Consider the following 45,472-nt stretch of genomic DNA (forward strand, 5'->3'; position numbering starts at 1 on the left):
GATATTCTAGCTTTTCTACTCACTCTGCAAACGATCCGCATAAGTCCTCTGTGTGCTGAGGGAACGAGTGTGAAAAAGATATCCATCGTTTTGCGCATCGGCATTGGGCATATAATAGGTTTGTTTTTATGTATGCCGTCTAATGTGATTTTTGCCAGCTTCTCTGGCGCCATCATCTTTTGCTTTTTAAATTGCTCCATAATAACCGCTTTATTGATGTTAATTGCTCTCGCCTCTTCAAAAATCGGGGTGTCCACGAACGTAGGACAAAGTGCACTTACCTTTATTCCGAATTCCTCTGCTTCGTAATGGAGCGATGTAGTTAAGCCAACGACAGCGTGTTTTGTCGTTCCATAAGCTGAGGATACGGGTGATGGTCCAAGTCCTGCAGCAGATGCAGTGTTTACAATATGACCAAAACCCTGTTTTTTCATTATGTTATATCCAATTTGCGTACCATGAATCACTCCCCAAAGATTAACGTCCATAACCTTTCTCCAGTCTTCAAAAGTCATATCATATAATTCACCGTACATAGCAATTCCCGCATTGTTAAAAAGGTAGTCTAGCCTGCTAAACTCTTTGAATATAGCTGTAATCACACTTTCTACACTTTCAGCATCTCTTACGTCTAAGTACTGATATCTAGCATTTATCGATTCTTTATTTAGCTCTTCTTCAACCTGTTTTCCTTTTACTTGATTGATGTCTGTAATAATAACAAAAACGTTCTGTGACACAAGTTCCTTACAAAGCGCATGGCCGATACCCGAAGCTCCACCCGTTACGATCGCAATTTTTCTATTCTCCATCACATCAATCGCCCCTATACATCAATTTTATTTCACATCTCTCAATTACTGATAGACTCTAAAAATATCGAAACAGCTTGATTAAAAAGTGGTTCAAGACTATGAAGTTCTTGCGTGTTGGTAAGCTGACAGAGTCCTCCAAGCCACGTGCCGATTAACACCGTCCACTGATCTACATTGCCATTCTTAAATTCTCCATTTTCTATACCTTCTAAAAGAATGGCACGATAAGCTCCCATAGGAATGACTGCCAATTCGTACAGCTGCTTGATAGATTCAGGACTTGAATCAGAATTAGAAGCAAGCTCTTGCCCACCTTTTAACAAAGGTGTCTGATAATTGTAGAGAACATGCATAGCCATCCCATACAACTTCTCAATAGCCGAAGAAAATGCTGGTTCCTTTGTCATCCATTTTGTGTACCAATCCTTCATCGTTCTTTGGGCTAATAATACAAACAGCTTTTCTTTATTTTCAAAGTGATAATAAATGTGTCCCTTGCTATAACCAGAAGCTTTAGAGATATCTGCCACAGAAGTTTGTGTATATCCTTTTTGAGAAAAGATCAAAAAGGCTTTTTCCATGATTTCCTGTTTTGCGGTTTCACTGTTGTAACGACGTTTGCTCAATGAATCGAAAGCTCCTCTCTAAAATTGAACGATTGTTCTAATTTAATTATACATTTTTTTACATGTAATAGAATCGATAACCAGCAGGTTTCACAATATTGTAAAATTTTACAATAGAATAAGACCACTCAGATCAGAGTGGTCTTTATCATTATTTAGGGTAGTATAGGTCATCATACAAATTTATAAGTCTTCAATATTAGTGCACCTAATAGGCTTGTGGTTTCAGCTGTGGTACCTCAAGCTCTTTAGTACATTTTATTTATGACATAAATGATATATAGAACGCCCATTACGATTAAGCAAACAACTAATGAACTGGATAGAATCATGATTAAATTATGCGAAGCTTTAAACGTCTGCTGGTTAATGGATTTTCTTTTTTTCGTATATTCAAAGGAAGATAACAGGATTGTAGCTGTTCCTAATAAAAAGGCTAATCCCCCAAGGAATACTGCCACTAGATCAGCCGTATGAGAGATTTTATCCTGCAATGTAAAATGAAGATTTACAATAACAAAACCAATTCCTATTATTGCTATTGCAGTCCGAATCCATGCTAAATACGTTCTTTCGTTCGCAAGGTGCTGTTGAATAAATTTGGAATCTACAGTCTGACTTTCTTTTTGGATATCCATTTTTTTATTCCTCATTTACTTATAGATTGTGTGCCTATCCAATATAAACAATTGTGTCTATTTAATAGTAACAATTTTTAGCCAGGTAAAAAAATGATACATCTTATGTTAAGACACAATGACTATGATTATAACTCTGCTGCTTTTTTTACTAGTAAAATTAAAACAGTCACCCATATTGTTAAAATCACTCCGCCTGCTATCCAATTCTTCGGAAGCCTCTTGTTTTGGTCAGCAGCCCGCTTCTTGCATTCTTCTAGAACCGATGGAGAAATCCATCGAAATACGATGACGATTCCTAAAGGAAGAAGAAGAATATCATCCAAAAATCCTAATAACGGAATGAAATCAGGAATTAAATCGATAGGACTTAATGCATATGCAACAATAGTGATTGCCAATGCTTTCGCATAAATCGGAACGTCCTGGTGTCGGGAGACTAAATATAAGACATAGAGCTGTCTTTTTATCTCTTTTGCCCAGTGTTTTATTTTATCTACTATTTGCCTCATTACACCATTCACCTTCTACACGTTATGAACCTTCTTATGTATTCCTCAACTTACAGGTCAGTCTACACAAATATAAGTTTAGCACCCGCGATGACAGGAACAATTGCAAGTAACGAAGAATCATTATATTTTACTGCCAGAGGAATCTCTATTTTTTATAGAGAATAACCTATCCTTAAACCTGCAAACACTAAAAGAATTCCCAAACTGTAACTGAGGCCTATATAGAGAAAAAATGTTTTCCATTTCTTTTTAATATGAAGCTGAATGTTTTCTAGCTTGAATGTTGAAAAAGTTGTGAACGCACCAAGAAACCCTGTTCCAAAAAGCAAAAATAAAGAATGGTTAATGTTGATTCCTATTAAGATTCCTAAAAGAAATGATCCTGCCAAGTTAACTAGTAAAGTGCCTAATGGCAATTCCCTTTTGTTGTATTGATTAATCTTTTTAGACGCAGCAGCTCTGGAAATGGCACCAAAAAAACCGCCCGTCGCAACAAGGACACTAGAAATCATGATACATCCCCTTTCATTCTGCTGTTATGTCTCACTTCTCCTAAACGGTGACCTGCCCAGGATAATAACAAGCCCCCAAACAAACTAATAAATACATATAAAAAGGCTGTGCCTAAACGGTTATCTTGTATTAATAGCATCGTATCTGCACTAAAAGTAGAAAAAGTTGTAAATGATCCGATTAATCCTGTCCCCAATCCAGAAATGATTTCTGGACGCATAATCTTATGATTAGCGACTCTAGTTGTGAACCATCCTAAAGCAAAACAACCGAGTAAATTTGCTGCCAATGTAGCGATTGGAAACCCCGCTAAAGATTTATGTACGACCATCAGTCCAACATAATAACGCAACTGCGCTCCTACAATACCACCGAAGCCAATAAACAAATAGTTCATACTATCCCCCCAGGTAATTCATAAAAAAAACAGCCTCCTACCACGTGCAGCTGGTACATGTGAAGCAAGGACACTTCTTGTAAAATTTTTGCGTGTTAATAGCTAGTCCAGCGTTCGTTATTCAAGGAATCTCACATCTAAATCATCTAATAAAGGGAACTTGTTTAATAATTGAACCTGTTCGTGACAATTTCCCTCTAAAGTTTATATTTCTTAAAAATTTTATGCGGTGGAAGCTCTGCTTTTTCATCAGGTACATAATATTCTCTATCATGATAAGGCATTTCTAACTCTTCCCATTTAAAATCATCTTCAACACATTTTATAAATAAATCATATCCTTCACCATCAGAAGGCATTAAGCCTAATCTTGTTTCTTCATACTTTAAGGCAACATCAATCGCCTCTTTCAGTTCTAACAAAGCTGTTCGATTGGCAATAAGATAGGCGCTGCTATGCCACATTTGTTGACCAAAAACATGGCTTATAGGCGTAGGTTCATCCTCCTCATAAAAACTATTGTTATATACATGAGTTAACTGTTCAAATACCTCTTCAGGACGATCTATATCTATATAAACGTCCATTCCACTTTCCCAGTACCTTTGTCCGCCGCCCCAAAACTGCGAAATAAAGCCATCATATAATTCATTATTCTCCACAAACAAGTATCTTTCCAACTCATCTTCTATATTCTTAAAATAATAACTGTGAATTACTTTCTCTTCCCTTTTAAAAATAAGTTGATATAAATTATCTACTACTTTTTCACTTTGCAATAATTCAAATTTATATTTCTTTGCCTTTTTAGGCTTTAATACTCCATTTACAAACGGTGTCTCTGGAATATAAATAGCTCTAAATAACTTTACATTAGCCATTCTTAATCACCTCTTCATTTCTGCTTATACCTTCAAAAACCCCACACTTTGTACGTCTAGTACCCAATTTCAAAGGTTATCCTGTCCTTTTCTGATCTGAACATCAAGAGTTACTAAGAATAGAGACGAACTCCTTCAAGCATCCTTTTTTGCACTAATTATATCAACTTGCAGCTCTCATAGTAGTATTAATTAGTACAAATTCTTTTTATACTATTCTAGTTGCATCTAATCAAACGTACCAAACCCTTTGCAGGTTATATTAGCGCCAGCATCAATTTAAACTTCCAGTTGTATATATAATGTTTAGAACTATGTTATCGACGATTAAGTAAAGATGCTTCCAAAATAAAAAACACGCCAGAAGCGTGCTTTTTATCGTTATTATTAAACACTTGTTTAATTTTAGAGGTACTTCCGATGCACCGTTTTCCCGTCAAACGTAAACAGCACAGGCTTCTGCTCAATTCTTGTCTCCATGTGGACAGGTCTTCCCCACAGGTGATGAAGATGCGGCAGTACTTTCTCCAGATACTTCACATCAAGTTCCATATCTTCATAGCTATGAACGAGGTAGAGTTCTCCGTTCTTCATATAGTCTGCGTCATTTACTGTGATGTACGGAAAACCTCCATTCACTCGCATACTCACGAGCTGATCACGGACTTCCTCCCACTGCTTGTCGACGATCTTGTATTCTTTCCCCTGCTTCTGGAACAGGTACATGTCTTCTCTCTGAGCGAGATCTTTCGTTAAATAGTTTCGTATGAACGACATATCGGATTCGAGTTCCCGAACCTCAAACATTTTTTCACGACCAGATCCAGGTTTTACACCTTGTCGCAACAATTCCTCGTTAGGATTGTTGTAGCGTTCTTCAATGTCTTTGAAAATCTGTAACCCTAAATAATATGGATTGATCGATGTCTTCGATGGCTGAACTACCCCAGCGTTCAGTTTCGCAAACTCGATCGTCTCATGAGAGGTCAGGTCCATTTCTTGAAGGATCTTGGCGTGCCAATAGCTAGCCCAGCCTTCGTTCATGATTTTCGTTTCAAGCTGTGGCCAGAAATATAGCATTTCCTCTCTCATCATGGATAAAATATCACGCTGCCATTCTTCAAGTTCACGGCTGTATTGTTCAATAAAAAGCAGTATGTCCTTTTCAGGCTGCGGTGGGAATGATTTTTTCTTTTTAAGTACTGGTTTCGGACCTTTTTTATCATCCAGCTTCCATAGATCATCGTAAGGCGTTTCTTTCTTCGGCGTAAGATCTTCTTCGTCTTCAAATACATAACTTAATTTGTTTCTTACGAGCGAAGGGTCTATATGTTCTTGTATAGCAAGAACGGCATCCAAGAACTCTTCCACTTCTTTTTTGCCATATAAATGTTCGTACATAGCCACACGTTCGGCCGTCGAAGTCATACACTCGACCATATCTCTTCTTGTATTTGAGAAGCGAACATTGTTTTTAAAGAAATCACAATGCGCGAGAACGTGGGCGATAATTAATTTGTTCTGAATGAGCGAATTGGTATCAAGCAAGAACGCGTAACAAGGATCTGAGTTAATAACAAGCTCATAAATTTTGCTTAGCCCTAAATCATATTGAAGTTTCATTTTGTGAAACTGTTTTCCGAAACTCCAATGAGAAAAACGCGTTGGCATCCCGTACGCACCAAATGTATAGATAATATCTGCAGGACATATTTCATACCGCATTGGATAAAAATCAAGGCCAAAGTGGTCAGCGATCTCCGTGATTTCAGCAATTGCTTTTTCAAGCTCTTTATTTTGCAGTTCCCAGTTCATATTTTCCCCCTCCTGCTATTTCCTTACTTCTAACTGTATGAAAGAAAACAGGCATTCATGAGAAAACAGCACGGAAAAATCGGACGGGTACAAATAATTAAGGCGAACTCCCCACTTGGAATTCGCCTTTATTCTTTATCTTGCTTGATAAATATCTATCATACACGCCCAGCTTGAACAATCTTGAGGTGTACGCAGCTTTTCAATCCATACTTTTTCTTTTTGGGAGCTAGCAGTTTTTATCATCACTTTTGCTTCTGCAGCATGAATGCTTGTTCTTACCCAAGCAAGATCACCGCTAACGAGCGTTTTCGGATAAACATCTGCCTCAAAAAGACCGGGCTTCGTTAATTTCTTTGCACTTCCATCTCCAACATTGACACTTGCTAAAAACGGCTTGGATCTTTTATCTACTGGTACATCCCAGCCCCATTCGATCTGTCTGCTCACTACTATTTCCTTATCGCTTCTCCAAGTGAAATCACCATCGGCATACCCATCAAATCCAAGGTTTGTTTCCTTGCCGCTTTTAGCATCCCACAGCGTTAACCGTTTATTTTCAGAGGTTAGCCGACCGATTCCTTTAATAAATGCCAGCTTCTTTTTATTTGGAGACCAATGAAACCAATTCGGCTGATCTAACATATTCCCAATGATTTTTTTTCGGGACCCATCTAATGAGACAACCATTAATGTATTGCTGTCAGCTGACATGGAAGCTGTCGGACATGCGATAAATGCAAACCATTGATCATCCAATCCCCACTTGAATTCAGTCGTACCAATCGCAAAGAAAGTCTGACTCATCTTTGGTAGCGTAGTAATGTTCTGCACTTTTTTTAAATCACCATTTGCATTCACTGGAACATAGAATAGTCGAACCGGACTCCATCCATCTGGTTCTAAATTAGCAGATGACGATACAACAAATCCTTTACCATCAGGTGCCCAACTATAATTGCCCGCTCCGAGAATGACATTTTGAAAAGATGAAGAAGGCTTTGAGAGGTCAATTACGTTTAATACACTCCCACTTTTCCATGCGAGCTTTGATTCGACAGGAGACCACCTCGTTAAACTCACATCTCCATCAAACACCTTTCTCTTTAATCGAGTAACACGGTTATACACCCATAACTCCTTGTGATTCCCTGACACATAACTGATATATGTCCCGTTACTTGAAAAACGTGGATGGGAAACGTTCGGTTCTTGAACAATCCTACGCTCCATCTCGCCTTCTTTTAGCCAAAGGCCATCTTTCCGTACGAAGGCTGCTTTATCATCAGCAGCTTCTGCTGATTGCGGCTGATTGATCATTATTAAAACAAAACTTAATAAGAAAAGAATACAACGCATCACAGTAATCACCTCATTAGTAACATGAACGAAATGAGGAATTTCATACAAAAAGCTCAGGAACTAATTTGTCCTGAGCTTGTCCAATGTTATTTTCCTGTTTCAGCAAAACGCTTGATACGTGCCGCAATTTCGTCACGTACACGCTGGAATTCGCTCCACTCTTTTCCTGCTGGATCGTCAAATCCCCAATGTTCACGTGTTTTGTGTGGTGGTGTTGCTGGACATACATCGTTTGCATGACCACAAAGTGTAACAACTAGATCTGCTTTTTCTAAAATTTCTTTATCAATTACATCTGAAGTTTGATTCGTAATATCGATGTCTACTTCTTTCATCGCCTTGATTGCGTTTGGATTTACTCCATGCGCTTCAATCCCAGCGGAATATACGTCATATTTATCTCCAAGATAGTGATGTCCGAATCCTTCAGCCATTTGAGAACGGCAAGAGTTTCCTGTGCAAAGGAAATAGATGATTGGTTTAGCCATTTTAAAAAACCTCCTGTAGTAAAAGAACTTCTTTCGAGACCATCATAATATAAGTATATCCTTATATCAATATTTATTTATATATTCTTTGACATTTTATATAAACATATGGTTATATACTAATGAGGTGAAATCGATATGGAACTGGATCAGTTAACAGAATGTTATAAAGCTATGGCAGATAAAACACGCTTGAATATCTTAGCATTACTGCGCCACGAAGAATTATGTGTATGTGAGTTAGTTGATATCTTAAAAATGACACAACCTAGTATTTCACAGCATTTACGAAAATTAAAGCAAGCTAAACTCGTTAAGGAAAGACGCAACAGCCAATGGATCTTCTATTCCATTGATGGAGAAATCTATCCTTTTATTAAAGGCAACTTAGAAGCCCTTCCTGACATGTCAGAAAGAATAGAGCAATTAAAAGCGTCAGGCGGAAAAGTTTGCTGCTAACTTAGTATCACTTGGGAAATTGGGGGGATTTATATGAACAGCATGGCGATTATGGCCTTCGCTGTATTTTTGGTTACGATTATTTTTGTTATCTGGCAGCCAAAAGGTCTATCAATTGGCTGGTCTGCTACAGCAGGTGCCGTTTTAGCACTTCTTCTTGGAGTGGTTTCATTCGCTGACGTTTGGACCGTGACCGGAATCGTTTGGAACGCTACATTAGCATTTGTAGCAATCATCCTCATCTCGATTATTTTAGATGAAATTGGTTTCTTCGAATGGTCCGCTTTACATATGGCGCGGTTAGCCGGCGGAAACGGAAAGAAGATGTTTACGTATGTCATCTTACTCGGAGCGGCAGTTTCGGCATTCTTTGCAAATGACGGTGCAGCATTAATACTGACACCAATCGTACTCGCTCAAGTTCGAGCACTCAATTTTAAAGAATCCATGGTGCTCCCATTTATTATGGCGAGTGGATTTATCGCAGACACAACTTCACTGCCACTTGTTGTTTCAAACTTAGTAAATATCGTATCCGCTGATTTCTTTAACATCGGATTCGTTGAATACGCAAGCCGCATGATTGTGCCGAACTTCTTTTCTTTATTTGCAAGTATGATTGTTTTACTTATCTTTTTCAGAAAAGATATTCCAAAGAATTATGATCTTTCACAGCTCAAACAACCAAAAGAAGCTATCCGTGATGAAAAGCTCTTCAAGTTATCTTGGGTAATTCTTGCTGTACTTTTAATCGGGTACTTAACGAGTGAGTTTATCGGCGTCCCCGTTTCCTTTATTGCTGGTGCAGCAGCACTCTTCTTTATTATTGTTGCTCGTAAAAGTCCAGCTATTCAAACAAAAAAAGTGGTAAAAGACGCACCATGGACTGTCGTTGTCTTTTCTATCGGTATGTATGTAGTCGTTTATGGACTGCGTAATGCAGGACTGACTGACATACTCGGCAGCTTGATTCAAGTCATTGCCGATCAAGGATTATTCGCTGCTACAATTGGTATGGGCTTTTTAGCCGCTGTATTATCATCTGTTATGAACAACATGCCTACTGTTATGATCGATGCTCTAGCTATTCAAGGAACGGAAACATCTGGTGTTGTTCGTGAAGCATTGATCTACGCAAATGTTATCGGTTCAGACTTAGGACCTAAAATTACACCGATCGGGTCGCTAGCCACACTTCTATGGCTGCACGTGTTATCAAAAAAAGGTGTAAAAATCACTTGGGGCTATTATTTCAAGATTGGAATCATCTTAACCATACCAACACTTTTCATCACATTAACCGGCCTCTATTTATGGCTGATGATTATTTCATAGACTGCGAACTAAAAGATGCTTTGCTTTGGGTCAGTAACAATGACTTTCTTCATGACAAGTTGATTGCTTGCAAGGCATACGAGGAAGCTATCGGCAGAGTCTACTTGGAGACGCAGGAGCAAGGGGGTCGCCCACGGAAAGCGAGTACCTGAAACGGAAATCAATCACTTTTAAAGTAACAAATCATACTAAGGTTCTTTATACAGTCTTTCAAAAAGGCTATTTTAAAGAATTGTTGCTTTTAGATCTTTTTGTTCAATCACTTCTTTGACAAGTTGATTGGAGTGCAAGGAGCGAGACTCCTGCGGGACAGGCGGGCAGGTGAGACACTTATACGCGAGACGTACGAATGTGGCTCACCGCCTGCCCCGCGGAAAGCGAAGCACCTGGAACGGAAATCAAATACTTCCAAGAGTAACAAGGCTTATTAAAGTACTTAATACAATCTTTCATAAAAAAGGAGAGTTCACATTATGATACAACGCATGCATGTCGCTGTTAACTGTTCAGATTTAGAAAAATCCCTTGAATTCTACAAAAGCTTTTTTGGCACTGAACCTACAAAAGTAAAAGACAATTATGCAAAATTCGAGCTTGATCAGCCTGCTCTTCATTTTTCTCTGAACGCTCGCGCTTTTGCAAAAGATGGTGTACTCAACCATCTAGGATTCCAAGTAAACAACACAGAAGATGTTCTTGCCATGGGCGAAAGACTTCGAGAAGCAGGACTGCTCTTAATAGATGAGATGAACACAACGTGCTGTTATGCTGTTCAAGACAAAGTATGGGTATACGATCCAGACGGGAACGCATGGGAGATCTTCCATACAAAAGAAGACTCAGAATTTGAATCAGCAGGAGATGCACGAGATCTATCACTATGCTGTGCACCCCCTCAACAAACTCAACCGATCACGCTAGATTTCACAAAAAAATAGCAAAAAAATCCCTCTGCATAATAAATATGCAAGGGATTTTTTTTGATTAAAGGGTGGATAAGGCAACAATTTCTGCAATGCGAATAATAATCTGGTCACTATATTTTTGATCACAGCTCATTACACATAACGTAATATAGTCTCTTTCAACTGCTCTTAGTCTGCCTTCGTAAGATTGATTCGCTGTATCCACCACGACCTGTCTCTCCAAAAGACGTTTTGCAGCTCTTCTGAAGTCCTTCACAACACTCACCTTCCCTATTTTGCACTGCAAACAAGGGGCTTTCTATACTATTACATGCAAAAAGAGAAAAAGAGACACGGACAAACACCCTGTGCACATGACTATTCTTGGACAATCACGCATATTATGTAGAAATAATCATAGACAGGGATGAGTGCCATGATTAAACGAACAGTAGCTATTTTCCTTGGCAGTGTGTTGCTTGGTATTGGCATAAATGGTTTCATTGTCCCTTTTCATCTCTTGGATGGCGGGATGATTGGCATCAGTCTTCTCGTTAAATATGTATGGGGATATAAAGTAGGGCTTACGATTATCATTTTAAGTATTCCCATCTATCTTTTAGCGTGGAAACTGGAACGCCGCTATTTTATAAATAGTGTACATGGATTATTAGTGTCGTCCTTCATTATAGATTTTCTGTCACCTTTAAGAGGTGTGTTTTCTGTTTCTATAATGGAAGGGTCCATTATTGGAGGACTTTTCATCGGAACAGGTATTGGCTGGATGCTGAGACATGAAACGAGTACGGGTGGAACCGACTTAATCGCGCTCTTTTTATCCCGCTGGTTTTCAATTAATGTGGGCATGGTAATCTTTTTGATTGATGCTGCGGTCATCATAGCAGGTCTTTATGTAATGGGAGAAGGAATTTTATTCTATTCGCTTGTGACGATTCTTTCTGTAGGCTTTGCAACGATGACAATGACCCTCATCCGCTCAATTAACTTCTATAAAAGTATATAAAAAAAAGCCTTTTTTAAGGCTTCTTTTTTCATGAAACTGTTTTATCCATACACGTGATCAATCGGTTTTCAATCTCAATTGCTTTTTGTTCGAGATTTTGATCATTCAGCAATTTTACAAACTCAGTCGGCTTAGGCATCCCGATCTTTGTCTTATCTTCTTCTGTGTAAAGTACGATCTTACAAGGAAGAAAATAACCCATTAATTTATTCTCTGACAATACTTCTTTTGCTTCTTTTGGGTTACACACTTCAAAGATAAGAAAATCATCATTAAAATCTAATCCTTTTTCCTGAAGCTTTTCTTTTACATCAAACTGCCACAAAACGCCAAACTGATCTTCTTTTAAATTTTCCTCTAATTTTAGAGCCGCTTCTTCCATGGTCATTGCAGTTTCGACTGTATAATGAAACATTAAAATTCCTCCTTATCAGATAAAGGGATATCTGCCCAAAAACAGTGTTCAGTTCCGTCCGTTTGAAGACCTATTCTGCCGCCCGACATGGTTATGATTTCTTTTGCAATCGATAATCCCAGGCCAGATCCTCCCGTCTTCAAGGTTCTAGAGAAATCAGCTCGATAGAACCGTTCAAACACTTTTTCCGAATGGTCAGGGTCAATGAACTGCCCTTTATTATGCCATTCAATTCGATACATCTTCCCTCGTACTGCACCTATTATCTTTACCCAACTTTTTTCATCATAAAAACATACATTTTCTAACATGATGGACATCACTTGTTTCAAGGCATCTTCACTTGCATGAACGTTTCCTTTCTCGATGTTGGAATCAACGGATATTCCTGCTTTTTCAAATGAAAGATTGAAGCTGTCCAGAGCATCTTCTATGACTTTTTGAACGGGGAGCATCTGGCTTTCTTGATGGAAATTAGTCCAGCCTTCTAGCTGATTAATTTGTTCAGCCATACGAGTCAATCTTTTAGACTCTTTCAGCAATATTCCATAAAGAGCAGGTGTAGGTTCTATAATTCCTGTTTGAAGTCCTTCTAAATATCCGTTCAAGTTTGTTAAAGGTGTTCTTAATTCATGAGAGATATCCTTGAGCATCTGATCTCTTTTTTCATCATTCTTTTTAAGAGTTTGTGCCATATTGTTAAATGCTTCTGATAGCTTTCCTAACTCGTCTTGACTGGTAACAGGCAATGGTTCAGGAAAGACGCCCTTTTTAATAAAAGCTGCATGTTGAGTTAAATTCTTTAATGGATCGATTAAACGTTTTAAGAATAAAAAATACAAAAGGAAGACAATTGAAAAAGCGATAATACTGATCTGCAAAAAATAAATGTGCAGTTCGCTATTTAAAATCGGGCCGTTAATTTCATAATCATTCACAAGTAGACATGCATAGTCTTTAATCGCTGAACCTGACCATAACACTACTGCACCTAATGCCATTGCGTTAATTAAAGCAAGCTTTACAAAAAGACTCATTTGAGTGAATTTAGTACGCCACAAATTGGTACCCCATTCCTCGCACCGTTGTGATAAATGGTTTGCCTGATACTTTGCGCAGCTTTTCTCGTAAATTAGCGACATGAACATCAATTGTTCGGTCTACCACGGCCTTTTCCTGCTTCGGATATAGTTCGTTCAAAAGCTGTTCCCTCGTAAGCACTTGGTTTGAGTGGCGCATGAACATATACAAAAGGCGAAACTCGTGAGGCGTCAGGGAGAGTTTTTCACCTGAAAAATTCGCTTCTCCTTTAAAAGGTTTTAGCGTCAGCCCATTGAAAGAAATCTTGTTGCATCTATGAGCGGTTCTTCTTAAGACCGCTTCTACACGTGCTACAAGTTCTGCAGGACTGAATGGTTTAGTCACATAATCGTCTGCACCTGCTTTTAGACCGCTTATTCTATCCTGTTCAGCAGTTTTCGCTGTTACCATGATAATGGGTATCTCGCTCTTTTGTTCCTTTCTGATCCATTCCGTTAATTCTTCTCCACTAACAGAAGGAAGCATTAAGTCCACGACTAAAAAGCATGGGTCTATCTTTAAGAAGGTATCCATGGCTTCGCTGCCGTCACTCGCCTCATATGTTTCATAACCTGAATTCTCAAGGTATATTTTTATCAGGTTTCGAATATTAGGATCATCCTCTACGATCAAAATCGACTTTCCCTTTAGTTCCATCACTAAACACCCTTTATTTTAAACGTGTTACCATATCAGATAAGAACTCCTCATTCATCGGACCTACAATCTTTTTCTGAATAACTCCTGTTGTATCAATCATATACGTTGTCGGAATTGAAAATGCTTGATACGTTACACCTATATCTCCTGTTTCATCAAGCGGTATAGGGAATGTTAGGCCATAATCATCAACAAAAGTTTGAATGTTTGACTGATCTTTTTCCATAGTTGTTAAATTAACAGCCAAAATCTCAACATTCATTTTATCTTTATTTTTTTCATAATACTTTTGCATGTGAGGCATTTCAGCCTTACAAGGCGGGCACCAGCTTGCCCATAAATTCAATACTACTTTTTTTCCTTTATAGTCCGATAGCTTGACCTCTTTTCCATCAAGCGTATTCATCGTAAAGTCTGGAGCGATATCTCCTTCATTCACACCTGTTTCCCCTGATGGTTCTGCTGTCCCTTGTTCAGGTTCCTGTGTTGTTTCTGATGTTGCTTCTGATGAAGTTTCCTGCTGTTGTGAAGTCTTTTCAGCTTCAGCACTTTTTTTATCTTCTTTTAATTGTAAATCATAAAAGGTATATCCCGCTAAACCTAAGATAACAATTATGGCAATTATATTTTTCTTAAACATGGATGATCTCCCCTCTTACGGTGCCCATGACCAGCTTGAAAGCCATGAACTGATTATTTGCATCTGCCCTGTGAACAACAGCAGTCCCATTCCTAATAAAATAACTCCATTGATTTTTGAAAGCTTGGGTAAAATTTTGCTGATTGATTTTACTGTTTTAAACGAATAAGTAAGTGTAAATGAGATAATTAAAAAAGGTATCCCTAAGCCTAAAGAATAGATCCAGAGCATAAACATCCCAGAGTATACAGTCTCTGTAGAACCTGCCATAAGCAGAATGGATGATAAAGCCAATCCGACACAAGGCGTCCATCCTGATCCAAAAGCTAAGCCGATCAAGAATGAACTAAACGGATTTGCACTCGGTTTTGCAGAAGAGTTGAAGCTTTTCGTCTTCATTAGAAAATTCAATTGAAGCCAACCTAGCATTTGTAATCCGAATATTATGATTAATAATCCGCTTACTCTCTCAACCGTTTCACGATACGAGGCAAACAGCTGTCCAATCCAGCTTGCAGAAGCTCCCATAAGTACAAAGATCACACTAAAACCTAGAATGAAAAATAGTGAACGAATCATAACTGTCTGTTTATCAACTAAAACCTTGCCTCCATTGATTGTTCCGCCAGTTAAATGAGCTGTATAAGCAGGAATCAAAGGAAAAATACATGGAGAAAAAAAGGAAAGTACGCCTGCTGTTAAAGCAAAAATAACGGTTACATTCTCCATTTCACCACCTCCTGACTATATTGTGCTTCTCTTTTGTTAAGATTTGATAAAGGTAAAAGATATAGAACAAAAAAGATGCTTCCAGAAAGGAAATAAAGTTCGGGAGCATAGTCATAAAGCAAAGAAAGAACGCCACCCGAAAGTCCATAAAACGTCCCAATCAACAAGATATTCTTGCTTGTAATCAAGTACCACACAACCATTACAATCATCAGAATCAGAAAAACTTCAGTACCCTCATTTGAAGATCCAAGAGTATGATTCCAAATTAAATACACACCGCTTCCAATCATCCATAACAATACGGTTTGTGAAATAAAAGAAAAAATAATTTGTCGCTGTTTATAAATTTTCCATAAGCTATACCCAATAAAATACAAACAAGCCAGCAGAACGCCTTTCGTTCCACCTGTAAAATATAAAAGTGTAAACGGATGTTTAATAGTCTCTAAAGGCTGAAATATAATAGGACTGAGCTTCCAAATCCATAACGAGTTAATAACACCTGAAAATAACCACTTATATGCCGGTTTGTAATTTCCAGCAATCAAATAATGGCTGATCAGCAGCAAGCCTATTAAAGCAGCTCCCAAGCTTAAAAAGAAGGAAAGCGTCTGTATAGATACAGGCATGTTTCCAATTTGAACAATATCCATATACTCTCACCTCTGTGATCCATTACACACTACAAACATTAAGATTTAATAAAGATATAGAAAAAATCCGCCTGAATATAAGACGGATTTTTTCTTTGCAATTATCCTAAAATATCTAACCAGATCTTAATGGACGTTGCGATAATAAGTGCTGCTAAAATAAATTGAAGGATTTTCGTATTTATTTTTTTACCGAATTGAGCTCCAAGCGGAGACGCAATCAAGCTTGCTACAACCATGATTACAGCTGGCCATAACAATACTTGCCCAGTTGTAATTTTACCAATCGTCGCACCGATAGAAGAAATAAATGTAATAGCAAGTGATGTTGCAATCGTCATGCGAGTTGGTATTTTAAGAACAACGAGCATAATCGGTACAAGTATAAATGCTCCCGCTGCTCCTACGATACCTGCTGCTACCCCTACGATAAATGCCAGTACCGCTGCAAGCCATTTATTAAACGTAACTTGATCTAACGGAATGTCATCGATGCCCTTCTTCGGAATAAGCATCATCACAGCAGCTAATGTGGCTAACACTGCATACACAATATTAATTTGCCCCTCTGACATACCCTGCGATCCATATCCGCCGATGAAACTACCCAACAGAATAGCTCCACCCATATAAATAATGAGCGTTTTGTTCAAATAGCCTCCTTTACGATAAGCCCAAACTCCACCTATCGTAGCAAAGAAAACTTGAACAGCACTTATACCTGAAACTTCATGAGCCGTATATGCTGTGAAGCCTAGCATTGCTGGAATATATAGAAGCATTGGATACTTGATAATTGATCCGCCGATTCCTACCATCCCGGATATAAAAGAACCTATAAAGCCAATAAGAAAAATCGTTATTATGAATCCTATTTCCATGACTTCACCTCCCCATGACTGTTTTAATTAGATAAATAAGTTGATTTTTGATTCATCTGCATCAGCAAGATATGAAGCTACACCTGCATAGTCTAAACCATCGATAAGTTCATCTTGCGTAATCCCCATAACATCCATTGACATTGTACAAGCGACCATTTTCACATCGAGGTCTTGAGCCATTTCAATTAATTCTTTAAGAGTCACGATGTTTTTCTTTTTCATCGTATACTTCATCATCTTTCCGCCTAGACCGCCATAGTTCATTTTAGAAATACCAAGTTTCTCAGGCCCTCTTGGCATCATTTTTGCAAACATTTTATCCATGAATGTTTTCTTCACATTTACGTATTCTTCTTTTCTTAAGATGTTTAATCCCCAGAAAGTGAAGAACATTGTTACTTGTTTCCCCATAGCAGCTGCTCCTGTTGCGATAATAAAACTTGCCATCGCTTTATCAAGGTCCCCGCTAAATACGACCATTGTTGATTTATCTTGTGTTTGTTGTTCCATTATTAAATCTCCTCCTCATAATTAACCCCTAGAAATACAAGTCATAAGGAGGCATGTGAACATACCCCCTCATGCATTATTAACCTTTTTGAATATAGAATTTGAATACGCCGTCTTCTTCTTTGTGTTCTAACAATTCATGACCAGATGATTTTGACCAAGCTGATAAGTCGTTTACTGCACCTTTATCAGTTGCAAGTACTTCCAAGATATCTCCGCTAGAAATAGTATCCATAGCTTTTTTTGTTTTTACGATTGGCATTGGGCAAGATAACCCTTTTGTATCTAAAGTTTGTTTTACGTTCATTTGAAGAACCTCCTAGTAATTTAAGTTTTATTTATTCAGTGATCGCACAGCGGTTTGGACCAATTTCCATATCGCGCTGTTCATCAGTTGATGGATCGATTTTACCCATGTTCGTTTCACGAATTTCTTGATATGCGTTTGGCTGAGGCGGTAAGTTTTCTGTTACAGCCTTACGGAACTCATCTTCACTCTTAATGTTTAATCCTTCGTTCTTTTCAAATAGCTCGCCTAGAGGAGCTTGAACAGCACCCTTTTCATCAAGTTCGCTGATTTTACCAAAGTGAGCTGGCAATACCACTAGATCTTTTGAAAGATTATTGTATTTGTTGTATAAAGAATCACGCAGATCACTCACCCAGTCCTCAGCTTTACCAGCAAGGTCTGGACGTCCGATTGAATCCACAAATAGAATATCTCCAGATAGCAAGTATTGTCCGTCAACGATCATAGACGTACTTCCAATCGTATGACCTGGTGTATATAGCGGTTGAATTTCAATCTTTGTATTACCGATCGAAATGTCTTTGCCTTCTTCTAATGCTTCATAAGAGAACGTTACTTCTTCAGCATCTTTTGGAGGCAGCCAGTACGTTGCGTTCGTTTTTTCCGCAAGACGGCGTCCGCCAGAAATGTGGTCAGCATGAAGGTGAGTATCAATCATGTGCTTAACTTCAATATTATGTTCTTTAGTAAAATCTTCGTAAGCATCAATCGTACGAGCGGAGTCAATGATTGCCGCTTCACCGTTTGATTCTACGAGATATGAAAGGCAGCCTTTACCGATTCGGTTGAATTGATAGATAGAGCCTCCATCCTTTAAGTCGCCGATCTTCACAGGCATCAAGTATTCGCTCCAGGCTTTCATACCGCCTTCAAGGTAATACACATCTTTAATACCTGCTTCATCAAGCATCTCTGCTACCATTACAGAAGATCCTTCTTTCGCACAGACAACTAATACTTCTTCTTTTGGAAGGTGTTCTAATACATCTTCTACACCATCAATTAGATCGAAATAAGGACGGTTGATCGACTCAATTCCTTTTCCTTCGATTTTCCAGTCTTTAAAATCACTTTCATTACGAACGTCTAAAATAAACATTTTGCCTTCTACAACACGTTTTGCTACTTCTTTAGCTGATAATGCTTTAATCATTTAAATACCTCCCCAGGTATAATTTGTTTTAAAATTTTTAATTAGAATTAAAATGTTAATGTCATGTTTGCATCTTTTGCGAAATCTAAGAACATCATTGCTCCGCCAACGTCAATTCCGTCGATAAAGTCTTCTTTTTTCAGATTCATAACGTCCATCGTCATTTGACAAGCGATGATCTTAACGCCCATTTCTACAGCCATTTCAACCAATTCCGGGATTGAAGGAACATTTGCTGCTTTAAATCCTTCAGCAATATTTTCTTTCCCTGCTGGAAGAGGCAAGTTTTTATAGCCCTCTTTATGAATTAAGTTCAGACCCTCAAATGTGAAGAAGATCGTTACTTCATAATCTGCAGATGCGGCAGCTGTTGCGATGTTGAATACCTTGTATGCATCAAAAGCACTTCCGTTACTTGCGATAATTGCAGTTTTGTTAGCCATTATTGATTTCCTCCTTCAGTTGTTCCAGTCCATTCTGACATTCCTGGCAATACATTTTTCACACGCTCAAAACCTTTTTCAGATAAAACTTGTGCAGCCATATCACTTCTTGAGCCAGTACGGCAAATCACATGGATTTCTTTGTTTTTATCAAGTGTGTCTAATTTGCTTTCAAGTTCTCCTAAAGGAATAGATACTGCCCCAGGTATACGTTTGAACTCATATTCTGCAGGTTCTCTAACATCAAGCAGAATTATGTCTTCTTTATTCTCAGCCAAAGCTTTTTCTAATTCATCGTTTTGAATCGTATGCTCAAACTTAGCTGCTTCTTTTACTTCACCAGGGTTCGCTTTTCTTAAATAATGCTTAAGAACATCCCCATCTTCTTTTGTACCTAGATATTGGTTTCCTGTGTTTCTAGCCCACCCTTGAATATCAGCCAATGAACCTTTATCTGTTGCCTGAACTTCAATGACCTGACCTGCTTCAAGCTGGTCCATTGCTTTCTTCGTACGTACGATTGGCAATGGACAAGATAATCCCTTACAATCTAAAACTTGATCTACTTTAATACTCATTTATTCAAACCTCCACATAGTCTTTATTTTGTTTCGTTGTTCCAACTAAGCATGCCGCCAGTCATGTTAATGACTCTAATATTGTTAGCAGTTAGTACACTGCAAGCTTTCTCGCTTCGTTTTCCAGAGCGGCAAACCATGATATATTCTTTTGCTGCATCCAATTCATTCAGTCGATAAGGAATCTCTCCAAGCGGTATATGTTTAGCGTCTGGGATCATTCCTTGTGCAACTTCATCGGTTTCACGTACATCAATGATGTTTAACTGATTTCCTTCTTTCATTAAACGTTTTACTTCTTGTGGTTCAATTGTTTTAAAAGACACCGTTTATTATCCCCTCTCTTACAGAAAGTATGATACGTAATACTTATACCCGTACAGGTATATTAAAAACTAAAAAAATTTAGCACGATCCAATATTACTTTTAACACAGAGTTGTTTAATAAAGAATATTTGGTTTAAATCGATTACTGCATCTTTCATGAATGGTTCTAAAACTGGATCAATAGCTATTTCAATATCATTAAACATAATGACAATCTCTTGTTTATGTGACCCATCCAGGGCAACACCTATTCGGGGTCCGCCTCAGCCAAACCCAGCCATAAATATTCTTACTCTATATGGAGCAACAGATTTTTCATGAATGTACTCAATTGCTTTTTCGGTAATATTCAAACTGTCACCTCCACTTCATAAATACCCATAGGGGTATATTAAATGACAAAAGAGAATCTGTCAATAGACGATGCTTATGACAGATATTAGCGGCTTTTTACAAGAAGCTGAACGGCTTCTTTAACCAGATCGGAGTTCATTTCTTCTCCATTTTCCATTTGATCACGCAAGCATTGTTCAAGGTTCGTGCCGACAATTAATCCAATCGTACGATCAATAGCAGTTCTTGAAGCAGAAAGCTGTGTGATAACGGCTTTACAATCTTGCTCTTCTTCTAACATACGCAACACTCCGCGTATTTGACCCTCAATTCTTTTTAGACGATTTTTCATTTCTTGTGTGTATTCCAAATCAGCACCTCCTCTTCATAAAATACCTATAGGGGTATATTACACCTGTTTTAATAACTTGTCAACTAGGAGAAAAAAAGGCTGAGAGACATTTGCCTAACAGCCATTCGTTCTTTCTATTGTGCCACTTTTTGCATTCTTTCATGAACCAAATCCATAACGGCTTTTTTCAAGTTCAATAAGGCATTGTTAGCTTTTTCATTCGTTTCAGCTTGAACACCAAAATAAAACTTCACTTTTGGCTCTGTCCCTGACGGCCTTACGCAGAACCAAGAACCATCTGACAATTGATACTTAAGTACATTGGATTTAGGAAGATGGATGTCATTACTTTCATTCTTCTTTACATTATATTGAATGCTTGCTTTGTAATCCTCTGAAATCACTAATTTCTGGCCATTGATCTCAAGTGGCATGTCTGCTCTGAACCCTGCCAGTAGACCCTCGATTTGTTCTGCACCAGACTTACCTTTTAATGTAAGAGACTCAAGATCCTCTTTGTAGAATCCGTGCTTTTCATAAACATCTGTTAACGCATCAAAAAGTGTTTTCCCTTGTTTTTTGTAATAAGCAGCCATTTCTGCTCCCACTAAACATGCTTGAACAGCGTCCTTGTCGCGCACGAAGTCTCCGATTAAAGAACCATAACTTTCTTCATATCCGAAAATAAAAGTATGTTTTCCGCTCTTTTCATATTCTTTTATTTTTTCACCAATAAATTTAAAACCTGTAAGGGTATCTTCACACGTTAATCCGTAATATTCAGCAATCACTCGCCCTAGTTCGGAAGTTACGATCGTTTTGAAGACGATTCCCTTGGAACAAAGACTGCCTTTCTCTTTACGTTGAGAAAGAATGTACTCAATCATAAGTGCACCAGTCTGATTCCCTGTTAAAATCTCATACTCACCAGAACTGTTTTTTGCGGCAATTCCTACTCTGTCTGCATCTGGATCTGTAGCCATCAAGATATCAGCATTAACTTCTTTCCCATACTTAATAGCCAGTTCAAATGCAGCATGCTCTTCAGGATTTGGAGATTTAACGGTAGTAAAGTTTGGATCTGGCTGTTCCTGTTCTTTTACTACCGTTACGTTTGTAAATCCTAACTGCTCCAAACCTTTTCTTACAGGTATGTTTGCCGTTCCATGAAGTGGCGTAAAAACAATGCTCAAGTCGTGCATCTCTTTGATCACTTCACGGTTCAAGCTGATTTTTGTTAGCTGTTCCATGTATGCTTTGTCGATCTCTTCACCAACAACTTGGATTAAGCCGATGTTCTTCAACTCTTCTTCTGGCTTAACTTGTATAGATAGCTCATCTTCAACAGCGTTTACCTTTTCTATAACCTCATCAGCCTCTTTTGGAGGCAGCTGTCCTCCGTCTGGACCATATACTTTATAGCCGTTATATTCCGGAGGGTTGTGGCTTGCTGTAACAACAATACCGCTATACGCTTTTAAATATCTAACAGCAAAAGATAATTCAGGAGTTGGTCTTAAGCTTTCAAATACATAAGCTTGAATTCCTTGTGAAGCAAATGTTTTAGCAGCTTCCATAGCGAATTCAGGTGATTGATGTCTCGAATCATAAGCAATTACAACTCCGCGCTTTTTTGCTTTCTCTCCTTGCTCTTCGATAAAGTGAGCCAGTCCTAATGATGCTTTTCGAACTGTATATGTGTTCATTCTGTTTGTACCTGGTCCGATTTCCCCGCGCATACCACCCGTACCAAACTCTAGGTTTTTATAAAAGCAGTCTTCAAGTGCAGTCCTGTTTTCTTTCATTCCTTCTAATGCAGTTTGTAATGGCTGTTCCAGTTTTTCATTTTGTATCCACTTTTCATAAGTTGTCTCCCAGGACATAGTACTGCCTCCTTCTAGTTTATAAAAATTATGTATGTTGATTTTTATTTAGTTTCGATATGAATCGAGTTATTCCTGCCATATCTATTAAATACGGCCTTTATTATACCGCTTTCAGCACAAAAATAAAACCTGCGCAAATAAGCTTACGTTTATTTGACATGATTCACGATATTTCCCGAGAAATAGAAAAAAAGCGGCAAGCATCATTCGCTTTACCGCTTTCCTTTTATTATTTGCTTTTATCTTTCTGGACAACACTATACAGGTCTAACCGTCTATCTCTAAGAAGAGTTACACTTCCTGTTTTACGCTGTCTTCTTAAGATCTCTAGGTCAACATCGCCTACTACAACCGTTTCGATGTTCGGATGACATTCTCCTACAATTCCGTCTCTTGGGAAAGAGAAATCGGATGGTGTGAAGATACCTGACTGGGCATATTGAATGTCCATGTTTTCCACTTGTGATAAGTTACCCACTGTACCTGCAATTGCTGTATAAATTTCATTTTCAATCGCACGGGCTTGCGAACAATAACGGACACGGAGATATCCTTGGCGATCTTCTGTACAGAATGGTGTGAAGATAATCTTTGCACCTTGATCTGTCACGATACGTGAAAGCTCTGGGAATTCAATATCATAGCAAATCAGAATTGCAATCTTACCGCAATCTGTATCAAATACTTGCACTTTGTCTCCTGCCGTTATTCCCCACCATTTACGTTCATTCGGAGTAATATGAATTTTATACTGCTTATCGATCGTACCATCACGTCTGAACAAGTAAGCAACATTGTAGATATCTCCATCTTCTTCAACGAAATGAGAACCACCGATAATATTTACGTTGTACCGTACTGCAAGGTTTGTGAATAATTCAATGTATTGCTCTGTAAACTCTGTCAGCTTTCGAATCGCTAAGCTAGGACTTTTTTCTTCACAGAACGATAGCAGTTGTGTTGTAAGGAGTTCAGGGAAAACCGCAAAATCTGAACCTTGATCGGATGCCACATCTGTATAATATTCAACTTGGGTAGCGAAATCCTCAAATGATTCGATGGTCTTCATCATGTACTGAATGGTCGTGATTCGAACCGGTTCACTGGTTTTAAAATACTTCTTCGTCTTATTAGGAATGTAATCGACGTTGTTCCACTCCATTAGTGTTGCATATGCGTTTGATTGTTTGTCATCAGGGAGATAGCTCTTATTCAAACGCATCACTGTAAAACCATTCATCAATTGAAAGGTTAATACAGGGTCGTAAATATTGTGCTGGATGACTTCTCTCACATATTCTCTCGGTGTCATTTCCTTAGAATGTTTATGATAGTTTGGAATTCTACCTCCAAGAATGATACTTTTTAAATTCTTTTGTTCTGCCAGTTCTTTTCGTGCCTCATATAAACGAGCACCAATCTTCATCCGGCGATATTCAGGATGAACCATAACTTCAATGCCGTATAAATTAAAACCTTCTGGATCATGATTTGTAATATAGCCTTTGTCTGTAATCTCATCCCACGTATGTTTGTCATCATACTCGTCAAAGTTCAGCATTAAGCTTGAGCAGCTTCCAACAATCTTTCCTTCATACGTTACGCAAAACTGGCCTTCAGGGAAAATACGAAGATGACTTTCTAATTGACCTCTCTCCCAAGGCTCCATGTTATTTGGAAAACAGATTTGCTGAAGTTCTAAAATCTCATCTATATCCTCAAACTCAATGTTGCGCAGTTCTATCTTTTTCTCAAATTTTGATACATCAATCTCACTCATGTTAACCACTCCTCTAACCTGCTTCTAATCATTACTTCCAACTTTTCATCCGCTCATAGAGTGAGCCTGTAAATAATTCAAGCTCATTGCCATCAGGATCTGTGAAGCTGACCGTCATTCCGCCGCCTCGCTCAAGAGGCCCTCTGGTGATGTGTACTTTGTTCTCTTTAAGCTGTTTTACTGCTCTTGGGAACTTCTCTTCTTTAATTGAAAAAGCAACATGATCTACACCCGTTTGATCTTTATTCATAGGTTTTGCATTTTTGATTTCAAGTAAACATAGCCAAGTTCCGCAGAAATCTAAGTATACATCTGTATTCCCTTTATGAATGTTTTTAGCACCTAAAATATCTCTATAAAATTCAACAGATTTGGGTAAGTCTGAAACCCTTAAGGTTATATGATTAATTCCACATACTTCGATCATAAATTACTTGTCTGTTCTCTCAGCTTGTTCAATAAGTGCTGTCAGTTTCATCTCTGCAATTGACTCCATCTGATGATCCACTTCGCTAAAAGTCATATGCTTTGTTACGGGATTTGGAATCGCCACGCAATAAAGTCCCGCTTTTTTAGCTGCAACTGATCCATTAACAGAGTCTTCAAAAGCGATGGCTTCATTTGGTTGTACGCCTAACGCTTTAACTGCCTCAATATAAAGAGCAGGGTCTGGTTTAACTTGTGCAACATCATCTGCCGTTTTAATCACTTCAAAATGATTCATTAAACCACTTCTCCCAAGATGCTCTTCTACCCATTTTCTTGTTGAACTAGAGGCAAGTCCAATCTTTAATCCAAGCTCTTTTGCAGCTTCAAGATAATCCTCTATTCCTGGCAGCGGCTTTTGCTCTGAGATTAGGGCAAGAGCCCGTTCAGTTTTCTTTGCTTTTAGCTTGTCATGATCAAGCTTCTTGTTGATCTGCCCCTCTAAATATTCGTACGGATTAAAATCAGAATGGGTACCGATACACTCTCCCCATACTTCTAAAGGCAGGTCGCTTCCATGTTCTTGATACATTTCTTGAAAAGCATTGTAATGCTGAGTTTCTGTATCGAGAATTGTTCCATCAAAATCAAATACAAGTGCTTTGATCACGATAACCCCATCCCATCTATATGCTTTTTATCCTATTTTCTTAAACTTTTCATAAAGACGCAAGAAAACCGTTTTTTAAGGCTGTTTTCGCATACTATCAATGAAGATGCACATAGTCTCCGTTAGTGAAGCACATTTGTTCTAAACATAATCTTTTTTCCATTGCTCGTTGCGATAATCGCACCAAGCTGGTCTGTGCGATAGACTGTCATCTTTCGGTTATCTAACCGATACAACACTTCTTTTGATGGGAATTGATAAGGATTATTCCGCCCGACCGATATAACTGCTGTTTTTGCTTTTACTTTTTTTAAGAATTCCATGGTCGTACCCGTATTAGCCCCATGGTGTCCTAATTTGATAACATCAGCTTTATAGCCGCCCCGGCTTAGGATCTCTCTTTCTTCCTCAGCTCCTGCATCTGCCATCAATAGAAAATTCTTTTTACCATGCTTTATTTTTATCACTGCTGAGTAATCATTGATATGTTTATAGTACGAGCCTTTTGGAGCTAGCATTTCAACTTTTACCGAAAAGCCCATCTTGAAATTAACTCCTGCTTTCGCTCGATCAACAGGAATTTGTTTTTCGTTTATTACTCTAAAGAGATCGTGGTAGTATTTTGTGTCGTATGGAAGGTTTGGCATGTACAAAACACTGACTGGGAAATCGCGAATGACATCATCCAATGATCCGATGTGATCATGATGAGGATGAGTTGCGACAACAATATCAAGGTGAGTCACACCTTCCCTCTTTAAGTACGTGATAATCTCTTCCGCATCATGTTCATCTCCTCCATCAATCAGCATGGTTTGGCCATTAGGAGCTTGAATCAGTATACAGTCAGCTTGCCCTACATCTAAAAAGTGGATGGTTAGCGGATCAAACCAGTCTGCATGAGCCTTTTGTGGCACTGCCACCAATATCAGCAGCACGCCCAAACAGAACGCTGCTAACCTTTTAGTTGTTTTCAAATCTCACACCCCTTTAAATTTATTTTTCGTCCATAAAACATATCCTTAGTTATATGTAATTCTGCTGGTTTCAACAACAAAACCCGCTATCCAATACATGGATGCGGGTGTTTTGATTTTACTAATATCAGTTTTCTAAAGGTTCTTTTCTTATAGAATATTGCTTGGAATACCATCTAAATGCTTTCTTTTAAAGATTAATGCTATAGAGTCCTTTTAATTTTTTCTACCTGACAAGTTGATCGGAGTGCAAGGTGCGAGACTCCTGCGGGACAGGTAGGCAGGTGAGACACTTAAGAGTGAAACGTCCAAATGTGGCTCACCGCCTGCCCCGCGGAAAGCGAGCAACCTGGAACGGAGATCAACCTCTTTCAAAGACATCAATGATTTCAAAATCAGCCCTTAAACACCCACTTCATTCTTCTTAAAAAAGCTTTTCATGGCATGATAAACATCGGCTTTTTCTTTTAAAATATAATGACTAAACTTCGGATTATCCATATTCTTATACACACTCATCAAAGTGGAATGCCGGTTATATGCATTTACTTCCCCATAACCAAACATGTTAGAGTGTTCCATAATCTGCTGAACAAGCTTCACACACCTTGCGTTATCACTCGTTAAGTTATCACCATCCGAAAAGTGAAACGGATAGATATTATAACGGCTTGAAGAATATTTCGTCTCGATGAGTTCAAGAGCTTTCCGATATGCAGAAGAACAAATCGTTCCGCCGCTTTCTCCTTTATTAAAGAAGTCCTCTTCAGAAACAACTTTTGCTTCTGTATGGTGAGCGATAAACTCAATCTCTACTTTTTCATACTTCGAACGCAGAAAACGTGTCATCCAGAAAAAGAAACTTCGTGCCATATACTTTTCCCAAATTCCCATCGATCCAGAAGTATCCATCATAGCCAATACAACAGCCTTGGATTCGGGTTTTATGACTTCGTTCCATGTTTTAAAACGAAGATCGTCATTATGAATAGGTGCTACACTCGGCTTACCAACTAACGCATTTCGTTTAAACGCAGTTAAGATGGTCCTCTTTTTGTCTACGTTACCCATAAGTCCTTTTTTTCGAACATCGTTAAACTCGATCTTTTCTAACACGATCTGATCTTGTTCTTTTTGTTTAAGGTTCGGCAGTTCCAATTCTTTAAACAGCATCTCTTCCAATTCTAAAATCGAGACCTCTGCTTCTGCATAATCTACACCTGGTTTATCGCCTGCTGGTCCTTTTCCTTTTCCAGCCCCGCTTTGTCCGGCACGTCCATCTCTGGCTACTACATCCCCCACCTGGCTATCACCGTCACCTTGGCCTACGTGCTTGTTTTTGTCGTAGTTGTATCGGATTTTGTATTCATCCATTGAACGGATTGGAATCTTAATGACATCACGTCCGTTGGATAAAATGATATTCTCTTCGCTTATCAAATCCGGCAAGTTGTTTTTAATGGCTTCCTGCACTTTTTCCATATGCCTTTGATGATCTTGATATCCTTTTCGGTGGAGGGACCAGTTTTCCTGAGACACAACAAAATTGTTCTTATCCGGTTCACTCATTGCTAATCCCCCTCTAGAGCAGCAAGATGCAATGCTGCTTTTTCTTGATCAACCCAGGACATATCCTGTATTTAAGAATCAGCTTTTATCAGAAAAAAAGGGTTGGTTACTCTATCATATGCACGTACTCCTTATAATTGCTAAACTTTCACGATAAAAAAAGCCCTCTTTTCTATAAAAGAAAAGAAGGCCTGTTTTGTTATTTGTTGTATTCCTTTTTGTCGTGCTGCTGGGGATCTGGCGTTTTCCCGCTCTTACGCACTTCTTCGTTCGTTGAAACATGTTCCATTACTTTGCCATGTTCCTTCATTTCTTCAAAGTTAGAAGCCATTGAACTATTTTTTCGTTTTGGTTCATTATTTTGTTTTGTCATAGGGATTCACCTCTTAAAGAAAATTTTCCCCATTTATTCCTTTTTAAAACCATTAAAAACTTTCATCTCATCAACTGGCCAATAACGGATATTTGCTTCGCCTACAATATCTTTCATCTCCACAAAGCCGATATGGCGGCTGTCGATGCTATGAAGCCTGTTATCGCCAAGTACGAAGATCTTGCCTTTTGGAACAGTGTCATGTCCTGTAATTTCTTCGAGTGTGAAGTTCCCAGTCAATGTCCGATTGCCAGCAAACCGTTTAAATTCTTGCAAGTAAGGTTCAGCAACTGCCTTGTTGTTGATATACAGTTTGTCATCTTTATACGCAATATGATCTCCGGGCAGACCGATTACTCGTTTTATATAATCCTCTTTCGGGTTTGCCTTAAACACAATAAGGTCGAACCGTTCTGGATTTCCGATTTCATAGCCAATCTTATTGATGATCAGCCGATTTCCATTTTGAATCGTAGGCATCATCGACTCACCGTATACAACATATTGTTCAATTAGAAACTTTTTTATAATAATAGCAAGAATAAGTGCAACTCCAATTGCTTTAATCCAATCTACTAATCCGTTTCTTTCTTTTCGAGCCGAGCTCATACAGCTCACTTCCTTTAGTTAGCTTATTAGTATCAATTTACCATTTTTAAATAAGTAAATACAAGTTCAATTATTTTTATCATAAACATGATGGTCAATTTCCTTTGAGAATTTGTTTAGTTTCCCCCATTTTTTTGTAAAAAAACACACCCTGACAACCATTTATCGTGTCCAGGGTGTGTTTTGCTATTTTATCGGTTCAGCAAACTTCCTACATATCTTAGTAGTTCATTGGCACTAGTTGAATTGTAGCCATGCTCATCAACCAACCGTGCGATAACTTCATTAATCTTTTTAAGTTGTGACTCATCAGGCGTTTTAGACGATGTTGTAATTTTTACAACATCTTTAAGATCAGCAAACAATTTCTTCTGAATCGCTTCTCTTAGGCGCTCATGAGAATTATAGTCGAATTTCTTTCCTTTTCTTGCATATGCCGAAATCCGAATAAGTATTTCTTCTCGGAACGCTTTTTTGGCATTCTCAGAAATCCCGATCTGTTCTTCAATCGATCTCATTAACTTTTCATCAGGACTCATCTCTTCACCAGTAAGCGGATCACGAAGCTTATTTTTATTGCAATACGCCTCAACGTTATCAAGGTAATTGTCCATAAGCGTTTTTGCAGACTCTTCATACGAGTAAACAAACGCTTTTTGTACTTCCTTCTTCGCAATATCATCGTACTCTTTACGAGCTGCCGAGATAAAGTTAATAAACCTCTCTTTATCTTCCTTCGATATGGATGCATGATGATCAAGCCCGTCTTTTAATGAACGCAGAACATCTAACGCGTTGATAGAAGGTGACTCTTTACGAATAATGGCTGAAGAAATACGGTTAATCACATACCTTGGATCAATACCTGACATGCCTTCATCCGAAAATTCTTTCTTCAATTCTTCAAGATCCACATGATTGAACCCTTCAACTATTTCCCCATCATACAATCTCATCTTCTTCAACAGATCCATTCCTTGTTTCTTTGAATCTTTTAATCGCGTCAATACTGAGAATGTCGCTGCTACCCTTAACGCGTGAGGTGCAATGTGAACATGCGACATGTCACTCTCAGAGATCATTTTCGCATAAATCTTTTCTTCTTCTGAAACTTTTAAATTATATGGAACACCCATCACGATAATTCTGGAATGCAGCGCCTCATTTTTCTTGTTCGCGATAAAGGATCTGTACTCCGATTCATTGGTATGAGCTACGATAAGCTCATCGGCCGAAATCAGTGCGAAACGGCCGGCCTTAAAGTTACCTTCTTGTGTGAGTGAAAGAAGGTGCCATAAGAACTTCTCATCACACTTCAGCATTTCCTGGAACTCCATCATCCCTCGGTTCGCTTTGTTCAGCTCACCATCGAAACGATAAGCACGAGGATCAGATTCAGATCCATATTCAGCAATCGTTGAGAAGTCGATACTTCCCGTTAAGTCAGCGATATCCTGTGACTTCGGATCAGATGGACTGAACGTTCCGATTCCTGTTCGCTTGTCTTCAGAGAAAAAGACGCGCTCAACCATAACATCTTCAATGCGATTATCATATTCATGTTCAAGTCTCATCGTATTTAACGGTGACAAGCTTCCTTCAACACGAATGCCATAATCATTATAAAACTCTTTTCTCAGATGCTGAGGAATGAGATGAAGCGGATCTTCATGCATCGGACAACCTTTGATCGCATAAACCGCTCCCGCAGGTGTTTTTGTGTATTGCTCCAATCCTCTTTTTAACATCGTAACTAAAGTGGATTTACCACCGGATACAGGCCCCATTAACAGCAATATACGTTTACGGACATCAAGGCGTTTAGCGGCAGGATGAAAATATTCTTCAACAAGTCTTTCAATCGATTCTTCTAAACCAAAAATTTGATCGCTGAAAAAATGATACACCTTTTGACCATTCTTTTCTGAAATTCCAGCATCTTTGATCATGTTGTATACTCTTGAATGCGCAGACTGGGCAACAAATGGCCGATCTCGTAAAATATCAAGGTATTCAGCGAAGGTACCTTCCCAGGCTAAACGCTGTTCTTCTTCACGATGCAGTTGGATTCTCGATAAAATATCCATGAGTACCTCCTTGATTGTATTGGCTCCATCAAGTGTTAATCTACTCTATGCGGGGATGTCCGTAATCATTCTGTTTGAATAGTGATTTTTTATTTTAAAAACGAAGAAATTCTATTATCCCTTTCATGGTAAAATATGTTTATCATTGTGATTTGAAACGGAGAAAGTATTATGAACCAAAAGCTTGGCCTTGTCGCGGTGCTCTTTTTACTAAGTGTCGTGTTCTTTTCATTTGTTGGTTTAAGAAATGAATTCGAAAACTATATTCCGTTTCAAAAAGCTGTTCAAACGCTCGCTAAGGTAGAAAGTATTAACCTTGATGAGAACAGTCGTCTCCTCGACCAAAACGGAAACCTTCTTTTCGAATTCAGAGGTGAAGAAAGTCGTATTTATTTGTCTTATAAACAAATTCCCGAATATATCCGCCAAGCGTTTATCGCTACCGAGGATCAATACTTCTTACAGCATCACGGTATAGACGGGAAAGCGATTGCTCGCGCGTTTATTGCCAACTCAACAGACGGAGGCATACAGCAAGGCGGCAGCACGATTACACAGCAGCTATCCCGCAATCTTTTCTTAACACATGAACGTACATATGACAGGAAACTAAAAGAATTACTAATCTCTTATCGAATTGAGCAACAGTTAACAAAAGAGGAGATCCTCGAGCTTTATATAAATACCATCTATTTTCAAAACGGTGTGTACGGTATTGAAAAAGCGAGCCGCTATTACTTTAGTAAACCTGCCGGGAAGCTTACATTAGGGGAATCTGCACTGCTTGCAGCAATTCCAAATAATCCGGAACTATATAATCCCCTAACAAAGCTCAACAACACACAGAAACGGCAAAAATGGATTTTAGATAAAATGAAAGAACAAAAGTTTATTGATGAAGAATTGCATAGTGTAGCTGTTAAACAACCGATTAAATTAAATGTTTCACAGCAGGTTGCTCCCTTCCCTGAAGTAGTTGGTTACGTAAAAGAGGAGCTGCTAAGCTTGCTGGCTGGAGCTCCAAGTAATAAGGGATTAACAGCGGATGCCCTTGTCCGTAAACGAGATGAACTGTTGCGAAGCGGTGTTGTTGTTGAAACGTCATTAGATTCCAGACTGCAAAAAGAAGCTTTGCAGGCTGTTAATAGCCGTTTGCCTTTTAAAGGAGTGGAAGGATCCGCCGTTGTTGTGGATCATGCTTCAAAACAAATTGTTGCCATGATTGGGGGAAAGAATGTCGGGTTAGAGGAATTTAACCGTGCCTATCAAGCGAAGCGTCAGCCTGGATCTTCCATAAAGCCGCTCCTCGCCTATGGGCCTTATGTTGATGTGTTTGGCGCAAAACCGCATTCACTTATTTCTGCAGCGAAGATCTGTGAAGGTAATTATTGTCCAAACAACTACGGCGGTGCTTCTTACGGGACTGTCTCATTAAAAAAAGCGATGGCAAGTTCAATAAATACAGCAGCTGTCCGAGCACTAAAGAAAACAGGTGTTGAAAAAGCTTTTTCTTATTTAGATTCCTTTGGATTTTCGTCTGTTATGCGAGAAGATCATCAGCTTTCAAGTGCACTCGGCGGTTTTACTAGTGGCTTTTCCCCGCTCGAACTGACTAGTGCATATACGACTTTCGGTTCTAACGGAACTTATATTAAACCTAGATTGATAACTTCTGTGAAGGATAAGAGCGGAGAGGTTTTGTATAAGTGGGACGATCAGCCTGTTAGAGTGTGGAGTGAGAAGACAAACACCGTGATGCGGGAGATGCTTGAAGGAGTTACGCTTTCTGGAACAGCAAGGGATGCTCGTTTTTCAGGTTCAGCCTATATTGGCGGAAAGACAGGCACTACAAACGATGTAAGAGATCTTTGGTTTGTAGGGCTGACAGATCGTTATACGGCTGGCGTTTGGGTGGGCCGGGATAAACCGAGCAGCCTTCGATTTATTGAGGGATTGTCACCGGAAGTGATGATTTGGCGAGATATTATGATAAAAGCACATCAGAAATGAATAAAGAACCCTGTAACTTATTGAGCGACAGGGTTTTTAGCTGGTACTTGAGTACTTATTATATGGCAAATTAAAGAAATCTAGGGTAATCCCGCTAGTTTTTATTATATACCCGCGAGTCAGCAATATAGACAATTCGGCTACGTAATCGCCGCAACGAACGCATTATAAAGACGCATCACCGTATAAACAACGAGCAGACTGAAGCCTGTCCAAAAGAACAAATGCATAAATACCATGCCGATGATGCCCATTGTGGTTAAACTCCCACCGATTCTCAACAAAAGATAAAAGAAGTATACTAGTGATGCTGCAATAAATACGATACTTATAAGCAGCACAGAGTGGTTCAAGATAATGGCAAGCATACCGCCAGCAAAAAAGAACCATCCCCCGCCCTTTCCTTGCTGAAGAAGAGTCCCTTCCGAATCACTCGAAAAAAAGAACAAACTTAAGTGAGTCAATGTATCGGATAATAGTTTCAGAGCGGCAAACCCCATAAAGAACAATAAAAATAAGCAAAAGCCGACAGATAGGTGAATCACATGATCTTTAAACAGCTCCTGCATTCCTTGATAAACCCCAAAGTATTTTAGCTTATCGATTAAAAGTCTTTCAAAATAAATGGCAAAACCAGAGCTGAACAGGATAATAGAAAACAGAGGAAGATACCCTGTCATATAAACGTTTTTCTTCATTAGCGCAACACGAATCCCCTCAAAATGTTAAATCTTCGCAGAAATGCATTCCCATGAAAACCGTTTTCATTTATAATGAGTAGAGAGAATGGAAAGAATAAGACTACTTTCAAAGGAGGAGTTCAAATGGATTTTATCCTCATCCTACTCGTGATGCTCGCCTTCCTGACTGCCATCTTTACAGCAGGCTACAACGATCGTCCTGGAAAAAACTAATCCATGTACATATGGAAGTAAAAACGTCCCTTTCATACAAGGACGTTTTTTTATTTTGTTCTTTATCTCAGAAGATTTATTGTTGTCGCCCTTGTGTTTGTTCATCATTGACAAGTTGATTGGAGTGCAAGGTGCGAGACTCCTGCGGGACTAGCGGTCAGGTGAGACACTTAAGAGTGAAACGTCCGAATGTGGCTCACCGCCTGCCCCGCGGAAAGCGAGCACCTGGAACGGAAATCAACTACTTCCAAAAGCAACAGAGTTACTAATTTCCCACAGCTCCTCTATTTCAACTCTCCAAAACTTTGCTGGCGCAGAGCTTCATAGATTAAGATCGCTGCTGTATTCGATAAGTTCAATGAACGAATATGTTCATTCATCGGAATGCGCAAACATCTTTCCATGTTCGCATCAATGACTTCTCTAGGGAGTCCCTTCGTTTCTTTTCCAAAAACAAAAAAGACATCCTTCTCTGAATCTGAGTAATCAAAGTCTGAGTATGTTTGTTCACCAAATTTGGTTATATAATAAAACTCACCGTCTGGATATTCACTATAAAAGGCATCCAAAGAATCATGATGAAACAATTTTACATGCTCCCAATAATCAAGTCCGGCACGCTTTAAGTATTTGTCTTCCAAAGAAAAACCGAGTGGATGAATCAAATGCAAGTGTACGCCGGTCCCAGCACATGTACGTGCAATATTTCCTGTATTTGCAGGAATTAACGGTTCAAATAATACAACATGTATAGCCAAAAAGCTCACCTCAAAAACAATATTCCAACAAGTACTTATTATAGCACTTTTTTAGGAATATCACTCTTTAGAAGGTAAGCTTTCCCCTTACAGAATATGAAAAAATTTATATTGAATCCGCTTTGTATACGCAGTTGAATCTTCATAGCCCCAATACCGCATTCTGCTGTTTGTCGTATGTGCATTTACGAGTGGTTCACCTGAAGGGTCCTTTGCAACAACAATCGTCGTATGCTGATAATGCCCGTCACCATCAAAGTCATAGCAGATTACATCTCCTGGCAATAACAAATGAGCTGCAGACTTTTCTTGCGCTTGAAGACTAGATTTTGATCCGCTCAAATACCACCTAAGTGCATTAGCCACCGACCAGCTATAGCTCCAGGAATTGTTTCGCATCCACCAGCCTTTAGACTTAATGGATTGAGATGTCATCGGAATTCCACCGGCATGAAGGCTTTGTGAAATATAATTCGTGCAATCGTTCTCAAATGATTTATAAGCAGGATTAAACGTATTCCACCATCGCTCTGCATATCTTACCGCAGCAAGTCTGTCATATCCGCCTTTCGTTGGTGCGATCGATTCATTTTCACGTTCGATTTTCGGCAGTTCACGATAATTCCCTTCAATGTTAACCGGTTCATCACTTTTCATGTCACCATCTTCAAAAATGGCTCGCCGTTCTTGAGACATCTCTTCCACATAAAAGTCAAAGCCATGCTTAATCAAGAAACTATAATGAACCAAATAATCTACCTGAACTTTGCCTTCCGTTTCTGTCGTTCGCAAAACACTTCCGTTAGTTTGATTGTTCACGATATACGCATTTCTATCGGTGTACATTTGTTTTTTACGTATAAAACTTTCTTGTTCTTCTCGTAAAAAGAAGCCTCTTCCATCTGCATCTGCATGAATCATCCACTGCGATTGGTTTTGAATATAAGCTTTAAGTGTTTCCATCCACATCAGACATCCCTCCTGCTTCTACTAACATATGAGTGGGATATCAAAAAAAAGAACCCTTTAAGGGCTCTAGGATGTCTTCTTACAGCTATTCTGTTCAATTGATAATAATATTTCTTTCTTGTCTAATCCTCCGCCGTATCCTACAAGTGCTCCATTGCTTCCAATGACGCGATGACACGGAATAAATACTGGTACAGGATTCTGGTTATTCGCGCTTCCTACAGCACGAACGGCCTTAGCTGCACCAATGCCTTGAGCAACTTCCTTGTATGAACAAGTGGCACCATAAGGAATACTCGAAAGCTGGTTCCATACCTTTTTTTGAAAAACGGTACCAAATAAATCATAGTTCACGCTAAACTCATGCAGGTTGCCTGCAAAGTATGCATGTAATTGTTGAATGGCATCTTCCAAATACACAGGAGAGTGTATAAGTTCTCCTTTAATAAAATGTTTAGCCATCCATGAACGTAAAGATGGAAGGTTATCCTCCATTGAACCAAAATCGAGACGGCAGATTCCGTTCTCCGTTGCAATGATTGTTAACGGTCCGATTACGCTTTCCATTTCTTCGTAATAGAGTAACGTTTTAATCTGACACATAATTATCCCTTCTTTTCATTACTTGACCTTACTATATCGGACACTTCGAACATATGCGATTACGAAATTTCTTGATTTCGAACCATTTTCAGTCCCTTTTCTATCTCTAGCTTTACCAAATCGTCTTTTTCACGCTCTTTTGCAGACAATAGTTCCAATTCTGCATCCATTCCACCTATCTTACCGATTGCCCATGCTGCAGTTCCTCTTATGACAGGCCTAGGATCATGGGTTAATAAGTTTACGAGATCTGGTACAGCGGTTTCATCTTTAAAATGAGCTAAAGCGATAATCGCATTGCGCTGAATCGGTTTCTTCCCTCTCCAGCTGCCTGAAACATACCCGAATTTTTCTTTGAACTCTCTATTACTCATAGACAATAAGGGCTTTAATAGTGGTTTTGCAATCTCTGGATCAGGCTCCATTTCAACGTGGTGGTGAAAATCTTTTCCCTTGTTCTCAGGACATACCGTCTGACATGTATCACAGCCATAAAGCCGATTGCCTAATTTGTCTCTATATCGGTCAGGTAAAAAATCTTTTGTTTGCGTTAAAAATGCAATACACTTAGACGAATCGAGCTGTCCTCCCTGCACGAGTGCACCTGTCGGACATGCCTCAACACATTTATTGCATGAACCGCATTGATCTTCCATTGGCGTGTCTGGTGGAAGTGCTATATTTGTAACCATTTCTCCGAGATACATATATGAACCAAACTCTGGAGACATGATCGCACAGTTTTTAGCACTCCATCCGATCCCGGCTCTCTCAGCAACAGCCCGGTCTGACAGTTCACCTGTATCTACCATTGATTTCACATTCGCTTCTGGAACTTTTTCTATAATAAAAGCCTCCAGCAATGAGAGCTTTTCTCTTAATATATGGTGGTAATCTTTCCCCCATGATGCTCTGCAAAAAATACCTCTTCGTTCTCCCTTAATGCTTTTCGGGGCGTTTTTCATTTTGGAAGGATATGCTAGAGCGATAGAAATGATGCTTGAAGCACCCGAAAGCAGTCGTTCAGGCTCTGTTCTTTTTTCAATATCACTTTCTTCAAATCCTGATTGATAGCCAAGGTCTTGCTGTAATCGGAGACGTTCTTTTAGCTCAACAAAAACATCCGCTTGTGCGAAGCCAATTTTGTCAATTCCGATTTCTTTACTATATGCAACAATCTCTTCCTTCAACTGGGCACCTGTCACGCATATCCCTCCTTTACATTTATTTTTCACACTTATGATAAACTACAATTATATATAAAACTGAAACGGGGTTCGATGATGATTACAATTTCTCCAAAAATAAACGAACTTGTCCCGAATTTTAAAATAGGCACAATTACATACCATGATATCGCGATTAGCGAGTCACCGCAAATGATAAAGGGTAGATTCCAACTTTTTACAGAATCACTGCGTCTCGAAGAAAAGACCGCTGCAGATTACCCTGGTGTCGCTGAATATCGCTCTGTTTTTAAAACGCTAGGCACTGATCCATCAAGATACAGGCCTGCTTCAGAAGCATTGTTGCGACGCGTTTTAGGCGGTAAGGATCTTCCCCCGATCAATTCTGGGGTCGACGTTAATAACTTTTTCTCCATTCGCTTTGCCATTCCGATCGGTCTATACAATCTTGATCAGATTCAGAGTGATGTGGAGATTCGTATTGGTGTTGCTGAAGATTCGTATGAGGGCTTGAACGGGCGTGAGATGAACATGGAAGGCAAACTGCTTTCCGCTGACTCCGCTGGCGCTTTTGGAAGTCCGATTGTAGACTCTAAGCGTACGATGGTAGACGAAACGGTACGCAACGCGCTGCATATCGTTTATTTGCAGCCCTCTATGGATAAGAATGAAGCTCGCCAATTGTTGGAGTCAATGGCTACGATGTTTACTCAAGTGAATGGCGGAAGTGCTGAGATCAAAATCATTTAGGTAGCTCAATTACAAGTTCTATTCTATGGAGCTTCTGCCTGTGGTCGATTAATGATGAAGTTGTCGACTCGCCGATATACGATGAAAACTCGCCTGATTATTGCTTAAACTCGCTGTATTATTATGTAATCTCGCCGGATTATTGCTCAAACTCGCCGTATTCATTGCTTACTACGTGAAAAACAAAAAAAAATGCAGGGCTTCATTGGATCAACGAAGCCCTGCATTAAAACCTACAACTAACTTGTTCTATATATAAGCAGCATATAGGACATTTATGACAAGTTCTTTTAAACAAATTTGAAATTTTGGTACAGCCAAGCCCCTTTTACTCAACAAGCGTATATTTTACAGACAGAGTGGCTTCAATCTCGTCTCCTTCATCCAGTTCAAACACATATTCAGGAAGGAACAGATCGTCTCCTCTTCCTAAGATGATATTTACTTTACTTCCGCCATTTACAAAGTAGTTACCAAATCCGTTCACCGGCTCTACTTTATACCGTCCTGGAGGAATATCTTTTCCGGCTAAAAAGACGCCGGCAACCAAAGTTCTGGGTTCTTTCTTTTTTGCTAATATGCCTTTATTTAATGTATCAAGCTCACTTTTCTTATTTGCAATCTCACCGCTGATCTTGTTTAATTCACCATTTTTTTCTTCGACTTGACTCACTAACGTATCCACTTCTTTTTGAATGTTTTCCTTTTGACTGACCAACCCTGAAACTTCTTCGTACTTAATCTGCAGTTCATCCAATTCAACTTGTTTATTGCTTTCCTCTTCCACCATTGTTTCCACATTTTCTTCCATACTTCTTAGCTCACTTCTCAACTCTTTGATTTCACCGTCAATTTCATCTGCTGTGACCTTTTTATCTTTAATCAGTACTGAAGCCTTGTTATACCCGATCGAGTGTGCACATAAAGAACTAAGAATCACTAACAAAAGAGAGATTAGGATATAAAGCAGCCACTTCTTATTAAACACAGATAAATCAACCTTCATTCGCTTACCCCCTATTGAGCCAAAAGTATGTAGTGCTTTATCTTTACTTTATTTTTCTAATAAAGCATTATGCTTTTTTCACAAAATAAAAACCCCTTAAATAAGGGGCGTGTGGACATCTCTATAAATATCGAAATAATACAAGGATAGAAAACACTAAAAGAATAAGCATAACGACAAGCAGCCTTAAAGATTGGAATATTCTTATCATCAAGCCATTTATCATATGCATGTAGTGAAAAATATCTGACGTAATAAAAATGATGGAAACCAAGGAGATAGTAATTAGTATCAGACAAATCGTTGCACGCCGATCTCTAAACATACCATAGATGACCTCCTTTACACCTACATATTCAGTGTACAAGAAGAAGATTCAAAAAAAGTTCCCGGCCATTGCCAGGAACTTTTTATTCGTATTATACAGTTTGTGATCAGCCCGCTAGATCCAGTTTTTGTGGCTGACTTTTGGTTTTTGTAAACATGTATACTGCTATCGAAAAAAGACTGAATGCAAGTAGATAGACAAGCAATACACTCATATTTGCAAAAGCAGAGCTTGTATTATTCAACGTAATGAGCGCTTTAAATCCAGCGATCGAATAGGTGAAAGGTAAAAACTCACTTAATGCACGCAAATTCTCTGGCAGCATAGCGATTGGCAAGTTTGCTCCTGTTGTTGAAAGCTGTAGAATTACAAGGGCAAATGCGATAAAGCGTCCAATGTTACCAAATGAAGCAAAGAATAATACGATGCCTGTAAACACGATGCTCACAAAAACAGCAAAAGCTATAAATCCAACTGAGTTCTGAACTTTTACTTGTAAGAAAAGCAGAACGACAGTAGATAGAAGCAAGGCCTGTACAATCGCAAGTACGCCAAGATTCATGAACTTAGCTCCGAACCATGAGATTGCTGAAATACCTTCAGGCTTTTTAAAGTTGATGAACAGTGACATAATCAAAATCCCCACAAATAATGCGAGTGAAAGCACATATGGTGCCGTCGAATCACGATATAGCGGATACTTGTTTACCGTATCACTTTTCAGTTCTACCGGTGATGAGAACATGCTTAAATTTTTATCGGTAGCCGCTTTAATCGCGCTCGTTTTTTCTGCGCCATCCTTTAGACCCGACGATAGCTCGCTGCTTCCATCATTTAATTGTCCCGCACCATCATTTAGCTTCGTTACTCCGTCAGTCAATTCACCCCAGCCTTTTTCAACCGAAGTGTTTCCATCCTTAACCTGTAACATTCCAGAGTTAATTTTCGTTGCACCGGCCGTCAAATCACGCCAGCCTTTTTCAACGGAAGAGTTACCCGCTGAGATTTGCGTTGCTCCATCATTTAACTGAGTAACCCCAGTCGTTAACGCCGCCCAGCCCGTATTAACCGATTGGTTTCCTGCAGCGATTTGGGAAGTTCCTGCGTGCAGCTCTCCAACCTTACCGACCATCGTGTTCCAGCCGCTTTCAACTGAAGCCGTTCCTTGCTGAAGAAGAGGAACCTTTTCACTAAGCGTAGTTACTCCGTTATCGACTAAGGTTTGACCTGCCACCAGCTGATTTACCCCGTCTGCCAAAGATTTTGGATTAGGTACTGCATTCGCTGTAAACGCCGCAGCGATTGTTGCAGCCCCTTGTTGAAGAGCAGCCAGCTGTTGTCCTTTAGCTGGATCAGCAGTCTTTTGAGCTAACGCTTGGCCCGTACCATATATCTTCATAAAAGCAGGATCTTTCTGCAGTTCTGGGTGTTGCTTTAAGAAAGCCTGAAGATCCGCTGATAAAACTTGTAGACCATCTCCCAATTGTTTAGATTCATTTACTACCGTATTCACTCCTGCAGAAACAGCTTGTGTCCCAGGTGCGAGTTCACTCTTAATCGCACTTTGAACCCCTTTTAATCCTGTAAGAACTCCAGACGTACCCTGTTTTAATTGAGGAATATTATCTCCAAGCTGCTTCGCTCCATCCGCTAGATCTTTAATGCCTGATTGCTTGTCCTTCAATCCTTGCAATAATAATCCAGTACCTTCATTCGCTGCTGCAGAACCAGCAGCTAACTTAGAAATATCGCCTGATTTTGCTTGCAGAGATTGAAGCATTTCTGCAGTCCCAGCACTTAGTTGTTGAGATCCATTAGCGAGTTTGCTGATATCTGCTTGCTTAGCTGATAAAGAATTAACCATTTGTCCAGTTCCATTTTGAAGCTCTATTGTGCCATTGGCTAATTTCGAAATATCAGCCGCTTTATTTGTAAGCGATTCCAAAAGTAAGCTCGTTCCGTCATGAAGATCAGTCATGCCTGTATTTAGTTTCCCCGATCCGTCTGCTGCTTTTTGGAATCCTTCAGAAACATCACCGAGACTTGCAAACATGTTGCTCGCATACTTCTCTGTAATCTTATCCCCAAGTTTTTCTCTTAATTTTTCTGTCGCACTTCTTGTTACCTGCGCCGCCATGAAGTTTAAACCTTCATTTTGAATGTACCTTAACTCAAGTTTTTGCGGATTATCTTCTAAAACTGTTGTTACTCTCTGTGAGAAGTCTTCAGGAATTTCAATAACCATGTAATACTTCAGGCTATCAAGACCCTTTTTAGCTTCAGCAGAACTAACAAAGTCCCATCCAAGATCCTGGCCTTTCTTTAAATCTGCGACCAAATCTTGCCCAACATTGATCGGCTCATCATTCGACAGTGCGCCTTTGTCCTTGTTGACCACTGCAACTGGCAAGTTCGACAAATTATCGTACGGTCCCCATGTCGGTGATAAAAGAATACCACCATAGACAACCGGTACGAGTAAAGCAGCAATCACTGAAATCAGTACCCCTTTTTTTGCTGCCAGCTTTGCCATTTCAGCCATAAATAAGCGAAAGACACTCATCCCTTTCCCCCCGTTTATACAAAATAAAAAACATTTTGATAGAAGTGAATGACTATTCACATCTACTAGAATGTATAATTCTAATAAACAAGGATAAATCCTTCTTACTAATCAGAAAATTGTAAAATATTAAAATATTTATAGGAGTTATGGTCTATTTTGTGTAAAAAAAGCGAACGCTGCAGAAAACAGCATTCGCTTCACTAAATTTCTTTTATCATGGGCTCTAATAACCCCATATCTAAGCAAGCTTTAATAGATAGCTTTTTTTCTTTGGAGGGAAATTTCATATGAATATATTCCTCATCCACATTTGTAATTTCTCCAGTTCCGAATACCCTATGTACAACCGTAATACCTGTACGTAATGCTTCCTTTTCTCGAATCGCATTAGGATTGTAAGGAACTCCATTTATCTTTTCTCGATTACTTGATCCAACTTCTCTTCTAATTCTTATGTTCTTCTGGGTTATAGCTTCTTTAGATGCAGATAGATCAGGAGGATTGATAATGTTCTTAACATCAGTAACAAATAAGGATTCTTCTGCCTTTTTCCCGTCTCGGTAACCATAGGTAATAAGTTTTAATTGTTTTTTCGCCCTCGTCATTCCTACATAAAAAAGGCGAGCCGATTCTTCCATCAAACCGCTGTCAGTTTGGTCTTCACTAGAAGGAATGATTCCATGTACTAAGTCAATCATATAAACCTTCTCAAACTCAAGACCCTTTGAGCTATGAAATGTTGAGAGCGTAACAGCATTTTGTCCCTTTTTCCTTTTGGCTGTCTTTAAAACAGCTTCAAGATGCTTTAGTCTTTTTGCGAAATCCTCAAGACTCTTTAGATCTGCCGCAATCTCTTCAAGAGTATCTAAAATGCCAATTAAATAATCAATACGAAACCCAAGACTTTTACATATCTTCTCCAGAGCCTTATCGTAACCTAACCGATCCCTGATTACCCGAATAGCCTGAAGCGGCTTCATCTCTTTCATTTCTTTAAATGTTTCTTGGCTTGCTTTCAATAGCTTAACTTGGTAATCCTGTAATTTTACATGCTTCAGCAAATTATCAAATACAGAATCGTTCGTATTCAATTGCTTTAAAGCACTCATCTGCTGTTTACTGATATAGCCATTAAATTTTAAATGTATCTTTTCTAAAATATCCGGCCTCTTATCGGTAAAAGCCATGCGCATAAAATTCAATATATCCTGAACGACCCAGTGTGAAAAGAAACGATTATCAGCATCCTTCATATAAAAAGGAATCCCTGCACGGTCAAAATCATTCATTAAGCCAATGGATGAGGAATTGTTACGATATAAAATGGCGATCTCTTTTAAATCTTCTTCATCTTTAAGTTCCTTAACCAAGTATTTGGATTGTTCATTAAAATTGATAAGTTTACTTATTTCAATAGGTTTATTCGGAGGGTTTTCTGTAAACATATTCTTTTCGTATCTATTCTTATTTCTTTTAATAAACTGATTAGAAACATTCACGATGTCTTGTGTAGAGCGGTAATTCTGTTCCATAAAAAGTATAACTGCTTCAGGATACACCTTCTTAAATTCAAGCAAATAGGAAGGCTCAGCACCTCTCCAGCTATAGATTGATTGATCATCATCGGCTACAACACATAAATTTTTATGAGTGGAAACCAACTTTTCTATAATGGAATGCTGCACCAGCGATGTATCCTGACTTTCATCCGTTAAAATATAATCATATCTTTGCTGATACAAGCTCAGCAATTTCTCATTATTTTCTAATACCTCATTACAAACTGTAAGCATATCATCAAAATCCAATAAAATTTGATTTCGATCTGCACGCTTAAATTCTTCGTATTGAATAATAATTTGTTCTGCTTTAGGAACATCACACGATACGGTTGACCATTGATCTTTAGGCAGCATTTTATTTTTAACGTAGCTGATATAGGTGACGAGCTCCTCCATTTGGTCCTCAGTTATGTTCTCACCTACTATTGACTTAAATAAGTTCCTCAATATTAGCTTCTTATTCAAGTGAATGTTTTCATCCCGCGCTGCACTCTCGCCTAACTCTTGCTCACCTTCAATAATTCGAAAAGAAGTCCCCATCCCTCTGTAATAATTTCTAACTACTTCAAAAGCAAAGCTATGTATGGTTGAAAAGTCTGGAGCCTGAAGATCCGGATAAAACCGCATGAATCGATCTTTCATATCATTTGCCGAGGCTTTACTGAATGTAACAGCTTTTATACGATTTGGATTTATACCTTTTTGCTTAATTAAATAACCAATACGCATGATGATAGTAGTTGTTTTCCCTGATCCTGGCGATGCTAGTAATAGAAGAGGCCCATCCGTCTGTAAGACCGCTTTTTTTTGAACAGCATTTAAGGATATTCCTAAATCATTTTTCATATCAGCGAAGAAATCTTCCATCGTTCAGTCCTCCTTTTGATCATTTTGATTTATAAATAACTGTGACAGCACTCCTGGTTTTCCTAGTCGTATTTTTTAGTTCGCGCAGCTACCCGGCATTTGCGAGCAGCTGAATGACATTTACGTGCAGTAGAGCTTCAGTTCCGCCCACAAACAACAATAAAAAAACTCCCCACAAACGTGAGAAGTTTTAAGTTTAAATGTTAAATTAAGTAAAATGGTACCGGTGGTCGGGGTCGAACCGACACTCCAGAAGGAACACGATTTTGAGTCGTGCGCGTCTGCCAATTCCGCCACACCGGCATTTGAATCTTTTTTGAATTGGAATTATGGAGGCGGCACCCGGATTCGAACCGGGGGATAAGGGTTTTGCAGACCCGTGCCTTACCACTTGGCTATGCCGCCAGAATATAAAAATGGAGCGGAAGACGGGATTCGAACCCGCGACCCCAACCTTGGCAAGGTTGTATTCTACCACTGAACTACTTCCGCAAACATTTAATTAACTTTTTTAATTAACTTATAATATGCTGTTAAAGGCATCTTATGTTATAAAAATAAAAATGGCTGGGCTAGCTGGATTCGAACCAACGCATGACGGAGTCAAAGTCCGTTGCCTTACCGCTTGGCTATAGCCCAACACTTTAAATATTAATGGGGCGGACGAGGGGAATCGAACCCCCGAATGTCGGAACCACAATCCGATGCGTTAACCACTTCGCCACGACCGC

51 protein-coding genes and 5 tRNA genes (1 of these 56 running past the window's edge) are annotated in these 45,472 nt (G+C 38.9%); 9 read left to right on the forward strand and 47 right to left on the reverse strand.

All coding sequences use genetic code 11. From position 1 onward, the window contains the following. From P8610_RS14340 to arsC, 10 genes are all read right to left on the reverse strand, one after another. Positions 1–812 carry the 5' portion of an SDR family NAD(P)-dependent oxidoreductase gene (locus P8610_RS14340; RefSeq protein WP_394604968.1) on the reverse strand. It extends 4 nt beyond the left edge of the window, so the window shows 812 of its 816 coding nt (coding positions 1–812); its start codon is at positions 810–812; the stop codon falls past the left edge of the window. A gap of 41 nt (positions 813–853) precedes the next feature. Next, positions 854–1,441 (reverse strand): TetR/AcrR family transcriptional regulator, encoded by a 588-nt coding sequence (locus tag P8610_RS14345; protein ID WP_394604969.1) that lies wholly within the window; start codon positions 1,439–1,441, stop codon positions 854–856. 248 nt (positions 1,442–1,689) lie between these two features. Further along, positions 1,690–2,079: a YidH family protein gene (locus P8610_RS14350; RefSeq protein WP_394604970.1), complete on the reverse strand. Its 390-nt coding sequence runs from the start codon at positions 2,077–2,079 to the stop codon at positions 1,690–1,692. Between the two features lie 128 nt (positions 2,080–2,207). Further along, positions 2,208–2,591: a YkvA family protein gene (locus P8610_RS14355; RefSeq protein WP_289497009.1), complete on the reverse strand. Its 384-nt coding sequence runs from the start codon at positions 2,589–2,591 to the stop codon at positions 2,208–2,210. Positions 2,592–2,746: 155 nt separating this feature from the next. Then, positions 2,747–3,106: a fluoride efflux transporter CrcB gene (crcB, locus tag P8610_RS14360; protein ID WP_394604971.1), complete on the reverse strand. Its 360-nt coding sequence runs from the start codon at positions 3,104–3,106 to the stop codon at positions 2,747–2,749. Further along, positions 3,103–3,504 carry a fluoride efflux transporter CrcB gene (gene crcB, locus P8610_RS14365; protein ID WP_394604972.1) on the reverse strand — a complete coding sequence of 134 codons (402 nt, stop codon included), beginning with the start codon at positions 3,502–3,504 and terminating at the stop codon, positions 3,103–3,105. The genes crcB (P8610_RS14360) and crcB (P8610_RS14365) overlap by 4 nt, the downstream gene beginning before the upstream one ends. A gap of 197 nt (positions 3,505–3,701) precedes the next feature. After that, positions 3,702–4,385, reverse strand: coding sequence for a hypothetical protein (locus P8610_RS14370; protein WP_394604973.1), 684 nt, complete (start codon positions 4,383–4,385; stop codon positions 3,702–3,704). Positions 4,386–4,790: 405 nt separating this feature from the next. Next, positions 4,791–6,200 carry a SpoVR family protein gene (locus tag P8610_RS14375; protein ID WP_394604974.1) on the reverse strand — a complete coding sequence of 470 codons (1,410 nt, stop codon included), beginning with the start codon at positions 6,198–6,200 and terminating at the stop codon, positions 4,791–4,793. Between the two features lie 135 nt (positions 6,201–6,335). Continuing rightward, complete coding sequence (locus tag P8610_RS14380; protein ID WP_394604975.1) at positions 6,336–7,559, reverse strand: TolB family protein; 1,224 nt, start codon at positions 7,557–7,559, stop codon at positions 6,336–6,338. Positions 7,560–7,648: 89 nt separating this feature from the next. Further along, positions 7,649–8,050: an arsenate reductase (thioredoxin) gene (gene arsC / locus P8610_RS14385; protein WP_289497016.1), complete on the reverse strand. Its 402-nt coding sequence runs from the start codon at positions 8,048–8,050 to the stop codon at positions 7,649–7,651. Positions 8,051–8,188: 138 nt separating this feature from the next. Here arsC and P8610_RS14390 point away from each other — a divergent pair, with 138 nt between their 5' ends. The 4 genes from P8610_RS14390 (at position 8,189) to P8610_RS14405 (ending at position 10,782) form a co-directional block, all read left to right on the forward strand. After that, positions 8,189–8,509, forward strand: coding sequence for an ArsR/SmtB family transcription factor (locus P8610_RS14390; RefSeq protein WP_394604976.1), 321 nt, complete (start codon positions 8,189–8,191; stop codon positions 8,507–8,509). A gap of 42 nt (positions 8,510–8,551) precedes the next feature. Then, positions 8,552–9,844, forward strand: a complete 1,293-nt coding sequence (locus tag P8610_RS14395; RefSeq protein WP_394605007.1) for an arsenic transporter — start codon at positions 8,552–8,554, stop codon at positions 9,842–9,844. 321 nt (positions 9,845–10,165) lie between these two features. Continuing rightward, a complete protein-coding gene (locus P8610_RS14400; RefSeq protein WP_394604977.1) occupies positions 10,166–10,321 on the forward strand; it encodes a hypothetical protein in 156 nt (51 codons plus the stop codon). Then, complete coding sequence (locus P8610_RS14405; RefSeq protein ID WP_394604978.1) at positions 10,318–10,782, forward strand: ArsI/CadI family heavy metal resistance metalloenzyme; 465 nt, start codon at positions 10,318–10,320, stop codon at positions 10,780–10,782. Before P8610_RS14400 ends, P8610_RS14405 begins: the two co-directional genes overlap by 4 nt. Positions 10,783–10,828: 46 nt before the next feature. Here the strand turns inward: P8610_RS14405 and P8610_RS14410 are convergent, their stop codons facing one another. Then, positions 10,829–11,026, reverse strand: a complete 198-nt coding sequence (locus tag P8610_RS14410; protein ID WP_289497022.1) for a DUF2642 domain-containing protein — start codon at positions 11,024–11,026, stop codon at positions 10,829–10,831. 159 nt (positions 11,027–11,185) lie between these two features. Here P8610_RS14410 and P8610_RS14415 point away from each other — a divergent pair, with 159 nt between their 5' ends. After that, positions 11,186–11,773 carry a YitT family protein gene (locus P8610_RS14415; protein WP_289497695.1) on the forward strand — a complete coding sequence of 196 codons (588 nt, stop codon included), beginning with the start codon at positions 11,186–11,188 and terminating at the stop codon, positions 11,771–11,773. Positions 11,774–11,801: 28 nt separating this feature from the next. Here P8610_RS14415 and P8610_RS14420 read toward each other — a convergent pair whose 3' ends face one another. The 19 genes from P8610_RS14420 to P8610_RS14510 form a co-directional block, all read right to left on the reverse strand. After that, positions 11,802–12,188 (reverse strand): DUF302 domain-containing protein, encoded by a 387-nt coding sequence (locus P8610_RS14420; RefSeq protein ID WP_394604979.1) that lies wholly within the window; start codon positions 12,186–12,188, stop codon positions 11,802–11,804. Further along, positions 12,188–13,249, reverse strand: a complete 1,062-nt coding sequence (locus P8610_RS14425; protein WP_394604980.1) for a sensor histidine kinase — start codon at positions 13,247–13,249, stop codon at positions 12,188–12,190. Before P8610_RS14425 ends, P8610_RS14420 begins: the two co-directional genes overlap by 1 nt. Continuing rightward, positions 13,236–13,925 (reverse strand): response regulator transcription factor, encoded by a 690-nt coding sequence (locus tag P8610_RS14430; protein WP_394604981.1) that lies wholly within the window; start codon positions 13,923–13,925, stop codon positions 13,236–13,238. Before P8610_RS14430 ends, P8610_RS14425 begins: the two co-directional genes overlap by 14 nt. 13 nt (positions 13,926–13,938) lie before the next feature. Continuing rightward, positions 13,939–14,568 carry a peroxiredoxin family protein gene (locus tag P8610_RS14435; RefSeq protein ID WP_394604982.1) on the reverse strand — a complete coding sequence of 210 codons (630 nt, stop codon included), beginning with the start codon at positions 14,566–14,568 and terminating at the stop codon, positions 13,939–13,941. A 15-nt stretch (positions 14,569–14,583) separates the two neighbouring features. Then, complete coding sequence (locus tag P8610_RS14440) at positions 14,584–15,297, reverse strand: cytochrome c biogenesis CcdA family protein (protein ID WP_394604983.1); 714 nt, start codon at positions 15,295–15,297, stop codon at positions 14,584–14,586. Beyond that, positions 15,285–15,953: a hypothetical protein gene (locus tag P8610_RS14445; protein WP_394604984.1), complete on the reverse strand. Its 669-nt coding sequence runs from the start codon at positions 15,951–15,953 to the stop codon at positions 15,285–15,287. Before P8610_RS14445 ends, P8610_RS14440 begins: the two co-directional genes overlap by 13 nt. A 101-nt stretch (positions 15,954–16,054) precedes the next feature. Beyond that, positions 16,055–16,834: a sulfite exporter TauE/SafE family protein gene (locus P8610_RS14450; RefSeq protein ID WP_394604985.1), complete on the reverse strand. Its 780-nt coding sequence runs from the start codon at positions 16,832–16,834 to the stop codon at positions 16,055–16,057. A 27-nt stretch (positions 16,835–16,861) separates the two neighbouring features. Beyond that, positions 16,862–17,347, reverse strand: coding sequence for a DsrE/DsrF/DrsH-like family protein (locus P8610_RS14455; RefSeq protein ID WP_130296836.1), 486 nt, complete (start codon positions 17,345–17,347; stop codon positions 16,862–16,864). A 79-nt stretch (positions 17,348–17,426) separates the two neighbouring features. After that, positions 17,427–17,654, reverse strand: a complete 228-nt coding sequence (locus P8610_RS14460) for a sulfurtransferase TusA family protein (RefSeq protein WP_289497031.1) — start codon at positions 17,652–17,654, stop codon at positions 17,427–17,429. A 31-nt stretch (positions 17,655–17,685) separates the two neighbouring features. Next, on the reverse strand, positions 17,686–18,810 hold the full coding sequence (locus P8610_RS14465; RefSeq protein WP_394604986.1) for an MBL fold metallo-hydrolase: 1,125 nt from the start codon (positions 18,808–18,810) through the stop codon (positions 17,686–17,688). A gap of 47 nt (positions 18,811–18,857) precedes the next feature. Then, positions 18,858–19,253 (reverse strand): DsrE/DsrF/DrsH-like family protein, encoded by a 396-nt coding sequence (locus P8610_RS14470; protein WP_289497033.1) that lies wholly within the window; start codon positions 19,251–19,253, stop codon positions 18,858–18,860. Next, complete coding sequence (locus P8610_RS14475) at positions 19,253–19,831, reverse strand: sulfurtransferase TusA family protein (RefSeq protein ID WP_394604987.1); 579 nt, start codon at positions 19,829–19,831, stop codon at positions 19,253–19,255. Before P8610_RS14475 ends, P8610_RS14470 begins: the two co-directional genes overlap by 1 nt. A gap of 23 nt (positions 19,832–19,854) precedes the next feature. Beyond that, on the reverse strand, positions 19,855–20,157 hold the full coding sequence (locus P8610_RS14480; RefSeq protein WP_394604988.1) for a rhodanese-like domain-containing protein: 303 nt from the start codon (positions 20,155–20,157) through the stop codon (positions 19,855–19,857). 441 nt (positions 20,158–20,598) lie between these two features. Then, complete coding sequence (locus tag P8610_RS14485; protein ID WP_394604989.1) at positions 20,599–20,862, reverse strand: metal-sensitive transcriptional regulator; 264 nt, start codon at positions 20,860–20,862, stop codon at positions 20,599–20,601. A gap of 116 nt (positions 20,863–20,978) precedes the next feature. Next, entirely contained in the window at positions 20,979–22,727 is a 1,749-nt protein-coding gene (locus P8610_RS14490; protein ID WP_394604990.1) for a phospho-sugar mutase, read from the reverse strand. 232 nt (positions 22,728–22,959) lie between these two features. Then, positions 22,960–24,510, reverse strand: a complete 1,551-nt coding sequence (locus tag P8610_RS14495; RefSeq protein WP_394604991.1) for a GNAT family N-acetyltransferase — start codon at positions 24,508–24,510, stop codon at positions 22,960–22,962. A gap of 31 nt (positions 24,511–24,541) precedes the next feature. Continuing rightward, positions 24,542–24,934 (reverse strand): VOC family protein, encoded by a 393-nt coding sequence (locus P8610_RS14500; RefSeq protein WP_394605008.1) that lies wholly within the window; start codon positions 24,932–24,934, stop codon positions 24,542–24,544. A gap of 6 nt (positions 24,935–24,940) precedes the next feature. Next, positions 24,941–25,606, reverse strand: a complete 666-nt coding sequence (locus tag P8610_RS14505; protein ID WP_394604992.1) for an HAD family hydrolase — start codon at positions 25,604–25,606, stop codon at positions 24,941–24,943. Positions 25,607–25,728: 122 nt separating this feature from the next. Beyond that, the gene (locus P8610_RS14510; protein ID WP_394604993.1) at positions 25,729–26,583 is read right to left on the reverse strand and encodes a ComEC/Rec2 family competence protein; all 855 of its coding nucleotides are present in this window, start codon (positions 26,581–26,583) and stop codon (positions 25,729–25,731) included. 254 nt (positions 26,584–26,837) lie between these two features. Between P8610_RS14510 and P8610_RS14515 the strand changes: the two genes are divergently transcribed. After that, entirely contained in the window at positions 26,838–27,011 is a 174-nt protein-coding gene (locus P8610_RS14515; RefSeq protein ID WP_394604994.1) for a hypothetical protein, read from the forward strand. Here P8610_RS14515 and yhbH read toward each other — a convergent pair. The 4 genes from yhbH to P8610_RS14535 form a co-directional block, all read right to left on the reverse strand. Next, positions 26,986–28,152 carry a sporulation protein YhbH gene (yhbH, locus tag P8610_RS14520; protein ID WP_394604995.1) on the reverse strand — a complete coding sequence of 389 codons (1,167 nt, stop codon included), beginning with the start codon at positions 28,150–28,152 and terminating at the stop codon, positions 26,986–26,988. The genes P8610_RS14515 and yhbH overlap by 26 nt on opposite strands. A 199-nt stretch (positions 28,153–28,351) precedes the next feature. After that, complete coding sequence (locus P8610_RS14525; protein WP_197126785.1) at positions 28,352–28,525, reverse strand: hypothetical protein; 174 nt, start codon at positions 28,523–28,525, stop codon at positions 28,352–28,354. Between the two features lie 33 nt (positions 28,526–28,558). Next, positions 28,559–29,134, reverse strand: a complete 576-nt coding sequence (lepB, locus tag P8610_RS14530; RefSeq protein ID WP_289497045.1) for a signal peptidase I — start codon at positions 29,132–29,134, stop codon at positions 28,559–28,561. Between the two features lie 191 nt (positions 29,135–29,325). Then, a complete protein-coding gene (locus P8610_RS14535) occupies positions 29,326–31,221 on the reverse strand; it encodes a PrkA family serine protein kinase (RefSeq protein WP_289497046.1) in 1,896 nt (631 codons plus the stop codon). Between the two features lie 171 nt (positions 31,222–31,392). Here P8610_RS14535 and P8610_RS14540 point away from each other — a divergent pair, with 171 nt between their 5' ends. Next, a complete protein-coding gene (locus P8610_RS14540; RefSeq protein ID WP_394604996.1) occupies positions 31,393–33,231 on the forward strand; it encodes a transglycosylase domain-containing protein in 1,839 nt (612 codons plus the stop codon). A 140-nt stretch (positions 33,232–33,371) separates the two neighbouring features. Here P8610_RS14540 and P8610_RS14545 read toward each other — a convergent pair whose 3' ends face one another. Continuing rightward, complete coding sequence (locus P8610_RS14545; RefSeq protein WP_394604997.1) at positions 33,372–33,929, reverse strand: DUF5366 family protein; 558 nt, start codon at positions 33,927–33,929, stop codon at positions 33,372–33,374. A 347-nt stretch (positions 33,930–34,276) separates the two neighbouring features. Here P8610_RS14545 and P8610_RS14550 point away from each other — a divergent pair, with 347 nt between their 5' ends. Next, complete coding sequence (locus P8610_RS14550; RefSeq protein WP_394604998.1) at positions 34,277–34,414, forward strand: hypothetical protein; 138 nt, start codon at positions 34,277–34,279, stop codon at positions 34,412–34,414. A 15-nt stretch (positions 34,415–34,429) separates the two neighbouring features. On the opposite strand, the gene trmL is transcribed toward P8610_RS14550, so the two are convergent. The 4 genes from trmL to queG all read right to left on the reverse strand — a co-directional run bounded on the left by trmL (position 34,430) and on the right by queG (position 37,680). After that, positions 34,430–34,903, reverse strand: a complete 474-nt coding sequence (gene trmL, locus P8610_RS14555) for a tRNA (uridine(34)/cytosine(34)/5-carboxymethylaminomethyluridine(34)-2'-O)-methyltransferase TrmL (RefSeq protein ID WP_289497050.1) — start codon at positions 34,901–34,903, stop codon at positions 34,430–34,432. An 87-nt stretch (positions 34,904–34,990) separates the two neighbouring features. Continuing rightward, a complete protein-coding gene (locus P8610_RS14560) occupies positions 34,991–35,872 on the reverse strand; it encodes an amidase domain-containing protein (RefSeq protein ID WP_394604999.1) in 882 nt (293 codons plus the stop codon). A 66-nt stretch (positions 35,873–35,938) separates the two neighbouring features. Continuing rightward, positions 35,939–36,475 (reverse strand): methylated-DNA--[protein]-cysteine S-methyltransferase, encoded by a 537-nt coding sequence (locus tag P8610_RS14565; protein WP_289497053.1) that lies wholly within the window; start codon positions 36,473–36,475, stop codon positions 35,939–35,941. 59 nt (positions 36,476–36,534) lie between these two features. Next, positions 36,535–37,680 (reverse strand): tRNA epoxyqueuosine(34) reductase QueG, encoded by a 1,146-nt coding sequence (queG, locus tag P8610_RS14570; RefSeq protein ID WP_394605000.1) that lies wholly within the window; start codon positions 37,678–37,680, stop codon positions 36,535–36,537. Positions 37,681–37,758: 78 nt separating this feature from the next. On the opposite strand from queG, the gene P8610_RS14575 reads away from it, so the two are divergent. Then, entirely contained in the window at positions 37,759–38,412 is a 654-nt protein-coding gene (locus P8610_RS14575) for a B3/B4 domain-containing protein (protein ID WP_394605001.1), read from the forward strand. A 328-nt stretch (positions 38,413–38,740) separates the two neighbouring features. Here P8610_RS14575 and P8610_RS14580 read toward each other — a convergent pair whose 3' ends face one another. The 8 genes from P8610_RS14580 to P8610_RS14615 form a co-directional block, all read right to left on the reverse strand. Beyond that, complete coding sequence (locus tag P8610_RS14580; RefSeq protein ID WP_394605002.1) at positions 38,741–39,418, reverse strand: coiled-coil domain-containing protein; 678 nt, start codon at positions 39,416–39,418, stop codon at positions 38,741–38,743. 434 nt (positions 39,419–39,852) lie between these two features. Next, complete coding sequence (locus P8610_RS14585; RefSeq protein WP_394605003.1) at positions 39,853–42,309, reverse strand: YhgE/Pip family protein; 2,457 nt, start codon at positions 42,307–42,309, stop codon at positions 39,853–39,855. Positions 42,310–42,512: 203 nt separating this feature from the next. After that, on the reverse strand, positions 42,513–44,741 hold the full coding sequence (locus P8610_RS14590; protein ID WP_394605004.1) for an ATP-dependent helicase: 2,229 nt from the start codon (positions 44,739–44,741) through the stop codon (positions 42,513–42,515). Positions 44,742–44,959: 218 nt separating this feature from the next. Beyond that, positions 44,960–45,044 (reverse strand) — tRNA-Leu (locus P8610_RS14595). A gap of 27 nt (positions 45,045–45,071) precedes the next feature. After that, a tRNA-Cys gene (locus tag P8610_RS14600) sits at positions 45,072–45,146 on the reverse strand. A 12-nt stretch (positions 45,147–45,158) separates the two neighbouring features. After that, positions 45,159–45,233, reverse strand: a tRNA-Gly gene (locus tag P8610_RS14605). A gap of 72 nt (positions 45,234–45,305) precedes the next feature. Further along, positions 45,306–45,380: transfer RNA gene (locus P8610_RS14610), tRNA-Gln, on the reverse strand. A 16-nt stretch (positions 45,381–45,396) separates the two neighbouring features. After that, positions 45,397–45,472: transfer RNA gene (locus tag P8610_RS14615), tRNA-His, on the reverse strand.

This window comes from Fictibacillus sp. UD, from assembly GCF_043558025.1.
Classification (GTDB): Bacteria; Bacillota; Bacilli; order Bacillales; family Fictibacillaceae; genus Fictibacillus.

Excerpts from the sequence above, each read along its gene's own strand:
- P8610_RS14565 (WP_289497053.1), bottom strand. The coding sequence starts at position 36,475 with ATGTGTCAGATTAAAACGTTACTCTATTACGAAGAAATGGAAAGCGTA.
- P8610_RS14375 (WP_394604974.1), bottom strand. The coding sequence starts at position 6,200 with ATGAACTGGGAACTGCAAAATAAAGAGCTTGAAAAAGCAATTGCTGAA.
- P8610_RS14355 (WP_289497009.1), bottom strand. The coding sequence starts at position 2,591 with ATGAGGCAAATAGTAGATAAAATAAAACACTGGGCAAAAGAGATAAAA.
- P8610_RS14370 (WP_394604973.1), bottom strand. The coding sequence starts at position 4,385 with ATGGCTAATGTAAAGTTATTTAGAGCTATTTATATTCCAGAGACACCG.
- yhbH (WP_394604995.1), bottom strand. The coding sequence starts at position 28,152 with ATGAGTGAACCGGATAAGAACAATTTTGTTGTGTCTCAGGAAAACTGG.
- P8610_RS14435 (WP_394604982.1), bottom strand. The coding sequence starts at position 14,568 with ATGTTTAAGAAAAATATAATTGCCATAATTGTTATCTTAGGTTTAGCG.
- P8610_RS14415 (WP_289497695.1), top strand. The coding sequence starts at position 11,186 with ATGATTAAACGAACAGTAGCTATTTTCCTTGGCAGTGTGTTGCTTGGT.
- P8610_RS14455 (WP_130296836.1), bottom strand. The coding sequence starts at position 17,347 with ATGGAACAACAAACACAAGATAAATCAACAATGGTCGTATTTAGCGGG.
- P8610_RS14380 (WP_394604975.1), bottom strand. The coding sequence starts at position 7,559 with ATGCGTTGTATTCTTTTCTTATTAAGTTTTGTTTTAATAATGATCAAT.
- P8610_RS14585 (WP_394605003.1), bottom strand. The coding sequence starts at position 42,309 with ATGAGTGTCTTTCGCTTATTTATGGCTGAAATGGCAAAGCTGGCAGCA.
- P8610_RS14460 (WP_289497031.1), bottom strand. The coding sequence starts at position 17,654 with ATGAACGTAAAACAAACTTTAGATACAAAAGGGTTATCTTGCCCAATG.
- P8610_RS14350 (WP_394604970.1), bottom strand. The coding sequence starts at position 2,079 with ATGGATATCCAAAAAGAAAGTCAGACTGTAGATTCCAAATTTATTCAA.
- P8610_RS14450 (WP_394604985.1), bottom strand. The coding sequence starts at position 16,834 with ATGGAAATAGGATTCATAATAACGATTTTTCTTATTGGCTTTATAGGT.
- P8610_RS14395 (WP_394605007.1), top strand. The coding sequence starts at position 8,552 with ATGGCGATTATGGCCTTCGCTGTATTTTTGGTTACGATTATTTTTGTT.
- crcB (WP_394604972.1), bottom strand. The coding sequence starts at position 3,504 with ATGAACTATTTGTTTATTGGCTTCGGTGGTATTGTAGGAGCGCAGTTG.
- P8610_RS14405 (WP_394604978.1), top strand. The coding sequence starts at position 10,318 with ATGATACAACGCATGCATGTCGCTGTTAACTGTTCAGATTTAGAAAAA.
- P8610_RS14475 (WP_394604987.1), bottom strand. The coding sequence starts at position 19,831 with ATGAGTATTAAAGTAGATCAAGTTTTAGATTGTAAGGGATTATCTTGT.
- P8610_RS14545 (WP_394604997.1), bottom strand. The coding sequence starts at position 33,929 with ATGAAGAAAAACGTTTATATGACAGGGTATCTTCCTCTGTTTTCTATT.
- P8610_RS14525 (WP_197126785.1), bottom strand. The coding sequence starts at position 28,525 with ATGACAAAACAAAATAATGAACCAAAACGAAAAAATAGTTCAATGGCT.
- P8610_RS14470 (WP_289497033.1), bottom strand. The coding sequence starts at position 19,253 with ATGGCTAACAAAACTGCAATTATCGCAAGTAACGGAAGTGCTTTTGAT.
- P8610_RS14580 (WP_394605002.1), bottom strand. The coding sequence starts at position 39,418 with ATGAAGGTTGATTTATCTGTGTTTAATAAGAAGTGGCTGCTTTATATC.
- P8610_RS14440 (WP_394604983.1), bottom strand. The coding sequence starts at position 15,297 with ATGGAGAATGTAACCGTTATTTTTGCTTTAACAGCAGGCGTACTTTCC.
- P8610_RS14390 (WP_394604976.1), top strand. The coding sequence starts at position 8,189 with ATGGAACTGGATCAGTTAACAGAATGTTATAAAGCTATGGCAGATAAA.
- P8610_RS14420 (WP_394604979.1), bottom strand. The coding sequence starts at position 12,188 with ATGTTTCATTATACAGTCGAAACTGCAATGACCATGGAAGAAGCGGCT.
- P8610_RS14535 (WP_289497046.1), bottom strand. The coding sequence starts at position 31,221 with ATGGATATTTTATCGAGAATCCAACTGCATCGTGAAGAAGAACAGCGT.
- P8610_RS14540 (WP_394604996.1), top strand. The coding sequence starts at position 31,393 with ATGAACCAAAAGCTTGGCCTTGTCGCGGTGCTCTTTTTACTAAGTGTC.
- P8610_RS14445 (WP_394604984.1), bottom strand. The coding sequence starts at position 15,953 with ATGGATATTGTTCAAATTGGAAACATGCCTGTATCTATACAGACGCTT.
- P8610_RS14575 (WP_394605001.1), top strand. The coding sequence starts at position 37,759 with ATGATTACAATTTCTCCAAAAATAAACGAACTTGTCCCGAATTTTAAA.
- P8610_RS14430 (WP_394604981.1), bottom strand. The coding sequence starts at position 13,925 with ATGGAACTAAAGGGAAAGTCGATTTTGATCGTAGAGGATGATCCTAAT.
- P8610_RS14590 (WP_394605004.1), bottom strand. The coding sequence starts at position 44,741 with ATGGAAGATTTCTTCGCTGATATGAAAAATGATTTAGGAATATCCTTA.
- lepB (WP_289497045.1), bottom strand. The coding sequence starts at position 29,134 with ATGAGCTCGGCTCGAAAAGAAAGAAACGGATTAGTAGATTGGATTAAA.
- P8610_RS14490 (WP_394604990.1), bottom strand. The coding sequence starts at position 22,727 with ATGTCCTGGGAGACAACTTATGAAAAGTGGATACAAAATGAAAAACTG.
- P8610_RS14465 (WP_394604986.1), bottom strand. The coding sequence starts at position 18,810 with ATGATTAAAGCATTATCAGCTAAAGAAGTAGCAAAACGTGTTGTAGAA.
- P8610_RS14495 (WP_394604991.1), bottom strand. The coding sequence starts at position 24,510 with ATGAGTGAGATTGATGTATCAAAATTTGAGAAAAAGATAGAACTGCGC.
- arsC (WP_289497016.1), bottom strand. The coding sequence starts at position 8,050 with ATGGCTAAACCAATCATCTATTTCCTTTGCACAGGAAACTCTTGCCGT.
- P8610_RS14560 (WP_394604999.1), bottom strand. The coding sequence starts at position 35,872 with ATGTGGATGGAAACACTTAAAGCTTATATTCAAAACCAATCGCAGTGG.
- crcB (WP_394604971.1), bottom strand. The coding sequence starts at position 3,106 with ATGATTTCTAGTGTCCTTGTTGCGACGGGCGGTTTTTTTGGTGCCATT.